This window comes from Arthrobacter sp. GMC3, assembly GCF_002929305.1.
Classification (GTDB): domain Bacteria; phylum Actinomycetota; class Actinomycetes; order Actinomycetales; family Micrococcaceae; genus Specibacter.
Window position 1 is genome coordinate 1 of sequence record NZ_PJIO01000022.1, and the last position, 47,293, is coordinate 47,293.

General features: G+C 61.0%; 41 protein-coding genes and 1 tRNA gene. 9 read left to right on the top strand and 33 right to left on the bottom strand.

Annotated elements, in window-relative coordinates; translation table 11 throughout:
- Positions 1-178: 178 nt before the first annotated feature.
- The 15 genes from CXQ94_RS20265 to CXQ94_RS20335 form a co-directional block, all read right to left on the bottom strand.
- The gene (locus tag CXQ94_RS20265; protein ID WP_104092410.1) at positions 179-2,788 is read right to left on the bottom strand and encodes a rhomboid family intramembrane serine protease; all 2,610 of its coding nucleotides are present in this window, start codon (positions 2,786-2,788) and stop codon (positions 179-181) included.
- Positions 2,788-4,125, bottom strand: coding sequence for an alpha/beta hydrolase family protein (locus CXQ94_RS20270; RefSeq protein WP_104092411.1), 1,338 nt, complete (start codon positions 4,123-4,125; stop codon positions 2,788-2,790). The genes CXQ94_RS20265 and CXQ94_RS20270 overlap by 1 nt, the downstream gene beginning before the upstream one ends.
- 88 nt (positions 4,126-4,213) lie before the next feature.
- Positions 4,214-4,645: a DUF2550 domain-containing protein gene (locus CXQ94_RS20275; RefSeq protein WP_104092412.1), complete on the bottom strand. Its 432-nt coding sequence runs from the start codon at positions 4,643-4,645 to the stop codon at positions 4,214-4,216.
- Positions 4,646-4,655: 10 nt separating this feature from the next.
- Positions 4,656-4,946, bottom strand: coding sequence for a F0F1 ATP synthase subunit epsilon (locus CXQ94_RS20280; RefSeq protein ID WP_104092413.1), 291 nt, complete (start codon positions 4,944-4,946; stop codon positions 4,656-4,658).
- 2 nt (positions 4,947-4,948) lie between these two features.
- Positions 4,949-6,406, bottom strand: coding sequence for a F0F1 ATP synthase subunit beta (gene atpD, locus CXQ94_RS20285; RefSeq protein WP_104092414.1), 1,458 nt, complete (start codon positions 6,404-6,406; stop codon positions 4,949-4,951).
- 51 nt (positions 6,407-6,457) lie between these two features.
- Positions 6,458-7,351, bottom strand: a complete 894-nt coding sequence (locus CXQ94_RS20290; protein WP_104092415.1) for a F0F1 ATP synthase subunit gamma — start codon at positions 7,349-7,351, stop codon at positions 6,458-6,460.
- Positions 7,352-7,422: 71 nt separating this feature from the next.
- A complete protein-coding gene (atpA, locus tag CXQ94_RS20295; RefSeq protein ID WP_104092416.1) occupies positions 7,423-9,060 on the bottom strand; it encodes a F0F1 ATP synthase subunit alpha in 1,638 nt (545 codons plus the stop codon).
- Positions 9,061-9,171: 111 nt separating this feature from the next.
- A complete protein-coding gene (locus CXQ94_RS20300) occupies positions 9,172-9,987 on the bottom strand; it encodes a F0F1 ATP synthase subunit delta (protein WP_104092417.1) in 816 nt (271 codons plus the stop codon).
- The gene (locus CXQ94_RS20305; protein ID WP_181034324.1) at positions 9,987-10,541 is read right to left on the bottom strand and encodes a F0F1 ATP synthase subunit B; all 555 of its coding nucleotides are present in this window, start codon (positions 10,539-10,541) and stop codon (positions 9,987-9,989) included. The genes CXQ94_RS20300 and CXQ94_RS20305 overlap by 1 nt, the downstream gene beginning before the upstream one ends.
- 74 nt (positions 10,542-10,615) lie before the next feature.
- Positions 10,616-10,831 (bottom strand): ATP synthase F0 subunit C, encoded by a 216-nt coding sequence (locus CXQ94_RS20310; RefSeq protein ID WP_038463392.1) that lies wholly within the window; start codon positions 10,829-10,831, stop codon positions 10,616-10,618.
- Between the two features lie 90 nt (positions 10,832-10,921).
- Entirely contained in the window at positions 10,922-11,734 is an 813-nt protein-coding gene (atpB, locus tag CXQ94_RS20315; RefSeq protein WP_258067276.1) for a F0F1 ATP synthase subunit A, read from the bottom strand.
- Positions 11,735-11,828: 94 nt separating this feature from the next.
- Positions 11,829-12,080: a hypothetical protein gene (locus CXQ94_RS20320; RefSeq protein ID WP_104092418.1), complete on the bottom strand. Its 252-nt coding sequence runs from the start codon at positions 12,078-12,080 to the stop codon at positions 11,829-11,831.
- On the bottom strand, positions 12,070-12,579 hold the full coding sequence (locus tag CXQ94_RS20325) for a hypothetical protein (RefSeq protein ID WP_104092419.1): 510 nt from the start codon (positions 12,577-12,579) through the stop codon (positions 12,070-12,072). The genes CXQ94_RS20320 and CXQ94_RS20325 overlap by 11 nt, the downstream gene beginning before the upstream one ends.
- 120 nt (positions 12,580-12,699) lie before the next feature.
- A complete protein-coding gene (locus CXQ94_RS20330) occupies positions 12,700-13,749 on the bottom strand; it encodes a glycosyltransferase family 4 protein (RefSeq protein ID WP_258067277.1) in 1,050 nt (349 codons plus the stop codon).
- Positions 13,746-15,533 (bottom strand): nucleoside-diphosphate sugar epimerase/dehydratase, encoded by a 1,788-nt coding sequence (locus CXQ94_RS20335; RefSeq protein ID WP_306418922.1) that lies wholly within the window; start codon positions 15,531-15,533, stop codon positions 13,746-13,748. The genes CXQ94_RS20330 and CXQ94_RS20335 overlap by 4 nt, the downstream gene beginning before the upstream one ends.
- A gap of 272 nt (positions 15,534-15,805) precedes the next feature.
- Here CXQ94_RS20335 and CXQ94_RS20340 point away from each other — a divergent pair, with 272 nt between their 5' ends.
- Together CXQ94_RS20340 and CXQ94_RS20345 are read left to right on the top strand one after the other, a co-directional pair.
- Positions 15,806-16,705: a glycosyltransferase family 2 protein gene (locus CXQ94_RS20340; protein ID WP_104092421.1), complete on the top strand. Its 900-nt coding sequence runs from the start codon at positions 15,806-15,808 to the stop codon at positions 16,703-16,705.
- Positions 16,702-17,673: a glycosyltransferase gene (locus CXQ94_RS20345; RefSeq protein ID WP_181034325.1), complete on the top strand. Its 972-nt coding sequence runs from the start codon at positions 16,702-16,704 to the stop codon at positions 17,671-17,673. The genes CXQ94_RS20340 and CXQ94_RS20345 overlap by 4 nt, the downstream gene beginning before the upstream one ends.
- A 25-nt stretch (positions 17,674-17,698) precedes the next feature.
- Here CXQ94_RS20345 and CXQ94_RS20350 read toward each other — a convergent pair whose 3' ends face one another.
- The 10 genes from CXQ94_RS20350 to CXQ94_RS20395 all read right to left on the bottom strand — a co-directional run bounded on the left by CXQ94_RS20350 (position 17,699) and on the right by CXQ94_RS20395 (position 31,115).
- The gene (locus tag CXQ94_RS20350; protein WP_104092423.1) at positions 17,699-18,526 is read right to left on the bottom strand and encodes an L-threonylcarbamoyladenylate synthase; all 828 of its coding nucleotides are present in this window, start codon (positions 18,524-18,526) and stop codon (positions 17,699-17,701) included.
- Positions 18,527-18,598: 72 nt separating this feature from the next.
- A complete protein-coding gene (prmC, locus tag CXQ94_RS20355; RefSeq protein WP_104092424.1) occupies positions 18,599-19,462 on the bottom strand; it encodes a peptide chain release factor N(5)-glutamine methyltransferase in 864 nt (287 codons plus the stop codon).
- Entirely contained in the window at positions 19,452-20,528 is a 1,077-nt protein-coding gene (prfA, locus tag CXQ94_RS20360; RefSeq protein WP_104092425.1) for a peptide chain release factor 1, read from the bottom strand. Before prfA ends, prmC begins: the two co-directional genes overlap by 11 nt.
- A 242-nt stretch (positions 20,529-20,770) precedes the next feature.
- A complete protein-coding gene (rho, locus tag CXQ94_RS20365; protein WP_181034329.1) occupies positions 20,771-22,981 on the bottom strand; it encodes a transcription termination factor Rho in 2,211 nt (736 codons plus the stop codon).
- 205 nt (positions 22,982-23,186) lie between these two features.
- Positions 23,187-24,194, bottom strand: coding sequence for a homoserine kinase (thrB, locus tag CXQ94_RS20370; RefSeq protein WP_104092427.1), 1,008 nt, complete (start codon positions 24,192-24,194; stop codon positions 23,187-23,189).
- A 29-nt stretch (positions 24,195-24,223) separates the two neighbouring features.
- The gene (gene thrC / locus CXQ94_RS20375; RefSeq protein WP_104092428.1) at positions 24,224-25,327 is read right to left on the bottom strand and encodes a threonine synthase; all 1,104 of its coding nucleotides are present in this window, start codon (positions 25,325-25,327) and stop codon (positions 24,224-24,226) included.
- Positions 25,327-26,685 carry a homoserine dehydrogenase gene (locus CXQ94_RS20380; RefSeq protein WP_258067278.1) on the bottom strand — a complete coding sequence of 453 codons (1,359 nt, stop codon included), beginning with the start codon at positions 26,683-26,685 and terminating at the stop codon, positions 25,327-25,329. Before CXQ94_RS20380 ends, thrC begins: the two co-directional genes overlap by 1 nt.
- Before the next feature lie 6 nt (positions 26,686-26,691).
- Positions 26,692-28,143: a diaminopimelate decarboxylase gene (gene lysA, locus CXQ94_RS20385; protein ID WP_258067279.1), complete on the bottom strand. Its 1,452-nt coding sequence runs from the start codon at positions 28,141-28,143 to the stop codon at positions 26,692-26,694.
- Between the two features lie 3 nt (positions 28,144-28,146).
- Positions 28,147-29,799: an arginine--tRNA ligase gene (gene argS / locus CXQ94_RS20390; RefSeq protein ID WP_104092429.1), complete on the bottom strand. Its 1,653-nt coding sequence runs from the start codon at positions 29,797-29,799 to the stop codon at positions 28,147-28,149.
- Between the two features lie 68 nt (positions 29,800-29,867).
- Complete coding sequence (locus tag CXQ94_RS20395; RefSeq protein WP_181034326.1) at positions 29,868-31,115, bottom strand: MFS transporter; 1,248 nt, start codon at positions 31,113-31,115, stop codon at positions 29,868-29,870.
- A 186-nt stretch (positions 31,116-31,301) separates the two neighbouring features.
- On the opposite strand from CXQ94_RS20395, the gene CXQ94_RS20400 reads away from it, so the two are divergent.
- Positions 31,302-31,374, top strand: a tRNA-Arg gene (locus CXQ94_RS20400).
- Positions 31,375-31,452: 78 nt separating this feature from the next.
- Here CXQ94_RS20400 and CXQ94_RS20405 read toward each other — a convergent pair.
- The 6 genes from CXQ94_RS20405 to CXQ94_RS20430 all read right to left on the bottom strand — a co-directional run bounded on the left by CXQ94_RS20405 (position 31,453) and on the right by CXQ94_RS20430 (position 39,215).
- A complete protein-coding gene (locus tag CXQ94_RS20405; RefSeq protein WP_104092431.1) occupies positions 31,453-33,246 on the bottom strand; it encodes a sulfatase in 1,794 nt (597 codons plus the stop codon).
- Entirely contained in the window at positions 33,246-34,109 is an 864-nt protein-coding gene (locus tag CXQ94_RS20410) for an ATP-binding cassette domain-containing protein (protein WP_104092432.1), read from the bottom strand. Before CXQ94_RS20410 ends, CXQ94_RS20405 begins: the two co-directional genes overlap by 1 nt.
- Positions 34,109-35,890, bottom strand: coding sequence for a dipeptide/oligopeptide/nickel ABC transporter permease/ATP-binding protein (locus CXQ94_RS20415; protein WP_104092433.1), 1,782 nt, complete (start codon positions 35,888-35,890; stop codon positions 34,109-34,111). The genes CXQ94_RS20410 and CXQ94_RS20415 overlap by 1 nt, the downstream gene beginning before the upstream one ends.
- Positions 35,887-36,828, bottom strand: coding sequence for an ABC transporter permease (locus CXQ94_RS20420; RefSeq protein ID WP_104092434.1), 942 nt, complete (start codon positions 36,826-36,828; stop codon positions 35,887-35,889). The genes CXQ94_RS20415 and CXQ94_RS20420 overlap by 4 nt, the downstream gene beginning before the upstream one ends.
- A 59-nt stretch (positions 36,829-36,887) precedes the next feature.
- Positions 36,888-38,432 (bottom strand): ABC transporter substrate-binding protein, encoded by a 1,545-nt coding sequence (locus CXQ94_RS20425; protein WP_181034327.1) that lies wholly within the window; start codon positions 38,430-38,432, stop codon positions 36,888-36,890.
- Positions 38,433-38,618: 186 nt separating this feature from the next.
- Complete coding sequence (locus CXQ94_RS20430) at positions 38,619-39,215, bottom strand: PadR family transcriptional regulator (protein ID WP_181034328.1); 597 nt, start codon at positions 39,213-39,215, stop codon at positions 38,619-38,621.
- 169 nt (positions 39,216-39,384) lie between these two features.
- On the opposite strand from CXQ94_RS20430, the gene CXQ94_RS20435 reads away from it, so the two are divergent.
- The gene (locus CXQ94_RS20435) at positions 39,385-40,761 is read left to right on the top strand and encodes a GH1 family beta-glucosidase (RefSeq protein WP_104092437.1); all 1,377 of its coding nucleotides are present in this window, start codon (positions 39,385-39,387) and stop codon (positions 40,759-40,761) included.
- A 34-nt stretch (positions 40,762-40,795) separates the two neighbouring features.
- On the opposite strand, the gene CXQ94_RS20440 is transcribed toward CXQ94_RS20435, so the two are convergent.
- Positions 40,796-41,308, bottom strand: coding sequence for a glyoxalase/bleomycin resistance/extradiol dioxygenase family protein (locus tag CXQ94_RS20440; RefSeq protein ID WP_104092438.1), 513 nt, complete (start codon positions 41,306-41,308; stop codon positions 40,796-40,798).
- 74 nt (positions 41,309-41,382) lie between these two features.
- Here CXQ94_RS20440 and CXQ94_RS20445 point away from each other — a divergent pair, with 74 nt between their 5' ends.
- The 5 genes from CXQ94_RS20445 to CXQ94_RS20465 all read left to right on the top strand — a co-directional run bounded on the left by CXQ94_RS20445 (position 41,383) and on the right by CXQ94_RS20465 (position 46,079).
- The gene (locus CXQ94_RS20445; RefSeq protein WP_104092439.1) at positions 41,383-42,177 is read left to right on the top strand and encodes a helix-turn-helix domain-containing protein; all 795 of its coding nucleotides are present in this window, start codon (positions 41,383-41,385) and stop codon (positions 42,175-42,177) included.
- A 59-nt stretch (positions 42,178-42,236) separates the two neighbouring features.
- The gene (locus CXQ94_RS20450) at positions 42,237-43,199 is read left to right on the top strand and encodes an endonuclease/exonuclease/phosphatase family protein (protein WP_104092440.1); all 963 of its coding nucleotides are present in this window, start codon (positions 42,237-42,239) and stop codon (positions 43,197-43,199) included.
- A gap of 54 nt (positions 43,200-43,253) precedes the next feature.
- Positions 43,254-44,723, top strand: coding sequence for a carboxylesterase/lipase family protein (locus CXQ94_RS20455; protein ID WP_258067280.1), 1,470 nt, complete (start codon positions 43,254-43,256; stop codon positions 44,721-44,723).
- Between the two features lie 144 nt (positions 44,724-44,867).
- Entirely contained in the window at positions 44,868-45,419 is a 552-nt protein-coding gene (locus CXQ94_RS20460; protein WP_104092441.1) for a hypothetical protein, read from the top strand.
- 33 nt (positions 45,420-45,452) lie between these two features.
- Positions 45,453-46,079, top strand: coding sequence for a bifunctional 2-polyprenyl-6-hydroxyphenol methylase/3-demethylubiquinol 3-O-methyltransferase UbiG (locus CXQ94_RS20465; protein WP_104092442.1), 627 nt, complete (start codon positions 45,453-45,455; stop codon positions 46,077-46,079).
- A gap of 13 nt (positions 46,080-46,092) precedes the next feature.
- On the opposite strand, the gene CXQ94_RS20470 is transcribed toward CXQ94_RS20465, so the two are convergent.
- Complete coding sequence (locus CXQ94_RS20470) at positions 46,093-47,106, bottom strand: HNH endonuclease (RefSeq protein WP_104092449.1); 1,014 nt, start codon at positions 47,104-47,106, stop codon at positions 46,093-46,095.
- Between the last annotated feature and the right edge of the window lie 187 nt (positions 47,107-47,293).

Below are 47,293 nucleotides of genomic sequence, written 5' to 3' on the forward strand. Positions count from 1 at the left end.
GTCGCCACCCCGGCGTCCGGGGTCATGCACCCGACTGCTCATACCACCATTCTAATAGAACACATAACCTATTTCAAGAGAAACAAAGATAGAATTCAAGAACATTTATTCTAACAAACGAATTGGTGGCTCAGCCCGGCAGTTCGTGTACCTGGTTCATAAGATCGCCTGTATTTGGTCAGGACTTGCGTAGGAGCCTAGCCAACTGTCGAACGGAGACGTTGGGCATGTAGGCCTCGCCCACGGCACGCCCGATAGCCGGCAACGACAACGCATCCTCGTACATCATGTAGAGCGTGCGATGCCTGGGTTTGAACCGGCTTTTGAAGTGGGCCAGAGACGCAAAGCCGTACACAGGCTCCAGGGTCCGTGCCAACAAGCCCAGGATCCGCTCCATGGAGGAATCCTCCAAAGAGGCGAACGGGTGCAGCGGCTCTTGCTCGTGGGCTTGCGCGCCGGACTCCTCCGAAGCCTCTCCCCCGTCTCCTTCAACGTCAGGGTTTGTCGACAGTGGCGATCCCGACAATGAAATCGCGGCGACATGGTCCTTGAAGAAGAGAACCGCCTCGGCGATCAGGTATTCCATGACGCCGTTAAAGGCATCGGTGTTGCGGCGCATGAAATCCAGGGTCCAGCTGACCACTTCACCGTGGGAGTACACGGGCAACCAGCTGGTCACCCCGTGGATGCGCCCATTCTCCTCCACCGCCAAGCACAGCATGACCGCGTCGTCTTTAAGTTCGTTCACCCCGCCCAGGGTGAAGCCCATTTCCGGAAGGGCCCTCCCCGACACCCACTCCTCGGAGATTTCATGGATTTGGGTGCGCATTCCGGTGGGCAGCTCGGAGTAGCGCTTCCATAGCGGGGTGATCTTCAGCTTGGCTGCCTTGTTCATGGCAGTGCGGACGTTTTGCCAGTCCTTGCCCTTAAATTCCATGGATTGGATGTCAAGCAACGTCTCCGAAGCGACCGAAACACGTCTAAATCCCCGCTCGCGCAAGGGGGCCCAGAGTTCATCCGTCACCGAGTACAAACATGGCGTCAACGATTCCTGCGCACAGTGCTGAAGAAACTCATCTAGCGCGGCCTCATAGTGGTCCTTTTCGCCAATGGGGCCGCCCACTGTCACAGCAACACCAAAGTGTTCCTGGTAGGCAATGGCGACGGTTCCTGCGGCATTGAACCAGTAGTCGTTGTTGGCCCACTGGGTCATCCAGGACAACGAATCCCCGCCACGGCGGACCAGTACCGCGGCGCGTGCCTTGTCGCTACTGCCGGGAGCGCCTTCCAAGACACGCCGACTCAACACCAGTGCCAACACGCTCAGCAGGCTGGCCAGCCAAAACACCGCTCCGCCCACACTGAAAAGCAGAGTAGAAAAGAAGCCGTGCGGGTACACGGCCGCGCCATAGCTGAACGGGAATGGATAGGGCAGCAAAATCTTAGGCAGGCTCGCCACCAGGGCTAGGAGCCCGTATTCTCCGTTGGCGTTTCCCTCCGCCACCCAGGCCACGGCGTAGAGCACCACGAACGCGCCCAGTAGCAGCGGCAGCAAGACGAAGGCACGACGGCGCAAGGCCGGGTCGGGGTCAATGCGAAAGTGCCGCCGGAAGACGACAAGCAGGGCCGCGATCAGGAACGGCACCAACACCACCGGCAGTACCTCCCACAATGATGCGTCAAAGCTGATGATCCGGCGTCCGCGCTGCAACGGCATGCCGAATCCGGCGAAGACCTGCAGGTAGATGCCGCTAACCACCCCGATGACAAGGTGTAGGTAGACGGCGGTCCAAAGCGCGAATCGGTTCCCCCGGCGCAGTCCCTCGGCGCACACCAGCAACAACAGCAGCGGCATCAGTGCCAGTAGATGGCCGCCTGGCCCCAGCATGCCGGAGCCGTGGGTCAAGGTGTGGCAGCCCCGTTCCGCGGCGGTGCAACTGCCCTGTATCTGGGCCAGGGTGGGAACCGGGTTCACAATCAGGTTTCGCATCACCGCCAGCGGCCCCACAGGGGCGTGAACCAGAATCGTAATGAGCGGGCCCATCGCAAAAACCGCCACAACAATGGCAAGATTGGTCCGCACCTCGCGGCTGGTGGACCGCGCAATGATGGACACCCTTGGTGCGGGCAGCAGTGCCATGCCCATGACCAACCCCACCACCGCCCCCAGCAAGATCACCAGGTTTTGGGCGTGCCCCACGTAAAGCGAGAGCATCAATGCGGCAGCGATGGTCAACGCGCGCACCCGCCGTCGCCACATCATGCTGATCAAGCGGCTGGCGGCCATCAGCGTCCCCACAGCCGCGGCAAAGGGGCCCAGCAGGCTGGCCTGGCTCATGCCGGCGAGCCATTCCAGATGTACGGCCACACCGATCTCGACCGTCAAGGCAAAGAGGACGACGGCGACAACCTGGGTTGCGAAGAAGACAACGGCCGTGCGCCTCGTGCCCATGGTGGTTTCCGCCAATCCGAGCACACCCGCCAAGACCACAACTGCGGCAAGCAAGGCCCCTGGATTGGCGCTCAGAAACACGGTGGTAAAAATTGACCACCACTGCCCGTCCAGGAGGTCATGACTTTGAAAGCCCCAAGGATCGCTAGCGGCGGCATGTAGGTTCCCCAACGGCGAACCGGAGGCGAATCGCACAACGATGGTGCCAACGATGATGGCGAGAGTGAAGGGAACCCGGCGGACCCACGCCCCGGCAGCCAACGCCCGGGCCAGGGTGTCCCGGCGTCGGGGATCCCGGGGAAGGGCACCCGTAGGCGCCTGGTCAGCAGTGCTCATTAAAAGCCGAGCCTGCCCTCTAGAAAGCGCAACGCCGAGGGCAGCGCCGCGTTGGCAACAGCCCATGAGTGTCCGCCGGGGAATGACTCCCTGGAGCTTTCAATGCCTGCTTTGTGGGCTGCCCGCTCCAGAACCGTAATGTTCTCGCTGTACATGGAATCCGAACGCCCGGAGGCGAACAGTCCTTGCACGTCGGGGTATTTGTTCTTGGCCAGCAGTGTTAGCGGCAGGACCTCGTCGAACGCTGCTGTGTTCCCGTTAAAGGCCTTGTCGATGGTTACCTGCCGGCTGGCAGCCAGGGCAGGTTCCTGCTCGGGCGAAATGGCCACAAATGATTGGAAGATATCCGGATGCCGGGTCACCATTTGGAGCGCGCAGGTACCACCATAGGAGAACCCGCCCACGGCCCAATGTGCCGGGTTGGAATCCACGTCAAGATGAGAATTGATCCAGTTTGGGACGTCCTTGGCCATGTAGGTGTCAGCCTGGCCGAGCTCGGAATTCATGCACATCGTATTGGCTTGATCGCTTCCGTTGGGATCAGGAATGACCACAACCGGTGCGAGCCCGTCATGCTTGGCGGCAAAGAGGTCAAGATCGTATTTCAGATTTGTCGCCGACAGCCAGGACTCTGGCGACCCCGGCTGACCACTGACAAGGACCAGAACCGGCAGCAACGGACGGTCTGGCGAAAAATACGCAGGCGGCAGGTACACCACTGCGTTGCGTGCGTGGAAACCCGACAGTTTTCCGGCAATGTCAACGGAGCGAACCTCGCCCTGAGCGTCTGGCGCGCTGGAAACGGACCACCGGGAGGCCACAGACGATTTCATGAAACGCTGGGAAGTTTCTGCAGGTGCCGCATGCGGCACTCCCTGCGCAAGGACGGGAGGCCCCTGAACCAAGCTGCCCACTGTTGGGTACTGGCCGAAGTAGGCGTTAATTTGCAGGGCACCGACTGTCGCAACGATGGCCATGGCAGCGACGGCTGCGGTGGCACGCACCACCGAGGTGCGCAGGGTGCCCGCGCCCGAGCGACGATGCCGCATCAAACCGCCCACCGCCGTCGCGCACCCCAAGAACACGGCCCACACGATAATCCCGACGTACAACAAGACCGTGTTGGGCAGGTCCTCTGGCCACCAATACCAGAGATGGATGACGGCCCAGCCGCCGGCAAAACTCACAGCAGCCGCAAGGCCGGCGCAGACCAGCGCAAACAGCCACCACTTGACGCTGCGCCGGACCACGAGAAAGGCGAGGGCCACTCCACCAAGAATGACCGAGATGATGGGAAGTGGGCCGGAGAGCAGGCTCAGACCGTACACAAAATTCACTGCAACACCGCTACTTCTACTCCAATAATCCCGAACCTGGCGCCAACGTCTATGACTCTAGCTGGGAATTCGCATAGAAAGCTGGGAGTCAGCGCCACGTGCCAATGCCCACCACGGGGCCTGCTTCCAGCCAGGAAGATAGCCCGGCGTAGGCGCCAAACTTCATGGCCAGCAGGACTTGGGAGCCCTTGTACTCAAGCATGACAATGACGACGTCGGGCGGGACTCTTGTGAGTTCGGCTTCCGTGGGTGCGCGGCGGCCCACCATCACGATCGAACTGCGCACCATTTTCAGGCGCGGGAGGGGGCTTAACGAAAGAAGCCGGAACCATTCAAGGTCCGACTCCTGATAACGACAAACCCCCATCGCCCAGCGATTGTTCGCCAGGCAGATGGAGGCGTCCACGGTGCCCAGGGCGCGCCGCAATTGCATGCGGCGCACCCCGAACAGGCACAGTGTAATGATCACCAGCAGGAATGCTCCTGCCAGGACGATGAACGGCATACCGAGTTCGTTCATCAATTGATTGCTAGCGAATCCCTGCGTTTGCTGCGGTGCCGTCTTGGAGACGGGCACCATCAGCAACGATCACGACCCGGTTGCTGTCAACGGAGAAGAAGCCACCGTCAACGTCAACCGAGAAACGGCCGCCGTCCACGGGTGCGATCTCCAGCAAGCCCGGCGCCAAAACCGCGAGCAACGGAGCGTGACCGGGAAGAATGCCGATCTCGCCCTCGCTGGTAAACCCCTTCACAAGGGTCGCTGCGCCAGACCACACAGCGTGGTCGGCCGCTACGATTTCAACTTCGAGGTTAGCCATATTTACTTCGTCGATTCCTGGATCTCGGCCCACTGACGCTCAACATCGTCCATGCCACCGATGTTGAAGAACGCCTGCTCGGCAATGTGGTCCACGTCGCCGTCGCAGATCGCGGTGAAGCCTTCAATGGTGTCCGCAATGGAAACCGTGGAGCCTTCGACGCCGGTGAACTGCTTGGCAGTGTACGTGTTCTGCGAGAGGAACTGCTGGATGCGGCGAGCACGCGATACAACGATCTTGTCCTCTTCACCGAGCTCGTCGATACCGAGGATCGCGATGATGTCCTGGAGTTCCTTGTTCTTCTGCAGGATCTGCTTGACACGCACAGCGGTGTTGTAGTGTGCGTGACCAACATACTGCGGGTCAAGGATACGTGAGGTGGAAGTCAACGGATCGATGGCCGGGTACAGACCACGGGAAGCGATTTCACGGGAAAGTTCCGTGGTCGCATCCAAGTGGGCGAAGGTCGCGGCCGGGGCCGGGTCGGTGTAGTCATCAGCAGGCACGTAGACGGCCTGCATGGACGTGATCGAGTGACCCTTGGTCGAGGTGATGCGCTCCTGGAGCAGGCCCATCTCATCGGCGAGGTTCGGCTGGTAACCCACAGCTGAAGGCATACGCCCCAGCAGTGTGGAAACCTCGGAACCGGCCTGCGTGAAACGGAAGATGTTGTCAATGAAGAGCAACACATCCTGGTTCTGCACGTCACGGAAGTACTCAGCCATGGTCAGTGCCGAGAGGGCAACGCGCAAACGCGTTCCCGGCGGCTCATCCATCTGGCCGAAGACTAGCGCGGTGTCCTTGAGAACACCGGCTTCTTCCATTTCAACCCAAAGGTCGTTACCTTCACGGGTGCGCTCACCAACACCGGCGAATACCGAAGTACCACCGAAGTTACGGGCCACACGGGTGATCATTTCCTGGATCAAAACGGTCTTACCGACACCGGCACCACCGAACAGACCAATCTTTCCACCCTTGATGTACGGGGTGAGCAAGTCAATGGACTTGATACCGGTCTCGAGCATCTCCGTGGAGCCCTCGAGTGAGGCAAAAGCCGGGGGCTTGCGGTGGATGGGCCAGCGCTCGGAAATGTTCAGTTCCGATTCCTTCACGTCCAGGGGCTCGCCCAAAACGTTGAAGATGTGGCCCTTGACGCCGTCGCCCACGGGCACGGTGATGGGTGCTCCGAGGTCCCGCACGCTGGTACCGCGGACAAGGCCGTCGGTAGCCTGCAAGGAGATGGCGCGAATGAGGCCGTCTCCGAGGTGCTGGCTGGTTTCGAAGGTGATGGTTTTGGTCTCACCGTTGAGAGTGATCTCGGTGGCGAGGGCGTTGTAAATGGCGGGAATGCCGTCAGCCGGGAATTCGACGTCGACAACCGGGCCGATAACGCGCGCAATGCGGCCTGTGGCACCGGCCTTCGGAGCGGTTCCCTGCTCGTTAAGTTGGGCAGTCATCTCTCTCACTTCACTTGTGTGGATGGCATTGAATAAGTTTGGATGGGGCTGCTAAGAGGCGTTGAGCGCATCAGCGCCCGCAACAATCTCGGAGAGCTCCTGCGTAATTTCGGCCTGCCGGGCGTTGTTACGAAGTCGCGTGTACTTCTTGATCAGATCGCTTGCGTTGTCGCCTGCAGTCTTCATGGCCCGCTGGCGTGCAGCGAGCTCGGAAGCTGCCGCCTGCAACAGTGCGGAGAAGATGCGTGATTCGATGTACCGCGGCAACAAAGCGTCCAGGACGTCTGCGGGCTCCGGTTCAAACTCGTACAGCGGCAACAGATCGGATGAGGACTCTACTTCTTCCTCAACAACTTCAAGCGGTAGCAGACGAATGACTGTCGGCTCCTGAACAACCATTGACTTGAACTGGGTGTAGACGACGTGGATCTCATCCACGCCACCCTCTTCAAAGTCTGTTGCGAAGTCCTGCAGCAGGGCCTCGCGAAGTTCACGTGCAGTTTCAAATTCCGGGGCGTCAGTTCCACCGGTCCATACCTTGGCGTATTCGCGGCCACGGAAGTCAAAGTATGCCTGAGCCTTGCGGCCGACCAGGTAGGTCGTGACGTCTTTGCCTTCTTCGTGCAGCAACTCGATAAGGTGCTCTGCCTGCTTCAAAACGCTGGCGGAGTAGGAACCGGCAAGACCACGGTCTGAAGTCATTACCAATACCGCAGCCCGGCGGATCTGTGCGGGCTCGGTGGTCAGCGGGTGGTCGACCTCGGACTGGGACGCAACGGCAGAAACGGCACGGGTGATCGCATTGGAGTACGGCAATGACGCCGTGACACGTACACGTGCCTTTCCAATGCGGGACGCAGCGATAAGTTCCATCGCCTTGAAGATCTTTTGCATCGACGTGGTCGATGAGATCTTCTGGCGGTAAACCCGTATCTGGGCTCCCATGTTTGTCCTTTCCTTGTCCTTTACTTAGCTTGCCGGTCCTCACGGACCGACAAGCTAAGTGGGGGATGGTGTCAGCGTTTCTGCTTGACGATCTTTTCCTGGTCGACGTCCTCGGCAGCAAGTGCACCGAACTCTTCGTGGCCGGCGCCAACCAAGTGGTCGTCGCCCTCCGCGAAGAAGCCCTTCTTGAAGTCGACAATGTTGGACTTGAGCGCGTCAACCGTCGAGGGCTCGAGCAGGTTGGTTTCAGCCAACGTGGTCAAGATCGACGTGCGATGACGCAGGTGGTCAAGGAACTCGGTCTCGAAGCGCAATACGTCTTCAACCGGGACGTTGTCCAGGTAGCCGTTGGTGCCCATCCAGATTGAAACAACCTGGTTTTCGACCGGGAACGGAGCGTACTGACCCTGCTTGAGCAGTTCCATCAAGCGCGCACCACGTGTCAGCTGCTGCTTGGTAGCAGCATCCAGGTCGGAGGCGAACATGGCGAATGCCTGCATGTCACGGTACTGAGCCAGTTCCAGCTTCAAAGTACCGGCAACCTTCTTCATAGCCTTGACCTGTGCTGCACCACCAACGCGGGAGACAGAGACACCCACATCCACGGCGGGACGCTGGTTGGCGTTGAAGAGGTCCGACTGCAAGAAGATCTGGCCGTCAGTGATGGAAATGACGTTGGTCGGGATGTAGGCCGAGACGTCGTTTGCCTTGGTTTCGATGATCGGCAGACCAGTCATCGAGCCTGCACCGAGCGCATCAGAGAGCTTGGCACAACGTTCGAGCAGACGGGAGTGCAAGTAGAACACGTCACCCGGGTATGCCTCGCGGCCCGGCGGGCGACGCAGCAACAGTGAAACGGCGCGGTAGGCTTCAGCCTGCTTGGACAGGTCGTCAAACACGATCAAAACGTGCTTGCCGGCGTACATCCAGTGCTGGCCAATGGCCGAACCGGCGTACGGTGCCAAGTACTTGAAACCGGCCGGGTCAGATGCCGGGGAGGCCACAATGGTGGTGTACTCCAAGGCACCGTGATCCGCAAAGGTCTGGCGAACGGCGGCAATGGTTGATGCCTTCTGGCCGATTGCTACGTAAACGCAGCGAACCTGCTTCTTGACATCGTTGGAGGCCCAGTTGGCCTTCTGGTTGATGATGGCGTCAACGGCCAGGGCCGTCTTACCCGTCTGGCGGTCACCGATGATCAGCTGGCGCTGGCCACGGCCGATCGGGATCATTGCGTCAATGGCCTTCATACCGGTCTGCAGCGGTTCGTGAACCGACTTGCGCTCGGTAACGCCAGGTGCCTGAAGTTCGAGGGCGCGGCGGCCTTCGGACTCAATTTCACCCAGGTCATCGATCGGCTGGCCCAGGGGGTCAACGACGCGGCCAAGGAATTTGTCGCCCACCGGCACGGAGAGGATCTCCCCGGTGCGGTGAACTTGCTGGCCTTCGGCGATGCCGGCGAAGTCGCCAAGGACGACCACACCAATCTCGCGAGTGTCCAAGTTCTGGGCGAGGCCCAGTGTGCCGTCTTCGAAACGAAGCAGCTCGTTGGCCATGACAGAGGGAAGTCCCTCTACCTTGGCAATGCCGTCACTTGCCGTGGTGACGCGGCCAACCTCGACGCGCTCTGCGTTGCCCGGTTCATAGGACGCTGCGAACTCATTCAAGGCATTGCGGACGTCGTCGGCATTGATGGTCAAGTCGGCCATCTGCAGTCCCTGCTCTCCTAAGTTGTGGTCGCCGTCTAAAAGAAAAGAGACGGCAACCGAAATGTTTGATTCAGTCTGTTGTGGACTGGCTGTTGCGGAAACGGATGTTTCCTAGACTGCCAACCGGCGGCGAAGCTCGGCCAAACGGGTGGCTGCGGTTGCGTCAACAACCTCATCCCCCACTTCAACCTTGATTCCGCCGACTAATGTCGGGTCGATATTGACGTTGATCTTCAATTGGCGACCATAGAGATTGTTCAAGCCGGCCTGCAGGCGGGTGAATTGTTCTGCGCTCAGGTCACGGGTGACACTGACGGAGGCAATCCAGCGCTGCTGGCGTTTGGCAACCAATTCCACGAAACGTTGCACCAGTGCCGTGGGCTTCAGTCCCCGGGGGGACACTACGGCCTGGCGGATCAACAGCGCAGATACGGCGCTGGCGTTCGGAACAACCTTCAGTGCCAGGGCACTCTTGGCGGCGTCCGTTGCCTGCGCATCATCAAGTGCACGCTGCAGATCATGACTGGACCCAACAACGCGGATAAACGTGAAGAGTTCTTCTTCAAGCTTGTCCAGGTTGGCAGAGCCGTCACCCTGACCTTCAGCAACTGCTATCGCCGATGTTGCAGCCAAGACTTCCAATGCATCGCCAATGTCACGTGCCGAGCTCCAGCGGGAGGCAACCAGTCCGGCGAAAGCAGATTCTGCTTCCGGGCTGACCTTGCCACCGATGAGAGTAGAGACCAGGGCGGCCTTTTCACCGCTCTCACGAGCCGGATCAGTCAAGGCGCGACGCAGTCCTGCGTTGCTGTCAAGGAGTCCCAGGATTCCAAAGAGATCCTGGGCCAATGTGATTGACGCCGTGGCAAGCTTGGGTTCCAACGACGCAAGTGCCGCTGCCAATGACGTGCTCGATACACCTGCCATTACTTCGATACACCCGCGTTCTGCTGGTTTTCCAGATCGGCCAGGAAACGCTCAACCACGCGGTTGGAACGTGCATCATCCTCGAGGGCTTCGCCCACGATTTTGCCTGCCAGTGACGTTGCCAGTGTGCCAACCTCGGTGCGGAGGGAGTTCACTGCGGCAACGCGCTCGGATTCAATCTGAACCTGGGCCTGAGCGGTGATGCGGGCAGATTCCTCTGCCGCCTTCGCCTTCAGGTCTTCCAGAATTTGGGCACCTTCTTCACGTGCCGTTTCGCGAATGCTGTTGGCCTCGGTACGAGCTTCCATCAGCTGCGCCTTGTACTGCTCCAAGAGTGCGTTGGCTTCAGCCTGGGCTTCTTCCGCCTTCTCGATCCCTCCCTCGATTGCTTCTACACGGTCCGTGTATGACTTCTCAAAGGCGGGTGCGATGAACTTCTTCACCACAAAGAGCAGGACAGCGAAAGCCACCGCGGTGACAAGAACTTCCCACCAGTTTGGCAGGAGCGGGTTAGCACCCTCACTAGCAGCGAGGATTACTTCTGCGGTAATCATTTCTCACTAATCCTTAATCTGATATTTGTCCGTGGACAACGGATCCTTATAACAGGATTCGAAAGTCGTTTGGACTAGACACCAACGACGAAGGCGAAGACCAAGCCAAGGATGGCCAGTGCTTCTGCAAGGGCGAAGCCAAGCAAAGCGATGGGCTGCAGGATGCGCTGTGCTTCCGGCTGGCGAGCTACACCGTTGATGTAGGCGGCGAAGATCATGCCTACGCCGATAGCCGAACCGATAGCTGCCAGGCCGTAGCCAATCATGTTGAGCGAGCCGTGGAGTTCCATTTCGTTCCTTTCAAGATACCGGCATTGTGCCGGCAGGTTGTGAGGTGATTCTTTATTCGAGGAAAACTTTTTGGTATTGCTGGTGAAAAATTAGTGAGCGTCAGCTTCCAGGCTGCCCTGGATGTAGATCGCTGTCAGCAGGGTGAAAACAAACGCCTGCAAAACCATGATCAACAGTTCCAGTCCGTACATGGCGACCGAACCGGCAATCACTGCCACGCCTGTGGCGTTGAGCAAGATGTTGTCCTGTTGGGTGATCAAGTACGCGGCACCACTGCCTGCCAGGACCACAATCATGTGGCCGGCCAGCATCGTCGCCATCAGACGCAAGGAGTGCGTCAGGGGTCGGACGATGAAGTTGGAGATGATTTCCAGCGGCACCAGCAGCGGCAGGATCCAGCCGGGGACACCGGTGGGAACAACTGCCAGCTTGAAGTAGCGGATCCCGTGCTTCTGCACGCCGACGCCGATCCACGTGAAGTAGATGATCGCGGCAAGCGCATAAGCGCTGCCTGCGTGGGAGAAGGAAGGGATCTGCAAGAACGGGATCGCTCCGAAGAGGTTGTTCAGCAACACAAACGTGAACACCGAGAACAGCAGCGGGATCCACGGGCGGAAGTTCTTCTCACCCATGATGTCGCGGCCAACAGTGTTGCGGGCGAAGCTGTAAACGCCTTCGGCAAAGAACTGGACTCGACCCGGAACCAATTTAGGCTTTCGGATCGCGACCTTAAAGAACCAAGCGATCAATACCACTGACAAGATGACCAGTAGCATCTGCTTGCCGAACCCAGTGCCATATTCGGCCATCCACGGGAGGATATCTGGGACGTGGGTGTCACTAATTGTGGGTGGGATGAAGCCACCGTCATTCGAGGCCATCGGAAGCGCAAACGCGGTCAACGCGCTGTCCTCTCTGCAGTTTCGGTCAAAGGGCAAGTGTGGTGGCCCATCAAGAGATGGTCAGCACCGTGAAAAAGTCTGATGGTGGCTTTCATTACTTCCGGCCCTCATCCTGGCTGCCGTGCCGTTGATGATGCCGGGCTAGAAAATAGCCGCACACCGCCCCAATCGGAGCAGCAGCAAAAACAATCCAGCCAGTATGCAATAGAAAGTTCAGTCCCCACCCTATCAAACACCAGAGCAGAATTCCGCCAATAATGTAGGTATAGTCCAGCTTTCCGGCATTCGAATTGCGCGGCATGACAACGTGGTCAGGCTGCGGGTTCGGTTCATTCTCATCGGCCATTGGGAGTGTCCTTTGAGTCATCCGGTGCGGAGGTGGTTCCCGATACATCCTCATTGAACACAAGGAACCGTTGCTTGCTAAAGACAATCACCTCGGTGGCCTGCCACAGCAAAACACTGGCGACGGCGGCCCCGGCGAACCAAGGCTTGTTCAACCAGGTGGGCGTGCCGAGCGCAAAAAGCACTGCAGCGAAACCCACGACTTTAACAAAATAGGTCATCACAAAGACGCCCATGACAGCCGTTGGCATCCTCTTGCTGAAGATGTGGCCCACCAGCAGACTCAGGCCAAAGAAGGCCATCACCAGCAGGGAGCCAAACAACACGCTGAGCACTCCATGCGTATCAGTAAAAATGAGTGCCAAAACAACCATGACAACGAGGCCCGGAACACCTACGAGTAAACATTTCGTTAGGATGTTCCAGCTGGGGCTCGCAGAGGGACCCGAGGCCGTAATTGCGCCTCGTGCAGCACCGTTTTGGGCGCCTTTGTCCTTCATGGGAACTCCATCGGTCAGGTAGTTTTGCCCGCAATAGCGGGAGATGGCGAACGAAAATTGTCACCGGAACAAATTCTACATGAGATAGAACTGGAATCCGACTTGAGGACAGCTATGGCTCTAGCTGGAAACATTTTTGCCAGCCCTGCTCCGCAGTAGGCGCTGAAACCATGTGGGGGTCCTCAAATAGGCCAGAACCACCAGTACACAGGCGGCAGTGGCGAGGATCTGTACCGGGCGTTCACCCTGTGCCGCGACTATGCCCAGGATGCTGACCAGGACCGTAGCAAGGCACACTACGCCCGTGGCCTGCAGGTGGCTGAGTCCCACAATGTTCAGGCGCTGGTAGACGTGCTGGCGGTGTGAGGCATACCACCGCTCTCCGGCGAGGAGCCGGCGCAGGAACGTCACAAAGGTGTCCACCAAATAGACCAGCACGGGGGAAAAAATGTATTCCACCGGAACTTTGGCCAGGAACGCCGCCATGGCCGTAACGGCAATTGCGGCACCCAAAAGGTAGCTGCCCACATCACCGAGGAAGACCTTGTTCTTGCCCAGGTTCCAGGGCAGGAACCCGGCAAATGCGCAGGCGATCGCAACGCCGGCATAGACCAACCACTGCAGGTCTGTCAGGACCCCGGCAAAAGCATAGAAACCGCCCACCAGGAGGCCGTGGGTGCCGGAAATGCCGTTGATGCCGTCCATGAAGTTGGTGACGTTGATGTAGGCGGCAACGGCTATGGCGCCGGCCGGAATCCACCACAACTGCTGGGCGCCCGGGTCAATGATGGCCACGGCCGCCGTGGCCAGCGCTCCCACGCCCAGCTGGAGTGAAGCCCTGACCTTGATGCCCAGGCCGCGCACGTCCTCGACCCAGCCAATGGCCGCGGCACAGAGCGCCACCAGCAAAATGACAATGAGAGTGGCCCGCGCCCGCTCGGGGTCAACATTGCCCTGAGGGGCGAAGACTGCCACAAGGAGAGCGGCCACCAGCGCTACTGCCGTCGTAATTCCCATGCCCCGAATGGTGGGGCTCTGGTGCGAGGACCTGGCGTTGGGAACATCGAACATCCCGGCCTTGAAAAGCAAAGGACGGACTATCAACGGCAGCAACAACGCCAGTGCCAGCGCAGTTCCAGCTACTAAAATCCCGGCTCCCGTAGTCATCATGCCCCCGCCGCCACGTCGCCGTCGGACTCGTCAATGCTGGGTGCATCATCGCCCGCCTCATCCTGGCAGCGCTGCAGCCACAGCTCCAAGCTGAGCTCGGAGGGGGCCAGCGGGCGGGCGTGGGTGTGCGAAATCTTGATGTGACCGTCTGGATCTTTGACCTCGTCGTCGCCCGTCAACTGCTCATGCAGCTTCTCCGACGGGCGCAGGCCGGTGATCTCGATCTTGATGTCCTTCCCGGACATGGCAATCATGCGCTCGGCCACGTCCATGATGCGAACGGGCTCCCCCATGTCAAGGATCAGCACATCCCCGCCGTGGCCGATGGCCCCGGCCTGGATAACCAGCTGGCAGGCCTCGGGGATGGTCATGAAGAAGCGTGTGACATCCGGGTGCGTCACGGTGACAGGACCGCCCTTGTTGATCTGCTCGGTGAACAGGGGCAGCATGGAGCCGCGGCTGCCAATGACATTGCCGAACCGTACCGAAACATAACGTTTGCCCGTTTCGCTGGCCATCCACGAGGTGAGTTTCTCGGCGGCCCGCTTGGAATGGCCAAGCGCCGTGGTGGGGCTTGCTGCCTTGTCGGTCGAGACATTGACAAAGGTCTCCACGCCCACGCTGCGTGCGGCGGTGAGCACATTCAAGGTGCCCAGGACGTTGGTTTTCCACCCCTCCTTGGGGTACATCTGCAGTAGCGGCGCGTGTTTGAGCGCAGCCGCATGGAAAACAACCTCGGGCCGGCGCTTGGCGAAGATCTCGTTCAGGGACTGCTCATCCCGGATGTCGGCCAGCACAATGTTCTCATCCTGCAACAGCCCGTGCCCCACAATGGACAGCTGGGTGTGCTGCAGGCCGGATTCATCCCTGTCAAGCATGATCAATTCTGCGGGACCAAAACCGTTTAGCTGCCGGCAAAGCTCCGATCCAATGGAACCGCCGGCGCCGGTGACAAGAACGCGCTTGCCCCGGATGTAACCGGCAATCTGTTCCACCTCAATGTCCACAGGGCTACGGCCAATCAGGTCTTGGACATCGATCTCGCGGAAGTCGGTCAGACCTCCCTTGCTGTCCCGGTTGGTGTTGGTGGTGAGCATCTCCTGCAGGGGCGGCAGCACCAACACCTTTACGCCCAGGCCCGAAACACTGTCGGAGATTTCCCGGATCCTTTTAGCATCCAGGTGCCCCATGGCCAAGACCACCACGGTGGATTTGGTGCGCTTGATGAGTTCGGCAAGCTCGCTACCCTGCCCCAGCACGCCCACGGAGCTCAGGCGCAGGTGCTTCTTGGTGGGGTCGTCGTCGACCAGGCCCACGGGAACGTACGGCGACTCCGGGTCCTGGACCATACGGGTCACCAGCGAGTTGCCCAGGAAACCGGCACCATAAATCAGGGTCTTTTGGGCTTCCTCACCAAAAGTGGGCTTGCCCTCAACGTAGAGCCGCTTGGCATAGCGCACCGCCGCCATCAAAAGTGCGGCAAACGGGAACGCGATGACGCTGATAGAGCGAGCAATGCCAAGCTCGCCAATGGTCAAGAACAAGAAGACACTTGTCACGGCTGCGACGATCAACGTCACGGCAACTAGCGCCCGGGCTTCGTGGATGCTGCCAAAGGTGTACCTGCCGCGGTACAAGGAAAGCGACCAGCCTGCGATGAGCTGGGTGGCAATGGCCACAGCGATGAGTGCCACCATGCCGGGGAAGTTGATGAGATGAACATCGAGCTCATACCGCAATAACGCGGCCAGCAACAGAGCGAAAGCCCATGCCAGTGAGTCCAAGATTGCCTGGGACCACAGCCACAAACGCGGTTTGCGTTCACCGTCTGTGGAAGTGCCTCTGGGTGCTGGCTTGCTCGAGATGTTCAACGTGATTCGTATTTCCGTTTTCTGCCCGGTCTTGCGGCGCGCGGTTTGCGGTCATCTGCCTCGACAGCCCACTGCAAGCAGGCTGTACTAAAGTGGAAGCTATTAATGAATAGTAATCGCTTCAAAGATTACTCACTGAATTAGCCGTGCCGTGCGCGTTCCGCACCGGCCGAGAGGATCCTCACTTGCAAGATACCGTGGCCGTGGCCGCCGTCACCTTTGACCGGCCAGAGGACGTACGCATATTGCTGGGCGCCCTTTCGCAGCAAACTCACACCCCTCACGCCATTGCGCTGGTCGATTCCGGCACGCAGGACGTCGAGAAAATCGCTGCAGAGGCCCCCGCGCCTGTGACGTATGTACGCTCCCTGGCGAATTTGGGCGGGGCAGGTGGCTTCTCCCTGGCGATCCTGAATGCCATCGCCTCCGGGGCGCAGTGGGTGTGGATTATGGACGACGACGCCCATCCCGAAGACCCGCACTGCCTGGCCACGCTGTTGGAAGCGGCCACAAGCCGCGGCCTGGACGTGGTTGTCCCTTTGATTGTGGCCCCCGGCCAGCCGGAGAAACTCTCCTTCCCGTTCCGCCTAGACGGCCATCTGACTCATGAGCGTTCTGATGTGGAACCACTGGGTTTCATTGAGAACGTGGGCCAGTTCTTCAATGGCGCCCTGGTTCGCACCGACGTGTTCTTCAAGGTGGGACTGCCGGATGTGCGCCTGTTCATCCGCGGCGATGAGGTCGACTTCATGCTGCGGCTGCGCCAGGCCAAGGTCAGGTTCGGCACTGTCACCACCGTGGCGCTGACCCACCCGGTCGGCTGGGGCGAGGTGCACGAGCTGATCGGTGACAGGCTCCATGTCCTGGTACCGGAAACACCCTTCAAGCGGTTCTATTACTACCGCAATCGCGGCTACCTCACCCGCAAGCACCGCAGGGTCCGCTCCCTGGTGGCCGACGTGGTGGGATACCCGCTGTATTTCCTGAAAAGGGGCGACGTCAAGGGCCTGTTCAAGTGGGCTGGCACCTACGGCGCCGGTTTGCGCGGTGCAAAGTTTGGGCCGCTGAAGGACCAGAAGTTTTGAGTCTGGGCCGCAGGGAGCAGTTCTTCATCGTCATCACCACGTTTAACCGGTGCGACTACCTTGCAGAGCTGCTTGAATCCGTCGCCGCGCTCTCCCCTGCCCCGGACGGGGTGATCGTCGTCGACAACGCCAGCACTGACGGCACCGCCGACGTCGTCGGGCAAGCCACCGCCAGGCTCGCCGCACTGCCCACCGCCGTGCCGGTGTTGATGCATCAGTTGGCGGAGAACGTCGGAGGATCCGGCGGCTTTTCTGCTGGCGTTGAGCGCGCCTTGGCCGAAGGCGCCCAGTGGATGTGGTTGATGGACGACGACGTCACGACCGTCCCCGACGCCATCGGCGCCTTGGGCCCGTGGATGGATAAGTACGATGCCGTCGTGGGGCGCCGTTACGACGCCGAGGGTCAGCCGTTCTTCTGGCAGCACAAGTTCAACAACTTCCTGGGCATTCATCTGCCCGTAGCGGGCGACGTTTTCAAGGACAGCGACGAATTCTCCACCAACGTTGGTTGTTTTGAGGGCATGCTGGTGCATGCCGACGCCGTAGCCGATGTGGGATTGCCGGATCCACGGTTCTTCATCACCTGGGATGACGCCATTTACGGCTGGCTCATCGCGCTGCAACGCCCTGTCATGTACGTCAACGCCTTTGTGTTGCACAAGGCCAGGGCTCAACGCAGCATAGATCTAGGCATTCGCCACCTCAACGACTCCTCGGATCTGAGCCGCTTCTATGTGATGCGCAACCGCGGGCTGGTGGCCCACTATTTGCGCGCGCACGGCAAATACAACCCCGCGGGCTTCGCGGTGGGCACCGCCCTCACCGCGACCAAGGAGATCCTACGCCTGCTCGCCGTCGAAAAGACGCTGCGGGGCACTGGGAAGTTGTGGCGGGGCTGGCGGGAATCACGAACCATCCTGGCTGACACCACGTGGACGCCCATGCCAGCGCTGAAGGGCGACGCGTAGGGCAGGTCAGCGCAGAAGTCTGGACCTATTCAGCGGACTCCGAAGCCTTCTTTTCCAGGCTCACCGGTTCTGCGGCCGTATCGGTGGCTGCCGCTGGTTCTGGTTCTGGTTCTGGTTCTGCTGCAGTCTCAGCGTCTGCTACTTCCGCTTCAGTCTTTTCCAGGCTTGGCGGCGACCAGATTTCCGGTTCCGGCTCGTTGCCCAGCGCGCTGGGGATCATGCGTTGAATCTCGGCCAGGGAGATGGCTCCCTCACGAACAACGCGAAGGCGCAGACCAGTGGCATCGACAATCGTGGAGGGAACAGCCTCGGTGCCTTCAAGCGGCCTGAAGCCGGATTCCAGGTAAACCTCAACCGACTCGGCCAGCTGCTCACGGGCCTGTGACGCAGTCTGCCCGGCGGGCTGCCCGGTACGGTTGGCACTTGAAACAGCCAAGGGACCGGTCAACGTTAACAAGTCCAGGGCAAGCTGGTCATCGGGCACGCGCAGGGCCACCGTCCCCACAGTTTCACCCAAGTCCCAGGTCAGCGACGGCTGGGCATGGAAGATCAAGGTCAGCGGACCCGGCCAGTACTTCTCCGCGAGCTTGCGGGCGTCGTCGGGAATGTCTGTGGCCAGGCCCTCCATGGTGCCAATCCGAGGAATCAGCACGGGCGGGGGCATATTGCGACCACGGCCCTTGGCCGCCAGCAAGGTGGCGACTGCCTGCGGCGAGAACGCATCTGCGGCAATGCCATAGACGGTGTCGGTCGGCATGACAACGAGCTGTTTGGCCGCGATGGCCTTCTGGGCGTGCGCCAGACCTTCGGCGCGCTGGGCTTCATTGGTGCAGTTATACGAAGTGGTACTCACTGGCTCATTCTTTCACTACTGCGCCCAAGACAAGGAACGCGTTACCCATCCACAACGCTTTGCGACATGGAGTTAGCGGCGGTACCCGCTCGTGGCTCGGTCCCGCCCGTTCAGATCTGTATGGCTTTGGATGTTCTCGAAGTTTCCGCTTTCGGCAAGCAGCTTCACCATTTGGCCAGCTTGAACCTCAGCGTGCTCCATGACGAAATAGCCACCGGCGTGCAGCAACCGGGCGGCCGTTGCTGCGGCAGCTGTGGGCATTTCCATGCCGTCCGCTCCCCCGCCGTACAAGGCCATATGGGGATCGTGCAGGCGAACTTCAATATCCCGTGGAATTGCATCGGCGGGAATGTACGGAGGGTTGGAGACCACCACGTCCACGGCGCCATCCAGTTCCGCAAAGGCCTCTCGCATATCCCCTTGCACTAGGGTCACGCCCGTGCCAGCAAGATTCTTTGCCGCCCACGGGTAGGCCTCCTCGCTGAGTTCGACGGCGAACACGCTGCACCCGGGGACCTCGGTGGCCAAGGCCCCAGCAATGGCCCCGGACCCTGTGCCAAGGTCGGCAGCAATGCTGACCGCCCCGTCACCGCGTTCCTGGTGCAGCTGTGTTAATACGTCGATGGCCAGCTGCACCACGGATTCAGTTTCGGGGCGCGGCACAAAGACACCTTTGCCCACGGCAAGCTCCAGGTGCCTAAAGTACGCGGTGCCGGTAATGTGCTGCAGGGGTTCCCTGGCAGCACGACGCGCCACGAGGGCGTCGTAGCCGTCAGGTGCCACAGTCGTGCCAAATAGCATCGCCGCGAGTTCGCCACGGCTCACGCCCAGCAGATGCGCAGCTAGCAGCTGCGCATCCACGGCCGGAGACGGCACTCCAGCGGCCGCAAGGACCGCCGTCGCACCCTCTACAGCATCGGCGAGGCTACTGGTCACCCAGTGCGTCCAATCGTGCCTGCTCGTCCATCTCGATGGCCGACTGCACCACGGGTTCCAGGTCGCCGTTCATGACGGCGTCAAGGTTGTAGGCCTTGTACCCGGTGCGGTGGTCTGCAATCCGGTTCTCAGGGTAGTTGTAGGTGCGGATGCGCTCGGAGCGGTCCATGGTGCGGATCTGAGACTTGCGCACGGCGGAGTTCTCGGCGTCGACGATTGCCTGCTGGTGTGCCAGGATACGGGCGCGGAGCACGCGCATGCCGGCCTCACGGTTCTGCAACTGTGACTTCTCGTTCTGCATGGCCACCACAATGCCCGTAGGCAAGTGGGTAATGCGCACGGCGGAGTCGGTGGTGTTAACCGACTGACCACCGGGACCAGAGGAACGGTAGACGTCAATCTTGAGGTCGTTCTGGTTGATGTCCACCTCTTCCGGCTCATCAACTTCAGGCAATACGAGCACGCCGGCAGCAGAGGTGTGAATACGTCCCTGGGATTCCGTGGCCGGAACGCGCTGCACGCGGTGCACGCCGCCTTCAAACTTCAGGCGCGCAAAAACACCCTCGGCCGGATCGTTGGAGCGGCCCTTGACGGCAATAGAAATGTCCTTGTATCCGCCTAGGTCGGAACTGGTTGCGGAAATGATTTCCGTCTTCCAGCCACGGTTTTCGGCGTAGCGGGTGTACATGCGCACCAGGTCGGCCGCAAACAGTGCCGCCTCGTCGCCGCCTTCGCCAGCCTTCACTTCAAGGATGACGTCACGGCCGTCGTCGGGATCGCGCGGGATCAGCAGGCGGCGCAGCTTTTCCTGGGCGGCGGCAAGCTGCTTTTCCAGGACGGGCACTTCGGCGGCAAATTCGGGATCCTCGGAGGCCATTTCCCTGGCGGCTTCCAGATCATCGCTGAGCGATTCAACCTGGTGGTAGCCCTCCACCACGCCACTGAGCTCGGCGTACCGGCGTCCCAGCTTCTTGGCCAACGACTGGTCGGCGTGCACAGCGGGGTCGCTGAGGCGCATCTGCAACTCGGCGTGCTCATCAAGCAACCCGTGGATGGATTCAAACATTTCAAAACCTCTCTCGACGTACGTCAAGTCTACTGAAGATTACTGCAGCATAGGTGCGGGGCAACAACCAAGGCGGTGGATCGGCGTTTCCGTAGGCCGCGTAAAGGAGACTGTAAGGCCGCCCGCGGCCGTCAGTCGGATAGCGACCGAGGGAATGCTGATCCTCCGCCGGAGCAAGCCACCGCACCAACGCGAAGAGGCGGGCCCGCACAGTAATGTACGGCCCCGCCTCTTGTGCCTAGCTACTTGTCTTGTTCTGCCTTCGAACCCAGGGTGGTCTTCTGGATCTGCATGAGGAACTCGACGTTGGACTGCGTCTCACGGATCTTGGAGGTGAGCAGTTCAAGGGACTGCTGCATTTCCAGGCCGGAGAGCACGCGGCGCAGGCGCCACATGATCTTGACCTCTTCCGGGGAAAGCAGGTTCTCTTCGCGACGGGTACCCGAGGCGTTGACGTCAACGGCCGGGAAGATGCGCTTGTCAGCCAGCTGGCGGGACAGACGGAGCTCCATGTTGCCGGTGCCCTTGAACTCCTCGAAGATGACCTCATCGGCCTTGGAACCGGTTTCCACCAGCGCCGTGGCCAAGATGGTCAGTGAGCCGCCGTTTTCAATGTTGCGGGCTGCTCCGAAGAAACGCTTGGGCGGGTACAGTGCTGCGGAGTCCACACCACCGGAGAGGATGCGTCCGGAGGACGGTGCGGAGTTGTTGTAGGCACGGCCCAGACGGGTCATGGAGTCCAACAGGACAACAACGTCCATACCCATTTCGACCAGACGCTTTGCGCGTTCGATCGAGAGTTCGGCAACCTGGGTGTGGTCATCGGCCGGGCGGTCGAAGGTGGAGGCAATGACCTCACCCTTGACGGTGCGCTGCATGTCGGTGACTTCTTCGGGACGTTCGTCAACAAGAACCATCATGAGGTGAACCTCAGGATTGTTGATGGTGATGGCGTTCGCGATCGACTGCAGAATCAGTGTCTTACCGGCCTTGGGCGGGGACACGATCAAGCCGCGCTGGCCCTTGCCGATGGGGGCAACCAGGTCGATAACACGCGGGCCGATCTTCTTGGGATCGGTTTCCAGGCGCAGACGCTCGGAGGGGTACAGCGGCACCAGCTTGGAGAACTCGACGCGGTCCTTGAGCTCGTCCGGGTTCTTGCCGTTCACGCTGGTAACGCGCACCAAAGCGTTGAACTTCTGGCGGGTGGTCTGTGCCTGGCTGCGGTCTTCGCCTTCGCGCGGTGCACGGATGGCACCGACGACGGCGTCGCCCTTGCGCAGGTTGTACTTCTTGACCTGGGACAGGGAAACGTAGACGTCGTTGGAGCCGGGCAGGTAACCGGAGGTGCGGACGAACGCGTAGTTGTCCAGCAGGTCCAAGATACCGGCTACGGGCAGCAGTACGTCGTCCTCGGTGACCTCGGAGTCGTCGAAGTCCGGGCCCTGGGTGCGGCCGCGGCGGCGATCATTACGGTCACGGAAACGGTCGTTGCGATCATTGCGATCGTTACGGTTGTTGTTGCCGCGGTCGTTGCGGTCACCACGATCGTTGCGGTCATTGGTTTCGGCTACGGGGCGGTCCCGACGGTTACGGCGGTTGCGGTTGTTCCGCGAGCCGTCTTCGTCGTCGTTGCGCTCGTTGACGTTGCGGTCGCCCGCGGTACGGTCGTTTCCGGCGCGGTCGCCGGCTGTGCGCTCTGAACCAGCGCGCTCTGCACGGTCGTTGTTGCGCTGGTTGCGGTTGTTGCGGTTGTTGCGCGAATTCCGCTCACCCTGCTCAGCGGATTCCTCCGAGGCATTCTCGCCCTGGTTGCTCTCCCCGTTGGTGGCCGGCTTCTGCGCCGGAGCCTCAACTGCGCCCTCGGTGGCGTCGGCGGAGCGCCCGCCTCCCTGTGCACGTCGGTTGCGCGTACGCGGCTGACGACGGGCTTCACCGTCTGCATCCGTGCCGGCGTCGACGCTCTCAACGGCTGCGGGTGCGGCTGCCTCGGTGGCGACGACAACGGCCGGTGCGCCGGCGTCCGTGGTGATGATTCCGTCGCTGCTGGCGGCGCGGCGGCTACGGCCACGGCCACGTGCGGGGCGCTCAGCGGCGTCGGTGGTGGCAGGCGCAACAGCAGGCTCGGAAGCCTCTGCTGCTACGGGCTCGGCCTTGGCGCGGGTGGTGCGCTTTGCGGGAGCCTCAACCTGGGTCTGCGGTGCGGCGGCGGGCTCGGCCTTGGCGGCACGGGCCGGGCGGTCAGCCACGGAAGAGCCGCGCTGGTGGGCCGAGATGGCATCCACCAGATCGCCCTTGCGCAAGCGGGAGCCGCCTGTGATGCCCAGCTGGCCGGCAAGCGCCTGCAGCTGAGCCAATTTCAAACCAGCCAAACCAGCCGACTTGGCGGTTCCTGCTGATTTTGCGGTGTCATTCAACTCAGCTGCTTTGGTACCTGCGGCTGAAGTAAGAATTTCTGTCACGAAGGATCCTTCCCCCTCGATGGCGAACCCCTTAGACGGGGTCGCGATGATTAAAGTCAACTGCGAAGCCGCAACCGCACTGGTTGGGGCAGGGAAATCAGCTGAGGTTCCAACCCGTACGTCCAAGAGACTGGCGTAGTGGAGTTGGTGGCATCAAAACTGGGACACAAACTTTGGGCGAACAGCCCTTGGGCGCTTATGAACCCGGATGCACTTCCACTTTAGCACCCTCAAGGTCCACTGACAGCTTTAGAACACGCCATGACACGCCGGAGTTGGCAGCGTTTTCATCGTCGCGACCCAAAGAGTTGATGAACGCAACCATGGCATCGGCTTCCTGCACTCCGTTGGCAAGGGCCATCACCGTGGGGCCGGCACCCGAGATGAACGCTGCATGGCCGCCGGCGCGCAGCCGCGCAACTAGGGTTGCGCTCTCTGGCATGGCCGCAGAACGATAGTCCTGGTGCAGGTAATCCCGTGTTCCGGCATGAAGCAGATCGGGTGCATCTTTGAGCGCGTGGATGAGCAGGGCTGCCCGGCCTGAGTTCGCTGCTGCGTCCCCATGGGGCACGGCTGCCGGCAATAGGCCGCGTGCCAACTCTGTTTTGACCTCAAAATTCGGGATGGCCACCACCGGGATCACAGCTTCCGACGGCGCTACCCTGGCGCTGGAGTAGCTCTCGCCGTCACGCCACGAAATGGCCACCGCACCAAAAATGGCTGGCGCTACATTGTCCGGGTGTCCTTCCATCTCCGAAGCCAATTGGAGAATCCACGCCGAATCCTGCTGGTCCGCTGGCTCAACCAGGGCGTTTGCGGCCATGATCGCGGCAACGATTGCCGAGGCCGAGGAACCCAGCCCTCGTCCATGCGGCAGGACGTTCTCAGCAGCAATCAACAGGCCGCCACGGCGGTAGCCTAGGCGGGCGAAAGCGAGATCCATGGCTTTGACCACCAGGTGCGTGGCGTCGCGGGGAAGCTCGGCCACGCCTTCGCCGCGCAAATCAAATTCCAGTCCCGCACTCCCGCCGGCGTCGTTCGTGTCAGCGAGGGTCGACACGCACAGGGTGTCATACAGCGAAACAGCCATACCAAGTGAGTCAAAGCCGGGACCCAGATTTGCGCTGGTGCCTGGCACCTGCACCGTGGCGGTAAAGCCCGGCGCAGGTACCTTCAAGGTGGTGACGGGGTGCGGGGATGTCATGGTGAGACCTGTCATGGAAGGGTGCGCTGCTAGTCCGCCAGGCCCAGGGCGGTGGCGACGGTGACGACGTCGAACTCGACCTTGGTGGGCTCCACGGCGCTGCCGTCGGTGTTCTTCAACGCCCAGTCGGGATCTTTGAGGCCGTGGCCGGTGACGGTGACCACGAACGTCTTGCCGGAGGGAACCTCGCCGGCGGCGTGCTTCTTCAAGATGCCGGCAACGCCCGCTGCGGAGGCGGGCTCCACGAAAACGCCTTCCTTGGCCGAAAGCCAGCGGTGGGCGGCGAGGATTTCCTCGTCGGTGACCGAGTCGATCAGGCCGCCGGATTCGTCGCGGGCGGCGATCGCCATATCCCAGGACGCCGGGTTGCCGATGCGGATGGCCGTGGCGATCGTGTCGGGTTCGGTGATGGGGTGGCCGGCAACAAACGGTGCGGCACCTGCGGCCTGGAAGCCCCACATGATGGGCGTGTGCGTAGACACGGGCGCCAGGGTGCCGGCCGTAGCGGACTCGTAGGGAGCGCAGTACTCCTTGTAACCCCTCCAGTACGCACTGATGTTTCCGGCGTTGCCGACAGGCAGCACATGGTAGTCGGGGGCGTCGCCCAGGGCGTCAACCACTTCGAACGCACCGGTCTTCTGGCCCTCGATGCGGGCCGGGTTGACCGAGTTGACCAGGAATACCGGGTAGGACTCGGCCAGCTTGCGGGCCACGTCCAGGCAGTTGTCAAAGTTTCCGTTGACCTGCAAGATGGTGGCGCCGTGGGCCACAGCCTGGCTGAGCTTGCCCATGGAGATCTTGCCCTCGGGAACCAAGACGGCACAGGTTAGTCCTGCCTGCTTGGCGTAAGCCGCCGCTGAGGCGGAGGTGTTGCCCGTGGAGGCGCACACCACTGCCTTGGCTCCGGCTGCAACAGCAGCCGTCATGGCCATGGTCATGCCACGGTCCTTGAAGGAACCGGTGGGGTTCATGCCCTCGACCTTCAGGTACACCTTGGAGCCGGTCAGCTCGGAGAGGTGCTGGGCGAACACCAGTGGTGTGCCGCCCTCCCCCAACGTGATGATGCGTGTTTCTGCCGTTACCGGCAAACGCTCTGCATATTCGCGGACTACTCCGCGCCACTGGTGAGCCATCAGACTCCCTCCACCCTCAAGACACTCGTTACGGAATTAATGATGTCCAGGCCCTTGATGGCCTCGACAGTTGCTGCCAGGGCAGCCTCGCTGGCACGGTGCGTGACAATGCGCAGCTCGGCCGAGCCGTTTTCATGCCCGTCGTTTTCGCGATGCACCGTCTGGCGCATGGTCTCGATGGAGACACCGTTCTGTGCGAAGAGCGCCGAAATTTTTGCCAGCACGCCCGGCTGATCCGCGGCGTCCAGGCCAATGTAGTACTGGGTAGTGACCGCGTCGATCCCCAGGACGGGGAGAACTCCCGTGGTGGTTTCCGTTCGTCCCGGACCGCCCAGCACCATGCGGCGGGCCGCCGAAACGACGTCGCCCAGGATGGCCGAGGCCGTAGGGGTTCCACCAGCGCCGCGGCCGTAGAACATGAGCTCCCCGGCGGACTCGGCTTCGATGAAGACGGCGTTGAAGGCACCGTGCACGGCGGCAAGCGGGTGTTCGCGGGGAATCAATGTGGGGTGAACGCGCACGCTCACACCAGGACCTCCGCCGTCAGCCGTTTCGAGCTTTTCGGCGATCGCCAGCAGTTTGATGACAAAACCTGCGTCCTTTGCCGCGGCAATGTCGTCGGCGGTGACCTGCGTGATGCCCTGGCAGTGGACGTCCTCCAAAGCAAAACGCGTGTGGAAGGACAGCGAGGCCAAGATGGCCCCCTTGGCGGCGGCGTCGTGCCCCTCGATGTCGGCCGTCGGATCGGCCTCAGCGTAGCCTAGGCGCGTGGCCTCGGCCAGTGCGTCGGCGAATTCGGCGCCCGTGGTGTCCATCGCGTCAAGGATGAAGTTGGTGGTGCCGTTGACGATTCCCATGACGCGGGTGATCTTGTCCCCGGCCAGGGAGTCGCGGATGGGGCGCAGGATCGGGATCGCACCGGCCACGGCCGCCTCGTAGGAGAGCTGCACGCCGGCGGCGTCGGCCTTCTCGTACAGGCTAGGACCGTCCACGGCCAGCAGGGCCTTGTTGCCGGTGACCACTGTGGCGCCGTGTTCAATGGCCTCCAGGATCAGCGTGCGGGCCGGTTCCAGCCCACCCATGAGCTCAATGACGACGTCGGCCCCACGCACCAGGGCGGAGGCGTCGGTGGTGAAGAGTTCACGCGGCAGCTCAACCTCGCGGGGGGCGTCAATGTTGCGCACCGCGATGCCCACCAGTTCAAGGCGTGCGCCGGTGCGGGCAGCCAAGGAGTCGGCGTCGTCAAGCAAAATGCGGGCCACCTGCGCGCCAACATTTCCTGCCCCCAAAAGGGCAACCTTGAGGGTCTTCGGATGGGTGGTGTCCGTGTCAGCCACGGCGGTGTTGCGCTCTGTCAAAGGTCTCTAGGCCCCTATATCGCGTGCCAGCAAATCGTCTTCTGTTTCGCCCCGCACAATCAAGCGTGCGGCACCGTTTTTGACGGCAACTACGGGCGGACGGGGCGCGTAGTTGTAGTTGCTGGCTAGTGCCCAGCAGTACGCGCCCGTTCCGGGAACTGCAAGCAAATCCCCGGCCGCCACGTCATTGGGCAGATATACATCTCTAACAACAATGTCACCACTCTCGCAATGTTTGCCCACCACTCGGGACAACGCGGGAGCTTCTGCGGAGGCGCGACTAGCCACAACGGCCGAATAATCCGCGTCATAGAGCACCGGACGGGGGTTATCACTCATGCCACCATCCACCGACACATAACGACGCGGAGCCGTCACACCATCCTGCCCGTCGACCTCAACCTGCACCGTTTTCAAGGTGCCTGTCTCGTACAGGGTGAACGTGGAACTGCCCACGATCGCACGGCCGGGCTCAATGGAGAGCTTCGGGGCGCTCATGCCAAGTTCGGAGCACGTTGCACGTACGACGGCGGCCATCGCCTGTGCGACCTCGGCCGCCGGGCGTGGTTTGTCCACGGCCGTGTAGGCGATCCCGTAGCCACCACCTAAGTCCAGTTCCGGCAAGGTGATGCCGTATTTGCGCTGGATCTCGTGGGTGAATCCGAGGAGCTTCCTGGCGGCAATTTCAAAGCCCTCGGCCTCAAAGATCTGCGAGCCGATATGGGCGTGAAAGCCCAGGAAGTTGATGCTTTCCGCCTCGACGGCCAGCTTCGAGGCGGCCTCGGCAGCGCTCATGCCGGGGGCCTCTGGATCCTCGGCAATGAAGGAAAGCCCGAACTTTTGGTCTTCGTGGGCCGTGGCAATGTTCTCGTGCGTGTGGGCGTGCACGCCGGGCGTCAAGCGCAGCATGACGTTGGCAACTACCCCGCGGGTTGCAGCCAGTTCGGCGACCCGGCGCAGCTCATGCAGGCTGTCCACCACTATCCGGCCCAAGCCCATATCCAACGCACGGTTGATCTCCGCGGCGGACTTGTTGTTGCCGTGCAGGCTCAGCTTCTCCCCCGAGATACCGGCGCGCTGGGCAACTGCCAATTCGCCGCCGGAGCAGGTGTCAAGACGCAAGCCCTCGGAGTCAACCCAGCGGGCCACCTCGGTGCACAGAAAGGACTTTCCTGCGTAGTAGACGTCTACCCCGCCGCAAAGATCGGCAAACGCTGCATCGAACGCGTCCTTGAAGGAGCGTGCCCGGGCCCGGAAGTCACCCTCGCTCATCACATACAGCGGCGTACCAAACTGCTCCTTGAGCGCACTGACCGAAACGCCGCTGATGGTGACCTCACCGTCCGGGCCGCGTTCGACGTCGTTGGCCCACATGGCGGGCACCAACTCGTTGACATCCCCGGCATCGGGCAGCCACGAAGGTGCCAGCTCGGCGCCAGCAATTTTTGTTTCAGACACTTCTTACATCCGTTCCGGAGCAGAGACACCCAATAGTGACAGGCCGTTGGCAAGAACTTGGCCTACGGCAACGTTGAGCCACAGACGCGTGCGGTTCACATCGGTGATTGCTTCCTCACCCATGGGTGTGACGCGGCAGGCGTCGTACCAGCGGTGGTAGGCGCCGGCAATGACTTCAAGGTGCCGGGCTACCCGGTGCGGTTCGCGGAAGGCCGCTGCCTGGGCGAGAACGCCCGGGTACTGGCCGAGCACGGCGAGCAGCTCGGACTCGGTGGGGTGGCTCAGGGCCCCGGCGTCGAAGGCGCTGCGGTCTACGCCGGCGGCCTCGGCGTTGCGGCCCACTGCACAGGTGCGGGCGTGGGCGTACTGGACGTAGAACACGGGGTTCTCGTTGGACTTCTTGGTCAGCACATCCAGGTCAATGTCAATGTTGGAGTCGCTGGAGAAGCGTGCCAGCGAGTAGCGGGCGGCGTCGGTGCCAACGATCTCCACCAGGTCTTCCATGGTGACCACGGTGCCGGCGCGCTTGGACATGCGAACTGGCTTACCGTCCTGAACCAGGTTCACCATCTGGCCAATCAGTACCTCGACGCGGTCGGCGTCGTCGCCCATGGCGGCGGCGGCAGCCTTCAGGCGGGCCACGTAGCCGTGGTGGTCGGCGCCGAGCATGTAGATGCAAAGGTCAAAGCCGCGGTCGCGCTTGTTCTTGAAGTAGGCGATGTCCCCGGCAATGTAGGCTGCGTTGCCATCGGATTTGATGACCACACGGTCCTTGTCGTCACCGTAGTCGGTGGAGTTCAGCCACCAGGCGCCGTCCTTCAAGTACATGTTGCCGGAACCCTTGAGCTGCTCCAGGAGCTTCTCCACGGCGCCGTCTTCAAACAAGGAGTTTTCATGGAAGTACACGTCAAAGTCGACGCCGAACTCGTGCAGGGAAGCACGGATTGCGGCGAACATGAGCTCTACGCCCTGGGCGCGGAACTCCTCCTGCGGGTCCTCTGAGCCAAGTATGTCGGGGTTTTTCGCCATGACTTCCTTGGCGATGTCCTCGATGTATGCTCCGCCGTAGCCGTCTTCCGGTGCGGGCTCGCCCTTGGCGCTGGCCAGCAGGGAACGGGCAAACTTGTCGATCTGGTTCCCGTGGTCGTTGAAGTAGTACTCACGGGTGACGTCGGCGCCCTGGGACAAGAAGATGCGGGCCAGGGAATCGCCCACGGCGGCCCAGCGTGTACCGCCGAGGTGGATGGGGCCCGTGGGGTTGGCGGAGACGAACTCCAAGTTGATTTTGGTCCCGGCCATGGCCGTGGTGGTGCCGAATGTTGTGCCGGCCTCCACAATGGCCTTGGCGAGCTCACCGGCGGCGGCAGCGTCAAGAATGATGTTCAGGAAGCCGGGGCCGGCGATGTCGACCTTGGAAACACCGGGAATTTCTTCCAGGCGTGAGCTCAGCAGCTCGGCGATCTTGCGCGGCGGGACTCCGGCCGGCTTGGCTAGCTGAAGCGCGATGTTGGTGGCCCAGTCACCGTGCTCGCGGCTCTTGGGCCGCTCGACTCGCACTTCCTTGGGCAGGGCATCGGCTGGAACGCTCAGTTCACCGGCGTCGACGGCGTCTTTGAGGCAGGTGGTAATGGCGGCAGAAAGTTCTTCAGGAGTCACGCCTCTAAGTGTACGGTTCCCACAGTTCCCTCCCCCAATCCGGGCGGGTTTTGTCCACTTTGCGGCAGTTAGGCGGTTTCGAAGTCGTCCTCGAGCATCTTGGGCCGGCAAATGATGAACGCCCCGGTGCCGAGGAGGAACAAGGTGGCGAACAAGAAGAGGAAGGGTGCATTCCAGGATCCCGTCCATTGGTGGAACAGGCCGAACAGGAGCGGGCCCATGCAGGCGAAGGCGTAGCCAATGCCCTGGCCAAAACCGGACAAGGCGCCGGCGCCTGCCTGCGTACGCGTTCTGTGGTTGATCAGCAGCAGGGCGAGCGGGAACGTTCCCGGGCCGAGGCCGGCAAGTGACACCCACAGCCAGGTGTTCGTGGCCGGTGCCAGCATCAAGCCAAGGTAGCCGGCCACGAAGCAGGCGAGCGTCACAATGACCATCGGGAACGGGTTGCGCATGCGGGCGGCAAAAACGGGAACCAGCAGGCTCAGTGGCAGGCCAAGTGCGGCGAAAAGTGCCAACATTGACCCTGCACTGGCGCGATCCAAACCGGCTTCGGAAAGGATTTCCGGGAGCCAGGCGAACATGGCGTAGGTGTTCAATGAGGTGCAACCGAACATCAGCGTCAGTCCCCACGCGGTGGGAGAACGCCACAGGTTCATTTTGGCAGGGGCAGCTTTTTGGGCTGATTGGTGAACCACCAATTCCGGCGACCCGGCCACGACGGCTGGCGAGGGGGCTGCGGTGGTGGTGTTCGGCGTCGTGCGCGGGGAAGCGAACAACGCCACGAGCCAGGGCAGGAGCGCAACAACACTGAGGCCGGCCCACGTAGCGAGGGACACCTGCCAGTTGGTGGCGTCGGCGATCGGCACTGCCATTTGTGCCGGCAGGGCCGTCCCCAGGCTCATGACCGTGACATACAGGGCCGTCATGAGGCCGATTTTCGCGGGGAAGTACTTCTTCACCAGGGGCGGCAGGAGCACGTTTCCGGCACCCAACCCACCAAAAGCGATGACCGTGAAGACCAGGAACAAGGTGGTGTTTGGAGCCAGAACGCGGGCGATCTGGCCCACGATGCCCACCACTATCGAGATGACGATCAGCCGCTCCAGTGACGCCCAGCGGATCACGTACGGAGTGAGGAAACCAAACAAGCCGAACGCCGCCGTGGGCAGCATGCCAAGAATGCCGATGGTGGCGGCGTCGAGCGGGAGATCATGATTGATCGTGGAGATCAGCGGCGGAACCACCGTGACGGCCGACCTCAGCGTTGCGGCGGTAAGAATAATGCCTGCTGCGATGAGCCAAGCTGTCCGGGGCATTTTCTTCACCATTGCCCCAACGTTACCGGGGTGCGGATGGCTGGCGGCCGGAAATGATGCCACCAATATGATGATGTTTGCCACGTGCCGGGTGGCCTGTCACCGCATGCGTCAGCCCGGTTTTACTTTCACCCCCCAGCACCTGCTAAGCTCTTTCACGTTCCCATTGGTAACCTCGGTTACCTTGCCTTCGTAGCTCAGGGGATAGAGCGTCGGTTTCCGGTACCGTAGGTCGGGGGTTCGAATCCCTCCGAGGGCACAACATGAAAACCCCGCCAATTCATTGAATTGGCGGGGTTTTCGCGTCAATGTTGGGGCCCGGCGCGGCCCTCAGTCCCTAGCTGACCAGGCTCATCGGATCGGATCTGAGAGCCTCTGCAAGCAGGCCTTCCAAGGCATTGATCTGTTCTGCCCCAATATTGGCCTGCATGGCCGCAGCGTTAAGCACAGAACCGTGTCCCAGCATGGCGCGCAGGCCAGGGTGTCCCAACGCGGGGAAGTGCTGCAACAAAATGGTGCCGGTGCGAGAATCGTCCAACAGCTCGCTCAGCGGCACGGTGGACACCACGGCGTCGTCGGGCATTTCATGCACCCGTACCGCCGAGGTGCGCGCCGCCTGCATCTGCCCCCATTGCCGTTCCACCAAGAGGTGATCAGCGGATGCTGGGCCAGTGCGCGGCAGCCCTAACCTCTCATACTGCTCACGGGGCGCATCGTTGGCACGCATGAGCTCGAGCATGAGGTTCGCCATCCGCAATTCGCACTCGTCATCGCGCAGGGGGTGCTGTTGTTCCGGATCCGTGTGAAGGTCAAACAGCAGCGTGCCAAAGGCGTAAGGATTACCCATGACCCAACCGGGAACTTTCAGCGGTGAGACACCCTTGGTGAAGGTAAATGGCTCAGCCAGTTCAATGTTCTGCAATTCCTGGGCGGCGAACCGCGAGCGCATGTGAGTGGGCATAAGCGTGTAGTCGAAGAGGGGCGCATTCTCCTTGGTTGCGCAGGCACGCATATAGACGTAGCGTCCGTCTGTCACGTTCACATGGGCTCCGAAGATGCCAAAAAGGGCGCCTTCCCGCACGGCGGTGTCATCGGCGATGGTTCGGGCCAGCGGTTTTCCCTGCATATCGGGGGTGGGTGTCAAGCCAAAGAAGTCCAGGACAGTTGGTGCAAAGTCGATGGTCTGCACCAGCGCGTCGCGCCGGGTACCGGACTGCTTGCTGCGGGGATCCCAAATAAACAAGGGAGTGTGTATGTTCTGATCGAACCAGGGCTGCACGCTCTTGCCCCACCAGCCCTGCTCCCCCAGCAGGAAGCCGTGGTCGGTGCACACAATGAGCAGGGTGTCTTCCCACAGGTTTTGTTCATCGAAAGCATCAAGCACACGGCCCAGCGAGGCGTCGCACATGCTCAACAGCGAGAGATATTCGTTCTTGGCGTGCTCAACTTCCGCCACGCTTTCGGTCACGCGCCGGTAGGAAGGCCAGTCAAAGTGCACGCCGTCATAGGTGTCGTCGTAGTGCGCCCGGTAGTCGTCATAGCTGAAGAACGGCTCGTGAGGGTCGAAACACTCAATCTGCAAGAGCCAGTTGTCGGCCTCGCGGTTAGTCTCCATGAACTCCAGGCCGGCGTCAAAGGTGCGCGTTTGTGGATGGTCTGCCTCGTTTTGCAGGTACTGCCTGTTGATCCAGTCCTGGCGGACCAGCGGATTGCTGCCGTTGAGGCTTTCCGGGGCGGCAACGTCTTGCACATGCCCTTTCCAGTTATCACCTTCCTGCCCCCGGAAAAACTCATGGGTGTTGTACCGCGTATGGTAGGTGGCCCCGCCGTCTTCCCAGTAGTGCTGGTGATCGGTGACTATGTGCGTGTAGATGCCTGCTGACTTTAAGATCTCGGGCATGGAATCGTCGAAGGGTTCCAGCGGGCCCCAGGAACGGTGCAGGAAATTGTAGCGGCCGGTGTGCATCTCACGGCGTGCCGGCATGCAAGGCATGCTGCCCGCATAGCAGTTCTCGAAGGCAACCGTGTTTCCGGCCAGGCGCTCGAAGTTGGGCGCATGAACCCCCTGCGCACCATAGGGCGGCAGCATCCGCCGGTTCAGACTGTCGAACATGACTACCACTGCGCGCATTAGTTGATCTCCCCTGCGAGTATGAGTTCGCGACGCTGTTCGCGGCGCGCTTTTTGCCGTACCGGATCGGGTACGGGTGCTGCCATGAGCAGTTTGCGGGTATAGGGGTGGTCAGGCTCCACGGTGACCTTCGAGCACGGCCCGTACTCGACAATCTCGCCCTTGTACATCACGGCGACACGATGGCTGACGTGGCGCACCACGGAGAGGTCATGCGAGACGAACAGGTACGCCACGCCGGTCTGCTCCTGAATGTCGACGAAAAGATCCAATACCCGCGCCTGTGTCGAAAGATCGAGCGCCGAGACAGGCTCATCGCACACAATCAGGCGGGGTGAGAGAGCCAACGCACGGGCAATGGCCACGCGTTGGCGTTGCCCGCCGGAGAACTCGCGCGGGAGCCTGTCCGCCGCATCGCTGGGCAAGTTGACCTGCTCAAGGAGGGTCCGAACGCGTTTGCGGGCATCGGCCCGGTTCAGTCCACCGCGGGCCACCAACGGTTCGCTCAAGATGTCCTCGATGGTCATTGCGGGATTCAGTGAGGTGTAGGGGTCCTGGAAGACAACTTGCACTTGTGAACCCATGGCCCGGCGCTGCGCAGTGGTGGTCCCCACCAGTTCCACGCCGTCGAACTTGATGCTCCCGGAGGCTACCGTTGCCAGGCCGAGGACTGCACGCCCCAGGGTTGTCTTGCCCGAGCCCGATTCCCCCACTAGGCCCACAGTTTCGCCGGCCTTGATGTCCAGGGAAACGCCATGCAATGCCCTGAAGTCTGGCTTCCGCCAGCCACGCATGGGGAAGTCGACCACGACGTTCTCGACGCGCAGCAGCTCCGTACCTGGTTCAGTGATGGTTGCGCTCATCATCGCGCTCCTTGGTTAGCGACCACTAGGTCTCTTGGCACACTGTCTTCAAGCGTCGATGACAGCAGCATCTGGGTGTAGGGGTGTGTCGGGTTGGCAAAGAGCTCCAGCGCGGTGTTCGTTTCGATGATCTGCCCGTTTTGCATCACGGCGACGCGGTCACAAAGATCGGCCACCACCCCGAAATTGTGCGTCACGAGAATGACGGCCATGGAAAGCTCTCGCTGTAGCTCACGCAACAGATCCAGTACCTCGGCTTGAATCGTGACGTCGAGTGCGGTTGTCACCTCGTCGGCGATGAGCAGGTCCGGCTCGCACGAGATTGCACCGGCGATGAGTACACGCTGTGCCATGCCACCGGAGATCTCATGAGGGTAGGCGTCAAAGGTGCGCTGCGGGTTGGGAATGCCCACCCGAGCCAGCAACGCCAAAGCCTTCTCCGTGGCCTGTTTTTTCGAAAGGCCCAGGACGGCCCGGAGGGGCTCAGTGAGCTGGTCTCCAATCCGGAACGACGGGTCCAGATTACTCATGGGTTCTTGGGGAACGTAGGCAATGCGCTTGCCGCGCAGGGCGCGCATTGCCGGGGCGGGAAGATTGGAGATCTCCTTCCCGTCAAAAATGATGCTGCCACGGGTCACGTGGCCCCCGGGCGCCAGCAGGCCGAGAATGGAAAAGGCCGTCTGAGTCTTGCCCGATCCCGATTCCCCCACCAGGCCGAGCACTTCGCCGCGGTGCACCTGGAGGTTGATGCCTCGCACCACTTCTTTCGTGGTTTCACCGGCGGAGTAGCCGACGCCGACATTCCTCAGGCTCAGCAGGACGTTGGGATCATCCTCAACAACTTCTGCCGAGGAGGCTGGCTCTGTCGGTGAACTCGGGGCGCCCCTCTTTTGGCGCCTCTTGGCCGGGCCAGTGTCCACTCGCTGGAAGCCGTCACGGATGGCGTTGCCGAGCAATACCAGTGAAGCCACGGTGATGGCAATGGCGGAGCCTGGCCAAATGATGGCCGTGGGCGAGACGTAGATGTTGGCAAAGGCATCCTGAAGCATGCCACCCCAGGTGGGCAGTGACGGGTCGCCCAGGCCAAGGAACTCCAGGCCTGACTGCAAGACGATCGCCACGCCAGCGACCACCGCCGTCTGGATCACAACGGGCGCTCGGACTACGAGGAGGATGTGCCGGCCGATGATGCGGCTGTTGCTCAGGCCGGACACCCGGGCAGCGTCAACGTAAAGCTCATTTTTCACATTGATCACCAGGCCACGCACCAGCCGGAAGAACCCTGGGGTGATCAGGACACCAAACACCACCATGGCCATGAACATTGAGGAGCCAAGTGCCTTGAAGAGGGCAAGGAGCAAAATCATGGACGGCATTGCCATAAGCACGTTGGCCATCCAGCTCGCCAGCGAGTCGAAGAACTTTCCGAAGTAGCCGGCAAGGAGGCCCGAGATGACGCCACCGGTCATGGCAACACCCACGGCAATCAGGGCGCCAATGAGCGTGTTTCGACCAGCGAATACGAGCCTGCTCAGAATGTCACGCCCAACGCCGTCGCCCCCCAGCAGGAATTCACCACCCATGGGGGCATTGATCGACTCGATCCGCACCTCGGTGGGACTGAAAGGGGCAAAAAGTGGCGCAAAAATGCTCAGCAACACAACACAAGCTAAGACTATGAGCGCGCCCAACCCCACCGGGTTGTGCAATACGGTACTCATGATGCTCTGGCGCGCGGCGCGCGGCGTTGGAGCCAGAACATGGCTGTTTGCTTCGGTCATTGCACACGCACCTTCGGATTGACCCAACCATTGGCAATATCAATGACCAGGTTGACGAGCACCACAAGAATGGCCATGACGACGACGATGCCCATCAGTAGCGGGACATCGCCGCCCAGTGCTGCGTTGACGGTGAGGGTGCCAATGCCTGGGATGGCGAAGACGCGTTCAATGACCACCGCCCCACCCAGCAACGCAATGAATTGCAGCGACAGAACGGTGAGTGCCGGTCCGGCCGCATTGCGCAGCGCATGCTTGAGCACCACAGATTGCGGTGACAGTCCGCGAGCGTGCAGAGTGCGAATATAGTCCTGGCGCAGCACGTCGATGGTGGCGCCGCGGATCTGTTGCGCGGCGGAGGCCACACCACCCAAAACCAGCGAAGTAACCGGCAGCAAAAGTGTCGCCGCCCACCCCAGAATGCTCTCGGAGGGTGGCACATAGCCGGTGGCCGGCAGCAGGCGCAGGGACAGCGAAAAGGTGAGAACCAGCATCAGTGCCACCCAGAAGTTGGGGAGGGCGAAGCCCACCACACTGACTACTTGAATGACACGGTCCAGCCAGCCGCCTTTGACGGCTGCGGTGACGCCGAGCACCACGCTGATCAGCGCAATGACGATGATGGCGCTGATGACCATTGAAAGCGTGATGGGCATGCGTCCAACCAGTGCCGCCGTGACCGATTCACTGTTGTACCAGGAGATACCAAAGTTGCCGGTGAGGGCATTGCCCAGCCATGAGAAGTACTGGGTCAGTAGGGGCTGGTCGAGGCCAAGTTCGGTGGTCTTTGCCGCCACCTGCTCGGCCGTAGCGTTTTCGCCAAGAATGTTCCGTGCCACGTTTCCCGTCGAGGAATGCATTAACACATACGTGATTGTGGCAATCACAAAAACCAGGGCCACTCCTGCGAGGAGCCGTCGAATCACAAAAGATAACATCAGAATTGCCTGTCATTGAGTCGGGGCGGCCGGCGCAGAACCGGCCGCCCCACGGTCGATCAAGGGGCCGGCGAGTAGCTTCGAATCCAGGGGGCCGCGTTTTGCGACTGCAACACAACCTTGGTCTTGGCATCAGTGGCGTACGGCGAGGACATGCGGTAGAACGGTGCGAACCACGCATTCTTGACAAGCCAGGTGTTCACGGCCTGCATCGCGGTATCCTGCTCGGAACCCGTGGCGAACTGGGCCTTTTCTATCAGGGCGTTGAGTTCCGCCGAGTTGACCTTGGCTGTATTCCAGGGCGAGGTGGGCAGGGCGACTTTTTGAATGTCCTGCCACGCCGACTGGCTTCCTAGGTTGAACACGAACATGGGGAACTTCCCGGCGAGAATTTGGCCGCCCAGTGCATCGGGGGCAACCTTGACCCATTCGGTCTTGATGTTCAGTTTCAGCAGGGTCTGTTCCAGAATCGGGTTGACGGTAGCAAAACCGGGAGAGTCCGGCATCGTTACGGTGAATCCATCGGCGTAGCCAGCATCGGCCATGAGCTTCTTGGCCTTCGCTTCGTCGTGGGAGTAGTAGTTGTCTAAAGCGGGGACATAAGCCTGGCTGGACTTTCCAAAGACCTGATTGGTGACCTCGCCTTGACCCAGGGATATTCCCTTCAGGAGTGCCGGGGAATCGAAAAGGTAGTTAATGGCCTGGCGCACGCGCACATCACCAAGAGCCGGAACAACTTTGCCCTCACGGTCGGCTAAAAACAGACCGGTCCAATCAACCTGGGTGGTTTCCACCTGCAGACCACTTGACTTGGCCTCGGCGGCGCTCTTGGAGTCGATGACTGCGCCGTTGACCTGCCCCGATTTAAGGGCGTTGATGCGGGCTGTGACATCGGTCATCGGCTTGATGATGAGCTTCTCGTAGGGGAATGACTTCAGATCCCAGTAGTCGGCATTGCGTTCGTACACAAACTGGCTGCCGGCCACCGTTTTTGCCTTATCCAAGACATAGGGGCCGCTTCCTACCGGGTTGGTGGCCTTGTCTGCGGCCGTCAACGACGCAGGGCTCGCCATGGCTCCGCCAACGACGCCGAGGTACCCGAGAAGTCCGGGATCGGGGGCGCTAAGCACCAGGTTGGCGTGGGTGGCGTCTACAACATCAACAGTTTTAACCGATTTCGCCATATAAGCGTTTTGGCCGCCACCGTTCTTGAGGTAATCCAGGTTTGCCGCCACCGCCTTGCCGTCAAAAGGCGCGCCATCAGTAAACTTCACACCCTCCCTCAGCGTCAGGGACAGCACGGTGTTGTCGGCGTTGTAGGACCATTTTGTTGCAAGTCCCGGTTGCGGGACTGACTGCGGGTCGAGCACCAGCAGGGTGTCAAAGACAGGCATCCAGTACTGGGTCTTGTGGCCAATTTCGAGGGCTGCACGATCAAACGAGTTGTTATCAGCCAGTGCGGCGAGTGTCAGCGTTCCGGCGCTGAGGACGCCGTCCTTGCCAGCGGTCGCCGAGCCGCCCGTACTTGTGGACCCTCCACACGCGCTCAATCCCAGCGCGAGAGCTAGAGCGGCGGCCGTGGCCACAATCCGCTTGGATCTCATATTCATTCTCCCTCGAATGCGTTTAGTCATGGTTGGTAGCCGTCGCGATTGGGACCAACCTCGCGAGGCAACTATGGGACAAATCACTTAGTGATTTGTCCCATAGTGAACCATGTCCGTGAACGCTGTCAAGGACTGTTTATAGATCATGATTTGTTACGGGTTCGCTCAGCTCAGCTGAGCCTCCTAGTTTTGGGCAGCAGCCCGCCGCTGTGCCCGCTCTGAAAGCCGCTGAGTCCACAGCGCCAAAAGCGACTCAACCCACTCGACCCACTCATCTGTGGCCTGAGCACTGACGTCGTGGCCCAAATCGCTAAATTCCTTCACGAGCGCCAAGTCAACGTCGATGGCAGGGTTCACCACTTTGAAGATGCGCTCTCGATTGCGGTACTTCGCGATTTGCTCACGACGAAACTTCAATTCAATCCGAAGCATTCTGGGCACCGCCTCGGGGTTGATCCACATCAGGCAGCGATAGTGCGCCCCAAAGTCGGCCTCCTGCCACCTGGCCGGGGGATCATAGTCGGTCTCGGTAAAGTCCCACAGGTGCTTCACCCCGGCGGGGGTTGCCGAATAGACCTTGGCATCGGGGGCATTCTCGCGTTTCTCTTCGACAAAATCAATGAAGCCGTTCTGCTGCAGCTTCGCCAAGGTTCGGTAGATTTGAGACTGGTCGGCGTTGGCCCTAATAAACACCCCTTCGGTGGAAAGCCGACGACGCATGTCATAGCCGGTGCCCGGCTCGGTAGCTATGAGCATGAGGAGAATGACGTCAAATTTCATGGGGGCTCTCTGGGTTGTGCTGCATGAGGTGTTGCTGAGTCTAACCACGGGCCAGTCCCCGCCCCAAAACCTCAAGGGAGCGTCAGCCACCGTCATATTCTTGCCAACTCTTGACTTCCCCTCCCCCGTCCGCGAGGCTCCTCTCCAAGTACGCCTTTGAAAGGTCTCCATGGTCAAGCCCACGTTTCCCCCATTTCCGCGCGACTTTGTGTGGGGAGTTTCCACCGCGTCCTACCAGATCGAAGGTGCCGTCAATGAAGACGGCCGAGGACCCTCCAGTTGGGACGCTTTCGTGGCGGAACCGGGCCGGATTGTCAATGGTGACACGGGAAACGTAGCGTGTGACCACTACCATCGTTATCGCGAAGACACCCAGCTCATGAAGGAGCTCGGTGTCGACGCCTACCGCTTCAGTTTCTCCTGGTCACGCATCCAGCCGGGCGGCTCCGGCCCCGTCAACGCCGCCGGACTGGACTTTTATGACCGGCTGGTTGACGGACTGCTCGAGGCTGGCATTGCCCCAAGCCCCACCTTGTTTCACTGGGACACACCGCTTGAACTCGAACAAGCTGGCGGGTGGTTGAACCGGGACACCGCCGAACGTTTTGGCGAGTATGCGCAGATTCTCGGCAGGCATTTTGCCGACCGCATCCCCCGCTGGATCACCATCAACGAACCGGTGGTGTTGACCATGCTCGGCTACGGGGCGGGCATCCAGGCGCCGGGGCTTTCGCTGGGCTTTGACGCTTTGCCGGCCGCCCACCATCTCCTCCTGGCCCATGGGCTCGGGGTTCAGGCCTTGCGCTCCCAAGGCGCCGGGAACATTGGTATCGCCAACAACCACGCTGTCACATGGCCTGCGAGCCAGAACGAGGAGGACCTGCAGGCCGCTGGACTCTACGACAACATCGCCAATTGGATCTTCGCCGACCCGATTCTGACGGGCGCCTACCCCGAGGAGTTGACGCCCTTCCTTCCACCGATTCCCGACGGCGACCTTGCCACCATTTCAACGCCCATCGACTGGTATGGCATCAACAGCTACAACCCCACCTTGGTCGGTGCGCCAACCTCAGACGATGCCGCGCTCATCGACGGCCACGTCCTTGACTCCGCATTGCCGTTCTCCCTCCGAGAGCTGGAAGGGTACCCACGAACAGACTTTGACTGGCCGGTGGTCCCGGAAGCCTTCACTGAATTGCTGGTGGGTTTCAAGGAGAGGTATGGCGATAAGTTGCCACCCCTTTTCATCACCGAAAATGGCGCCGCGATCAATGACGTTCCCGACGCCGACGGCTGGGTGAAGGATCAGCGCCGGATCGACTACACGGACTCCCATCTTCACGCACTAAAGGCTGCCATGGATGCGGGGGTGGACGTCCGTGGCTACTTCCATTGGTCGCTCATGGATAACTTCGAGTGGGCTGTGGGCTTCTCCCAGCGGTTCGGTTTGATTCATGTTGACTACCAGACGCAGAAGCGCACACCCAAGGATTCCTTCTACTGGTACCAGGAACTGATCAAGCAAAACAAGGCCGGAGCTTAGGAACAGGTCCGGCCGGTCTTTGCCTCCGAGGCGATCACTGTTGTGTGGCAGTCCATTCTGCAACGCGCTGGGCACTTTCGGCTTCAGAAATGTCCTGGACACGTGTCATGACCGTCCAACGTATACCGAACGGGTCCCGGATACTGGCAAAGCGGTCCCCCGAAACGAAGTTGGCCACCGGTTCCCTGATGCTGGCCCCGGCCTGCTCCGCACGGGCAACAACCATGTCCACATCGGGGGAATACAGCGCAAGGGAAAAGCAGTCGTCGTCACCAGCAGGGGGCGCAACCAGGTGGTAGTTGGGGTTCGGTTCTCCCAGTTGCAGCCTGCCCTGGCCAAAATCGAGCTCGGCGTGGACCACCACGCCGTCGAACTCGGAGACGCTCACTGTACGGGCCCCAAAAACTTCCTCATAGAAACCGATAGCCTCCCGGGCGCCGGGGACAGTGAGGAACGGTGTCAGTGATGTGAAGCCATGGGGGACGCCGTGAGTGGTGAAGGAACCGTGGGCTGCGGTGGTGGTCTCGTCGCTATTATTTTCAGTCATGTGTCAGAGCCTATCGAGCCGTTGACAAGGACGCTTGTAGATTCGCGACAGCTTCAAAAGCGTAGAGTAATTCCGTGTCCAGCCCCTTCAAAGGAATCCTTTACCCCACTATGCTTCCGCGCTTTCATCGCGTCCCTGCACCGGTGTCCGTCAGGGATTTGGTCCAGTGGTTTTGGATCCCCGAGTGGGACATTGAGCCGGGGCGCACCTCGCGCCAACAACTCATCGCCTTCCCCACCTCCAACCTGGTAGTCCAGCATGACAACGTGGAACTGGCCGGACCGACAACGCGGGTGTCGTTTCAGGATCTAACCGGACAAGGGTGGGCCGTTGGGGCTCTGCTGCGCCCCGCCGCAGTTCACGCCTTCACCGCCGATCCGGGCAGCCTGCGCGATAAGGGGATCTTCCTTGCCCAGCCGGAACTGCAGAAAGGCATTGTCTCTGCCATGGGCGGCGAGATTACCGCAAGGAGTCGTACCGAGGCGGTGGCGGTCTTTACTGACTGGCTGCTCAACTACATCCCCGCCATCTCTGCGGAGGCCCTGTTAGCCAATTCCCTGATGGAGATCATCGGCGCGGATCCAAAAATACTACTCATCGAGGACGCCGCAATGGAACTGTCGGTGTCCCCTCGCACCCTGCAACGGCTGGCCAAAAAGTACATCGGGCTCAGCCCGTCTGCCATGATCCGGCGACGGCGTCTCCAAGAGGCTGCCGACCGTGCCCGAACCGATCCCGGGGCTGACCTGGCCCGGATAGCGGCCGAGCTTGGCTATGCAGACCAGGCCCACCTGGCCCACGACTTTCAAAAATTCCTCGGTTTCACAGCCAGTACCTACCGGCGTACGACGGAGCAACAACAGCACTGAACCGGCCGACGTCGGCCCCTCTCAGCTTTCGTTCACATTTGCGTGACACCGTTGTAGGGATGGTATTACTCCAAGATCGAGGCAAGGCCCCGACGACGCCCCGGCCGCACCCGTGTCTGAATTTCATTGTTGTCGCAGGATCCCTGGCCCTGACTTTTGTCTTACTGGCACATTCGTGGTTCCCCGACGTCGCCGGATTCGGCCTCATTGTGGACTCCGGCCTCATCTGGCTTGGGGCGTTGATTCCCGTGCTGGGTGTCCTGGCAATCGCGGCCCGCCGCAAGCACCTGGCCGTGGCGGTCTTGGTACCTGCCGTCATCTGGTCCCTGCTCTTTGTCCCGGGGTTGCTGCCCTTGGCCTGGTCCGCTCCCCCGGGATCGGCGAATTCGCTCACAGTCGTCAGTCAAAACCTGAAGGCCCAATCGGGAACAGCAGCGCAATCGGCAAAGAGCCTGGCCGCCACCGGTGCGCAGGTGGTTGCCCTGCAGGAGATCGACGGCGCCGCCCAGGGGCCCGTCACCGCAGAACTTCAACAGCACTACGGCTACTCCTACCGCATTGGAACGGTGGGGCTGTGGAGCAGTTACCCGATTCTCAATGCCCAGCCACAGGGTCTTGGATTGGGCTGGAACCGGGCGTTGTCGGCGGATCTGGATACTCCGGGCGGCTTGGTGCGCATCTATGTGATCCACGCAGCGTCGGCGCGGCCCTCCGACCATGCCGAAAGGGACACCATGCTCGCCAACCTCTCGGACACCATCGCCGCAGATCCCAGCAAGAGGATCATCGCCGTCGGCGATTTCAACGCCGCCTCAACGGACCGGCACTTTTCAGCGCTCACCAATCTACTCAGCGAACCGGCACAGGATCAGGGTTTGGCAGGGTTTACCTGGCCGGCAACACCGTTCCCCGTGACCCGCCTGGACCACATCCTTCAACGGGGATTGAGCGCCACTTCCAATTCGGTGTTGACCTCCGGTGCCAGCGACCATCTGGCGATTCGCACCAGCTTCAACCTGTAAATGTGGCTGTCGCTGACGGTACAGTAGGCATCACATACGGCCTAGGAGAACACCATGATCATGCACGACGCCGGTTCCCCGACCGCACCCCTCGTCACCACAGGCGCCGGCACGGTCCGCGGCGTCGAGCGGGACGGCATTGATAGGTTCCTCGACATCCCCTACGCCGCACCGCCGGTTGGGTCGTTGCGCTTCGCACTCCCGGCATCCTCCCCTTCGTGGGACGGCGAGCGCGATGCCACAGTTGCTGGCCCCACGGCGCCACAGAACCCCTACAGCGGCGCCTTGGCCCGCGTCCTCCCCACCGTCACTATTGCCGGCGATGACTTTCTGAACCTCAATATCTGCACCCCGGCTTCCCGGGGCGCGGAGCTACTTCCGGTCATGGTTTGGTTTCATGGCGGTTCCTTGCAGCATGGCTCCAACGCTTTGGAAGGCTACGACGGCGGCGCATTTGCCCGCGACGGCGTCGTGTTTGTGGCTCCCAACTACAGGCTGGGCGCCGAGGGGTTCTCTGTCCTGGAGGGCGCTCCGCTCAACCTGGGTCTGGCCGACCAAATGGCGGCCCTGCGCTGGGTTCAGGCGGAAATCGCCGCGTTTGGTGGAGATCCCCGGCAGGTCACGGTGTTTGGGCAGTCTGCGGGTGGGAACACCACGGCCGCACTGCTTGCCCACCCGGAGGCACCCTCACTCTTTAGCCGCGCCATCATCCAAAGCGGCCCGCTGGCGGCCCTGCCTCCGGAAAAGGCGGGACGGATTACCGCCCTGATAGCCAAGGACCTAGGTATCCCCGCCACCCGGACTGCCTTCATGAACGTTTCTCCCGATGACTTGCTTGCGGCCCAGGCCCGCGTCACGGCCGGATCCACCCCCATCACAGGTGGCGCAGGCTATTCGCTGTCGATCGACCCGTCTCTGATTCCTACCAACCCCCAGGATGCACTGGAAAGTGGTGCGGGGTCCGGGATTCCCCTCATGATAGGAACCACCACTGATGAGGCGAGGCTCTGGCTGGTTCCCACCGGGTTAGTCATGAAGCTCAAATGGCTGCACCTGGCTGTGGCACGACGCAAGGTGGGGATCTCCGCAGCCGCCGTGAAACTGTTCAAACGCAATTATCCCGATGCTGTCACCGGGGAGATACTGGGGGCCTTGGCTACCGACAAGCTGCTGCGTGTACCCATGAACCAGGTGGCCGATGCACGGCTTGCCCATGCTTCCGGCACCCACGTGTATGAGTTTGCCTGGCCCAGCCCAGTGGAATATCTACGCGCAGCGCACGCAGTAGAGCTTGGGTTTGTCTTTGACAACGTCAATTCACCGGACTCGGTGGGGCTGGCCGGGACGGGGGCACCGCAGGAACTTGCTAGCTGCATGCATAGGGCTTGGGTGGACTTTGCCGTCACCGGAGACCCGGGCTGGTCCTCATGGACTGCCGCGCGTCCTGTAAAGACGTTCGACGGCGGCACCAACCCAGTGGTCCTGGCGCCCCGCGATGATGAAAGGGCGGCGCTGACACCGTAGTTCCGGACCTTGCCGTGCCTGGGCCTGGGAGCCTCATGGTCGCATACTGGTATTTTTGTCCGACGCTTCTTGGCTAGAGTTAGTGGCTCCATTCCTTTACCGGTACTCAGCGTCCACTAATGTGCCACGAAGGATTTCTTTCCCATGCAAAACCTGTTCCGACTTCGTCCATTCATTTTGCTGGCCGTTATATCCGGCCTACTGATCCCGATGACCTATCAAATGATTCCCGGCGCCTCGGAGGACCTGAAGGCCTTCGAGGCACTCAGATCGGGTGCGGGTGTGGAGGCCACGGCAAAGGCCGTGGCTGTCGTGGAAGACGAACGGACCACCGGCGGGAAACATCGCAGCACCCAAACCTGGTATTGCCCCGTCTATAAATTTCCGGGTGCCCAGGGTGAAACAAAAGAGCTGACTCAGCGCATCAAATGCTCCGAGGACAAGGTGAGCGCCAGTTTCTTCCCGGAGGTTCCTGTCATTTATGCCGCCGACCACAGCTACTTCGGTTCGTTCTGGAATTCCGAGGAATCACACAAGGAACTCAGCCAGACTTCTGGAAACTACGTTCTGTGGCTCTACGGCAGCATAATCGCTTTTGCACTCTCACTGGCGGCAATTGTTTGGATCATTGCCATCCGGATCAGACACAGGCAGCCCGCCACCGTCGTCACTCACGCACCTACAAAACTGCCCTGACACGGAAAGCAGGCTGACGTATACGCTGGCACCATGAGAACGGTATTTGACGAGAACTACTGGAACGAGCGGTACGGCCAGCACGGCAATATCTGGAGCGGAAACCCCAACCCCCAGTTGCTCACTGAGACCACCAATTTGCCACCCGGAACTGCACTGGATGTGGGCTGCGGTGAAGGTGCCGACACCGTATGGCTGGCCGGGCTGGGGTGGCAAGTGACAGGGGTGGACATTTCCACTGTTGCCTTGGACCGGGCCGCCGCACATGCTTCGGGACTGGAACTGCCCGGTTCCATAGCATGGGAACACCACAATCTTTTGGAGTGGGCTCCCCGGTCTGCAGCTTTTGACTTGGTGTCTGCTCAGTTCATGCACCTACCCAAGACCGACCGGGATCCCCTGTTCGCCCGTCTTGCCGACGCCGTTGCACCAGGCGGAACGCTGTTGCTGGTGGGTCACTCGCCACACGACGTTGAAGCTGGAGTCCATCGGGATTTCGGTGCTGACTTGTTTTACACGGCACAGCAATTGGCGGAAGTCCTGGATGCGTCATCGTGGGAGATAGCGGTGGCTGAGGCCCGTCCCAGGACGTCCGCCGGACACGACGGTCAGACCATCACCATCCACGACGAGGTTCTAAGGGCAGTGCGACGGGCCTAGCAACGGCTGATTCTCAGCATCGTCTATTCGCTCTGTTGCGTGGTTGGCTGGGTGAGGTCCCTGGTAGGGGTGGGGCTGTGGAGGCGTATTGGTGGCCCGTGGGCGTGGTGATTCTGGTGCTGGTAGTGCCGGCATTGCTGGTGGTGCTGGTGGTGCCAGCAGTGTGTATGGGGCGGGGCTCCACGGCGGTTGTCGTCCAGCCGGGTGTTTCTTTGGCTTGGTTGCAGGCCGTGCAGAGTCCCTGTCCGTTGCTGATGCTGGTGGACCCACCGGCGGAGTAGGCCTTGATGTGGTCGTACTGGCGAATCGGGGCATCACACCACGGCGTACGGCAGCGTTGGTCCTGGATGCGTAGGAATTCCTTCATACCCTCCGGGAACAGGCGAGCCCTCGAATCCATGGCCAGCAGCGCGTTCGTGTCCGGGTGCGTGAAAAGCCGTTTGAGCCAAATACGCGGCGCCGTGCGCATGCCCTTATCGCCATGACCAGCGCCACCGCCCACGCCACCGAAATTGTCGCTGCTACTTCCACTGTCATCTTCACCGTGGCTGCCACTACTTCCATTTTGGCTGCCACCGTTGGCTGTGGTGGGGCCGTCGTCTTTACCGCAGCCCGGATGGTTCCCGGGAGTGTTGCCGAGGATCCAGTTCCGGGCGGTCGATGCCGGGATCGGGTCGTAACCAACCAGCAGGGCAGGGTCGTTCGCCCCCTCAAAGAGGGCCCGATCCGTCATGACCAGCTCCAGGATAATGTCCGGCTCATCCACGCTGGTACATATCCCCGCCCCCGCACTGCCCTGATCTGAGCCGCCGAAACGCCATGCCCCGACGGTTTCACCACTGGTCCTTGCCCGATCATGAGCTGCTGTGATCTCGCTGGCCGTACCCGCGCCCCTGTCGGGATTCGTGCCGGCAGTGATCCCACTACTTCCGGGTTCCGTGGCGGCCGCACTCCCACTGCTTGTAGGGTTCGACTCGTTGGAGCAGGGGGTGTGGTGGGTGAGGCGGTGGATGAGGGTGTCGGCCATGAGTTGCCCCTTGCCCCGGTCATCCCCTGACGATTTGGCACTGTCGGCGACCTTGGTCAGGGTAGCAAGGACACGCACACCCTGCCGTAGCGGCAACAGCGCGGTGAGTAGAGCTTGTCAAGATTTCTGTGTAAGTGGTTCATTGTCTCTTTAGTTCATGTATCTGTTGATCCGGTCCGGGTAGGCC

Coding starts and splice junctions, on each gene's coding strand:
- CXQ94_RS20265 (WP_104092410.1), bottom strand. CDS start 2,788: ATGAGCACTGCTGACCAGGCGCCTACGGGTGCCCTTCCCCGGGATCCC.
- CXQ94_RS20275 (WP_104092412.1), bottom strand. CDS start 4,645: ATGAACGAACTCGGTATGCCGTTCATCGTCCTGGCAGGAGCATTCCTG.
- CXQ94_RS20280 (WP_104092413.1), bottom strand. CDS start 4,946: ATGGCTAACCTCGAAGTTGAAATCGTAGCGGCCGACCACGCTGTGTGG.
- atpD (WP_104092414.1), bottom strand. CDS start 6,406: ATGACTGCCCAACTTAACGAGCAGGGAACCGCTCCGAAGGCCGGTGCC.
- CXQ94_RS20290 (WP_104092415.1), bottom strand. CDS start 7,351: ATGGGAGCCCAGATACGGGTTTACCGCCAGAAGATCTCATCGACCACG.
- atpA (WP_104092416.1), bottom strand. CDS start 9,060: ATGGCCGACTTGACCATCAATGCCGACGACGTCCGCAATGCCTTGAAT.
- CXQ94_RS20300 (WP_104092417.1), bottom strand. CDS start 9,987: ATGGCAGGTGTATCGAGCACGTCATTGGCAGCGGCACTTGCGTCGTTG.
- CXQ94_RS20305 (WP_181034324.1), bottom strand. CDS start 10,541: ATGATTACCGCAGAAGTAATCCTCGCTGCTAGTGAGGGTGCTAACCCG.
- CXQ94_RS20310 (WP_038463392.1), bottom strand. CDS start 10,831: ATGGAACTCCACGGCTCGCTCAACATGATTGGCTACGGCCTGGCAGCT.
- CXQ94_RS20320 (WP_104092418.1), bottom strand. CDS start 12,080: ATGGCCGATGAGAATGAACCGAACCCGCAGCCTGACCACGTTGTCATG.
- CXQ94_RS20325 (WP_104092419.1), bottom strand. CDS start 12,579: ATGAAGGACAAAGGCGCCCAAAACGGTGCTGCACGAGGCGCAATTACG.
- CXQ94_RS20330 (WP_258067277.1), bottom strand. CDS start 13,749: ATGATGACTACGGGAGCCGGGATTTTAGTAGCTGGAACTGCGCTGGCA.
- prfA (WP_104092425.1), bottom strand. CDS start 20,528: ATGTTTGAATCCATCCACGGGTTGCTTGATGAGCACGCCGAGTTGCAG.
- thrB (WP_104092427.1), bottom strand. CDS start 24,194: ATGACATCCCCGCACCCCGTCACCACCTTGAAGGTACCTGCGCCGGGC.
- thrC (WP_104092428.1), bottom strand. CDS start 25,327: ATGGCTCACCAGTGGCGCGGAGTAGTCCGCGAATATGCAGAGCGTTTG.
- CXQ94_RS20395 (WP_181034326.1), bottom strand. CDS start 31,115: ATGCCCCGGACAGCTTGGCTCATCGCAGCAGGCATTATTCTTACCGCC.
- CXQ94_RS20405 (WP_104092431.1), bottom strand. CDS start 33,246: ATGCGCGCAGTGGTAGTCATGTTCGACAGTCTGAACCGGCGGATGCTG.
- CXQ94_RS20410 (WP_104092432.1), bottom strand. CDS start 34,109: ATGAGCGCAACCATCACTGAACCAGGTACGGAGCTGCTGCGCGTCGAG.
- CXQ94_RS20415 (WP_104092433.1), bottom strand. CDS start 35,890: ATGACCGAAGCAAACAGCCATGTTCTGGCTCCAACGCCGCGCGCCGCG.
- CXQ94_RS20420 (WP_104092434.1), bottom strand. CDS start 36,828: ATGTTATCTTTTGTGATTCGACGGCTCCTCGCAGGAGTGGCCCTGGTT.
- CXQ94_RS20425 (WP_181034327.1), bottom strand. CDS start 38,432: ATGAGATCCAAGCGGATTGTGGCCACGGCCGCCGCTCTAGCTCTCGCG.
- CXQ94_RS20430 (WP_181034328.1), bottom strand. CDS start 39,215: ATGAAATTTGACGTCATTCTCCTCATGCTCATAGCTACCGAGCCGGGC.
- CXQ94_RS20435 (WP_104092437.1), top strand. CDS start 39,385: ATGGTCAAGCCCACGTTTCCCCCATTTCCGCGCGACTTTGTGTGGGGA.
- CXQ94_RS20440 (WP_104092438.1), bottom strand. CDS start 41,308: ATGACTGAAAATAATAGCGACGAGACCACCACCGCAGCCCACGGTTCC.
- CXQ94_RS20450 (WP_104092440.1), top strand. CDS start 42,237: ATGGTATTACTCCAAGATCGAGGCAAGGCCCCGACGACGCCCCGGCCG.
- CXQ94_RS20455 (WP_258067280.1), top strand. CDS start 43,254: ATGATCATGCACGACGCCGGTTCCCCGACCGCACCCCTCGTCACCACA.
- CXQ94_RS20460 (WP_104092441.1), top strand. CDS start 44,868: ATGCAAAACCTGTTCCGACTTCGTCCATTCATTTTGCTGGCCGTTATA.
- CXQ94_RS20465 (WP_104092442.1), top strand. CDS start 45,453: ATGAGAACGGTATTTGACGAGAACTACTGGAACGAGCGGTACGGCCAG.
- CXQ94_RS20470 (WP_104092449.1), bottom strand. CDS start 47,106: ATGGCCGACACCCTCATCCACCGCCTCACCCACCACACCCCCTGCTCC.